The following is a 57548-nucleotide window of genomic DNA, read 5'->3' on the forward strand; positions in this document are numbered from 1 at the left end:
ATACTTTGTATCCACGGTAGGGATAAACGAAGAACAAATACGAAAATATATAGATATGCAGGGAAAAGAAGATTTGGGGCGAACAATGAAATTGTTCGTATAGAAAGAAACCCCGGGCGTAAGCCCGGGGAGTTTCATATTTTAAAATAATGTCTAATGTTTGTTATTTACGTACACCGTGCGGCTGGCTGAAGATAGAGGATGACGGAAAGTTTCTTCTTTCTGTTCATTTTACGCCGGCACCCCAACAACCCCAAGGGGAAGTTTCCTTTGTGGGAAGCCGGTCCGCGCGCCAGCTAAAAGCTTATTTTGAGGGGAAGCGTCCCCTTTTTGATTTGCCTTTGGCCCTTGCCGGTACGCCCTTTCAGCAAGCGGTATGGAGGCAGTTAAGCCGCATCCCGTATGGGCAAACGCGTACCTACGCGCAAATAGCCGCCGCTGTTGGGAGGCCCAAAGCGGCCCGCGCGGTGGGCCATGCTTGCCATGTAAACCCGTGGGGTATTGTTATCCCCTGCCACCGGGTGGTGGGCGCGGCGGGTAAATTAACCGGGTATGCCGGCGGCATAGATAAAAAACAATGGCTTTTGGCGTGGGAACAAAACAGTTAGGCCGCCGGGCGTTTTAGCGCCTTGGCTTGCTTTTTGACATCTTGGGAAATACGGAAGGATTCGTTTATTTTTTGTATGGCTTTGTTGTGGGTAAAGGCGTCTAATTTGTTGTTTCTTAGAAAAGAAAGAGTTTCTTTTGGCATTCGGGCGCATAACACGCTAAGCGCCCAGGCAACGGCCATTTTGGCGTAAAAACCGTTTGCCCGGCTGGCATTTAGCAAAGGAAACAGCTCTTTGGCAAAAGGGCCTTGGGTAAAATGCGCCAAGGCGGTTACCGCGGCAAAACGGAAATAATATTCCCGCCTGTCTTTAAAATAGGGGGCCAGCAAGGCCCAGGTTTCCTGTGGATGGCGTTGGGCGATTTTCAGACTGGTGCAAAAGCTGTCGCACACGCTCCAGCAATTTATTTTGGGGATGAACTGTTTTATCAGCGGAAACACCGTTTCCGGCTCCGGTTTTAACGCCCCTATAATCATGCCTTGCAGCATACGCTCCTCAAATGTTTCATCCGTAAGCAAATTTAAGGCTTCTTTGCCGTGTTGGCGGGCCAGCTCTTTGGCCAGTTTGCGCAAGGACGGCAGGCGCACACCCAGCATGGGCGTTTTTAATCCGGGCAATAAAGCGGAGCTGAACTTCCGGTATTTGGGGTCCGCCAAGGCGATTAGGCGTTTTTTGAGGACAGTATCCATAAATAGATTATAGCAGAGGAAGCCCGAGGGGTAAAATAGTATAATAAATTATTCTGAGTTGAGAGAGGTATTTGTATATGAAAGGCGGAACCACTACGGATTGGCGGGAAAAAGAATTGGCCCAATGGTATAACCAAAATATGCGCGGCAGTTTGGAAGGCTACGCCGCTTTATTTGGTTTTGAAAAGGCGGACCACGTGTTGGACCTGGGCTGCGGGGACGGCACGCTGCTTGCCATAGCCGCCCAGCAGGGGGCGCGTGTAACCGGGGTGGATATTTCCGACGAACAATTACACGCCGCCCGCGCCGCGTTGAAAGGGGTGAAAGGCGCTTCCTTAATTAAACAAACGCTGCAGGAAGTTAATTTCCCGGATAACAGTTTTACGAAAGTTTCCATCCGCAAGGCCATACACCACCTGACCAATGACGAAAAGGGCCTGCTGATAGATAAAATTTACCACTGGCTCAAACCGGGCGGCATTTTAATTATTGAAGACATGATTTTAACTTTTGCCCTTCACCGCCGGGATGAAAACCGCCCCTTGGTGGAAAAAGACGCCGCCATTTATTACGGCGTCAACTGGCCGGATTTTAGGGACGCTTTCTACACCACCATGTATCAGGAACTGCCTTGTGATTTGGCACAACTGAGCCACCATTTGCTGTTTACCGGGTTTCATATTTTAAAAATAGCCAGCCCGGCGTGTTTTATGTCCACCGTTATTGCGGAAAAATAAATGAAAGACATCTCTCTTGTAAAAGGGTGGACGTTGGTTGCCGCCTCGTTTATTGTGGTATTTGCTTTCAGCACGGTGGACCATGCCATCTCGCCTCTGGTGGAATGGCTGAGGGCCTTTTTTGGCGTAGCGGCGGAAAATGTGCTTTGGCTTATCAGTTCCTGCACGGCGGGGATAGTGGCCGGGCTTTTTGTGGGGCCGCAGTTTATTAAAAGCGTGCGGGTAAGCCGGGCGGTATGGATCAGCCTGCTTATGATGGCGGGCGGTGTATGGGCGTTTGTGGCTACCCCTGTATTTGCCTGGTCTTTGGTGGTGCGTTTTGTGTTTGGGTTGGGGGCGGGTATTTTCAGCACCATTTTGTGGTGGCTTGCCTACGAAAGCATAGACCGCCGTTTTTACACCCCCATGATTACCGTTCTTACGGCGGCGCGCCCCATGGCGGTGGCGGCCGGGGTGCCGCTGGTGATGTACGGCGGGAAATACATCAGCTGGCGTTGGTCCTTTGCCGTTTTAGGTTTATTGACGGCTGTTTTTTGTTTGGCTTTTTTATGGGCGGCCCCCCAGGACGCGGGGCAGAAAGTTCCTTTTACGCCAAAAGCTGTTTTGGCGCGTTACCGCTTGGCCTGGGGTACCCCGCGCCTGAAAACCTTTTTTGCCGCCATGTTTGTTAACCGGCTGTGTTATTTTGGGTTTTACTCTATGCTGGGGCTGTGGTTTATCGGGCATTATCATTTAGATACATTGGAAATTGCCCGCCCGCTTATGGCTATTGGCGTTTGTGAAACGCTGATAAATTTTGTGGTGCCGTTTTTGTTAAGGATAGGCCCTAAAAAATTATTTTATCTGTCTGTGGCGGGCAACGCCGCGGCGTTTGGCGCGTTTGCGTGGGGGGTATTGCCTTTGTGGTGGGCCATTGCGTTTATCGGTCTGTTTGCCATGACGGACCGCGTATATAATATGCTGTTGCTGCTGTTTATACCCAAGGTGTTTGATGCTTCTAAGGACCGCACCACCATAGGCAGTTTGGTGACGCTGGTTTCCTGGGCGGCGTTAATGGCGGTTTCCTGGCTGGAGGGGGCTTTTTTGCAGGCGGCGGGCCTAAACGTTACGGCCGCTTGTTTGTTGTTGGCCCTTGTGGCGGGAACCGTCCTTTATATTAAAGTGCTTAAACGCACCGTGTTTGCTGTTCCGGCCGCTTAACTGTTTTTGTTAGAATAATAAAAAAGATGGAACAAGGAGATTTTATGAAAAAAATGATTTGGGTAGTACTGGTGATTTTATTAGCCGGCGGTTTGGTGTGGTTTGGCACGTTGGATCAAGAAGCGCAGGACGGACTATTGGAGCCGCAAGCGCAGCCCCAGCAAACCCAGCCCGCAGGCAACCCGCAGGAAACGGGGGAAACGGCTCCCATTCAAGTAGTATACGAGGGTGTTTTGCCCGCGGCGGACTGCCCCGGCATTAAAACTACGCTTACTTTGTATACCAACGGGACCTTTCAGCTGCAGGAAGAATATTTAGAAAGAGATACTTCCTTTACGCAAACGGGTACGTTTACCATACAGCAGGATTTACTGACGTTAACCACGCAAGATAATGATGTGCGCTATTTCCACCTGGGCGAGGGTACCGCCTCTATGCTGGATGCGGACAAACAACCCATTACCGGGGATTTGGCTTCCTATTACATTTTGCGCAGCAAATAACAATAATTTTTATCTTCTAACGGGAAAAGCGGAAAACTGGTTTTTGCTTTTCCCGTTTCTTTTTTAAGAAAACGCCACTGGTTGCCGCGCCGCGGCGTGTTTGGATATCCGCCCACTGTATACGCTGGCGGCATTTTTAGCGGGGGGAAAAAAATAAAGATAATGCTTTATTGCCAGCGCCCCCGCATAAGGCCGGGGCCGTATTTGGGGTAAAATTTTACATTTGCCAGCTCTAAAAGGCAGGGCGAAAACCAACCGCAGTCCCCGTAGGAAAACCGCTTATTTTTTGTAATTTGTAAAAAACGGAAAAGGATTTTGTTTTTGGTATACGCTGGCGGAAAACGCCTGCAAAGAAATGGTGTAACAGTCCTTTTCCTGCCGGGCTTTGGGCCCGTTAGGGACGTTTTTGGGGAACCCGGGGTATTTTAACGCCAAATATCTGCCCAGCACCACAAAACTGATTAACTGAAACAGTGGGTTTTTGCGGCAGGTGCGGATGGCTTTTTCCCCAAAAGGGTAGCGTTTTAAAAAGATTTTTCTGTTTTGTTTCATTAACTGGTTGTAATTTTCCTGCCCAAAGCTGATTTTTCCTTTGTGATATACAAATACATTGGCGCTTAAACGGTGCGCAAAGCCGGCTTTGGCGGCGCGGAAGCACCAGTCCGTCTCTTCATAGTAGCCGCGGCCGTAAACCTCGTCTAAGGGGCCGATTTGTTTTAGCGCTTGGCGGCTTACCGCCATACAAAAACCCGCGGTGGCCGGCAGGTAAATGGGCAAATCGGGCGAGAAGTCCCGCACGGCCTTATCCATATCCGCCAAGGGGACGTCCAGCGTGGTTTCTTGGTGGGCAAAAAAGAAATTTTGGGAACTGCCGGAATTGGTCCACGGGCCGCAGGAGGCCACTTTATCATTCGTAAATATAGGGTAAAACAAGCGGGAGGCCCAAGCGGGGGGAACCTCGGTATCCATGTTTAAAAGGACAAAATCGTTTTGGGAGGCGGATATCAATTGATTGGCCGTTTTGGAAAAACCTTTGTTTTGTTGATTAATAAAAAGGGTTATTTTTTCGGGGAATTTTTCTTTCCACGCTTGTAAAAGCGTTGCCACTTGCGGGTCTGGGCTGCCGTCATCAGCCAGATAAATGTGAAAAGGCAAATCGGTATGCTGCAGGATGCTTTGCAAACAAGGGGTTATATAGGAATACCCGTTATATACCGGGATTAAAATGTCTATCGGCCGCGGGGCGGGGGCGAATTGGGGGGCGATAAAAAGCCCCTGCGCCTGGCAGCGGCCAGTGGGGCGGGCTTCCCATTGGGCGGCCTGCTGTGTGGCCTGCCGCATTTGCCGGGTAAAAAACTCCGCCGGCAGCAGGGGTTTGAATAAGCGGAGCAGTTCCCTTTTGAATTTTAGATAAAAAAGCATAGTACTTTTCCGTTTATGGCGTTGTTTATTCTGTTAGTTTGTTTAAACAGCTTTCTACCCCTTGTGTCCAATGTTTTAAAGACAGGCCAAATGTTTGGGTTATTTTGCTTTTATTTAAGACGCAAAAAGCCGGACGCGCGGCCTTAGTGGGGTACTGGGAGGACAAAACCGGGCGCACGCAGCACGAAATGTCGGCTTTTTTCAATACGTACCAAGCCAAATCATACCAGGAGCAGACTCCATCGTCCGTAAAGTGATAAATTTCTTTGCTGCCGGCTTTTATTTGAGGCAGAATCTCTATAATGGCCTGCGCCAAGTGCCCGGCATAGGTGGGGGTGCCTATTTGGTCAAACACCACGTTAATTTCCGGCCTTTCCTTCCCCAGCTTAAGTATTGTTTTTACAAAATTTTTTCCGTACGGGCTGTACAGCCACGCCGTGCGCAAAACAACGGCGGTGCGGGCGTATTGCAAAACGGCTTGTTCCCCTTCCTGTTTGGTTTTGCCGTATACGTTTAAAGGGCGGGTGGGGGCGGTTTCGCTTAGCGGCGTGTTGACGGAGCCGTCAAACACGTAATCGGTAGATAGATGAATAAGCGGAATATTTTGGGCCGCGGCCAGCTTGGCCAAATTGGCCGGCCCGCAAGCGTTGATTCGGCGGGCGGGTTCCGGTTCGGCTTCCGCCTGGTCTACGTTGGTATAAGCGGCGCAGTTGATAATGGCGCTGAAGGATTTATCCTGTCCGTAAGACAAAACGGCGGCTTCCTGGGTAATATCCAAGTCAGCCGCGTCCGTATACAGGGCCTCCCCCCGCGGCAGAATGTCCCGCAGGCAGCGCCCTAATTGCCCGTTAGCGCCGGTGATTAAAAGCATGGGTTTTCCTTATAGGCGGCAAAGGAGCCGCTTTTTAAATCTTTGGCTGATAAAACGGCTTTAGATGGGCTGATTTTCCAGTCTATATTCAGTTCCGGGTCATCAAAACGGATGGAGCCCTCGGCCGCTTTGTTGTAAAAGTTATCGCATTTATAAGCGAATTTTGCCGCAGGCGTTAATACGCTAAACCCGTGGGCGAAACCGCGCGGAATAAAAAATTGTTTTTTGTTCTCGGCGCTGAGTTCCACCCCAAACCACTGGCCAAAGGTGGGGCTGCTGCGGCGTAAATCCACGGCTACGTCCCAAACGGCTCCTTCCAATACGCGCACCAACTTGGCCTGCGCAAACGGAGGTTTTTGAAAATGCAGCCCGCGTAATGTATTTTGAGCGGAAAAAGATTCATTATCCTGTACAAAATCGGCTTGGAGACCTATCTCTTCGCAAGTGCGTTTATTGTACGATTCAAAAAAATATCCCCGGTTATCCGTAAAAACCGCAGGGGTTAAAATCAAAAGCCCGGCAATAGGGGTATTAGAAAAATCCATTTTTTTCGTCCTCGGGTATATTGGATAGGTAAGCGCCGTATTCCGTGTTTTTCATCAGTTGGGCGCGGCGGGCCAGGTGTTTGGCGTCTATCCAGCCGTTTCTGTAAGCGATTCCTTCCAAACAGGCGATTTTTAGCCCCTGGCGGTTTTCTAACGCTTCAATGAATATGGAGGCTTTGATTAAATCGGCATGGGTGCCCGTATCCAGCCAGGCCATGCCGCGCCCCATTAATTGTACGGACAGTTCCCCGTGTTTTAAATACCAGTCGTTGACGTCTGTAATTTCTAATTCCCCGCGGGGAGAAGGAGTTAAATTTTTGGCAATGTCCACCACCCGGTTGTCATAAAAATAAAGCCCGGTTACCGCCCAATTTGATTTGGGTTGTAACGGTTTTTCTTCTATGGAGACGGCTTGGTTGTTTTTATCTACTTGCACGATGCCGTAAGCGGAAGGGTTTTTAACGTGATAAGCAAACACGGTCGCTCCGCTGGGTTGGGAGGCCGCTTCGGTGAGTAATTTTTTTAAGTCCCGCCCATAAAAAATATTATCCCCTAAAATAAGGCATACATTGTCTTTTGCGATGAATTTCTCCCCTAAAATAAAAGCTTGGGCCAGCCCTTCCGGCTTGGGTTGTTCCGCGTAAGATAGACGTATGCCGTAATCTTCCCCGGTGCCTAAGAGGGCTTTATAGAGGGGAAGGTCCTTGGGAGTGGATATAAGTAAAATATCGCGTATGCCGGCCAGCATTAATACGGACAGCGGATAAAAAATCATGGGTTTATCATAAACGGGAATAAGCTGTTTGGAAACGGCAAATGTGGCTGGATATAAACGGCTGCCGGTTCCTCCCGCTAAAATAATGCCTTTCATGCTTTCTCCTTATACAGCGCTATTTTATGGTTTTATTTAAACCAGTTGGTAAAATAGAGCGCATAATAGGGTAAATTTTCGTCTTTGATAAATTTAGAAAAACGGCAAATCATTTTTACCTTTTTTCTTTTTATCGGGCTGCAGTAAGAAATGTTTTTTTGAATGGTTTCAAAAGCCCGCCGGCACAGTTTCCCGGTTTCATACGAAGGGGGAAAAGAATATTTGCGCATTCTTTTTACCGCTTTTAAAGTCAGGTTGACAATACGGTTATAAAATAACGGTTCCGCTAATTGGCGGTGGGGCAAGTCCTGACACAGAAAAATCATATTGCCTAACGTGCTGTATGCACGGGGGGCGGGATTGGCTGATAAAGAAAGGTTGTTCCCCATACGGTAAACGTATAAATGCTCTGGAACAAAGGCAATTTTAGCGGCATATTGATAAAGAAGAATTTCAAAAGGGAAATCTTCCGCAATGGAATGCGGGCGAAAAGAAAGCTTATTTTCTTGTATCAGTGAATTTTTAATTAATTTTAGCCATACCTGGGTGTCGTCTATGGCGGCTTGCAGGTGGGCCTTGCGGGTGGGGGCAGGGACGTCTCTTAAAAACCCTTTAAACTTTTTCTCACAGGGGGTTCTGTTGCCGGTTTTTATGTTTTCACATAAAAACAGGCAGCGTACAAGGTCCGCGTCGTTTTCTTGCGCCGTTTTATACAATGTTTCCAAATAAGCGGGTAGAATAATGTCATCGGCGTCCACAAAAGCGATGTATTTGCCTGTGGCGCTGCTTAACAAGATGTTGCGGGTTTGGGCCACCCCCTGGTTAACGGACTGCGTGATAATGCGCACGCGCGGGTCCCGCTGGGCGTATGTTTGAAGAATTTGTAAACTGCTGTCGGTAGAAGCGTCGTCTACACAAATAAGCTCAAAATCTTTATAAGTTTGCGTTAAGATGCTGTCTAGGCAAGCGGATAAAAATCGTTCGGCATTGTATACAGGTACCAGTACGCTGATTTGTGGCATGTAATCTCATCTCCCGTTACTTACCAAAGGCCAACCCTACTGAGATACTTTCTATACATTATGGCAAATTTTGATTTTATTAACAACCAAAGAAAAGCCTTAATTATTCAAAATTTTTTTGTTTGTTCTTAAGGCGCTGAGGCTGAAATGCACGATTGCAAACCCCCTTGCTTTATGCGATAATATATATTTGGTATGGTTATAGAAATATTGTGGTTGAATTACTATATATAAATGATGTCTTTTAAACGGATATAGAGGGGCTTTAAATGCCTGCAAAATATATTTTAGTGACCGGCGGAGCCGGATTTATTGGTTCTAATTTTATTTCTTATTTTTTAAATGTTTTTCCACAGTACCACCTGATCAACTTAGATAAGCTGACTTATGCCGGGAATTTGGACAATTTAAAAGAAAGTGAAAAAAATCCCCGTTATACTTTTGTTCATGGGGATATTTGCGACGCGGGGTTGGTAAACGGCCTGTTTGCCCAATACGATATTGGCGGCGTTTTTCATTTTGCGGCGGAATCCCACGTGGATAATTCCATCGCCGGGCCATTGCCGTTTATTAAGACGAACATAGAGGGAACTTTCACCCTGCTGGAAGCCGCCCGCAAACATTGGATGAGTTCCCCCGGCCAGGCAAAACCCGGGTATGAGGGATGCCGCTTCCATCATGTTTCCACGGATGAGGTATACGGCTCTTTAGGGGAGACGGGTTTATTTTCGGAAAATACCCCTTATGCGCCTAATTCCCCGTATTCCGCCTCTAAAGCCTCCAGCGATTTTTTGGCCCGCGCCTATTATCATACGTATGGCATGAATATAACCATCAGTAATTGTTCCAACAATTACGGGCCTAAACAACATGCGGAAAAATTAATCCCCACCATTATCCGCAACGCCCTGGCCGGGCAGCCTATCCCTATCTATGGGGACGGTAAAAACGTGCGGGACTGGCTGTATGTGTCAGATCATTGCAAAGCCGTGGCGCTTGTGTGGCAGAAAGGCCGCGCGGGGGAGACATATAATATAGGCGGCCGCAACGAACGCAATAATTTGCAAATAGCGGATACGGTGTGCGGTTTGCTAGATGAGTTGGCCCCTTCTAAAAAAGGCCAATCTTACAAAGAGCTGGTGACTTTTGTGAAAGACCGGGCCGGGCATGACCGCCGCTATGCCATAGACGCGGCTAAACTGGAAACGGAACTGGGGTGGAAAGCGCAGGAGAATTTTGAATCAGGCATACGCAAAACGGTAGCGTGGTATTTGAAAAAATGAAGCCAACAGCCATACATTTACATTTGCATTATACAAACCGGTGGCCCGAAATACAGCGGTATTTACAAAATATGGGGGCCCATCCATACCATTTGTATGTAACGCTTACGCAAGAGAACGCTTCTTTAGTGAAAGAAATAAGAAAGTTCCAGCCGCAGGCTGTTATTTGGCGTACGGAAAACCGGGGATATGACATCGGCCCGTTTGTGGATTTTTTGCATAGGGTAGATTTATCTCAATATGATTTGGTGTTAAAAATACATACCAAAAGCAAGTCCGGCCTGCAAAAAACCTGGATTAACGGCCGGTATATCACTAAAAAACGTTGGGTACAGCTTTTGTTTGACGCTTTGCTGGGGACGCAAGAAATATGGCGCCGTAATGCGGCCGCTTTTGAACAGCGGCCCCAATTGGGCATGTTGTCTTCCCGGTATTTAATCACGTCTGAGCCGGGGTGTTCGGAGTATTTAAGAGAGCAAATTAATCCGGTAATGGATAAAATGGGCCTCCCAACGCCGGAGAAAATTACGTTTGCCGCGGGAACGATGTTTTTAACGCGCGCCAGCTTGTTGGAGCCTATAAAACGATGTTTTACAATGGGGGACTTTCCGGTGACGGATGTTTCCGCGCAGGATGGTACGCTGGCCCATGTTTTTGAGCGGGTGTTAGGCTGTATAGTTGCCGCGCAAGGTTATAAAGTGGAAGGCTTTGATAAAAACAGGTGGTTTGAAAGCATAGCTAAGTTTCAACGGGTGATTAACTTTTTTTACAGCAACAATATTACCCGTTCCCGCCACCAGATTATCAAAATATGTAAAATTCCAGTATATTACAAAAAAGTAAATTAAAAGAGGTTTCTGTATGTTTAAATATTATGCGTATAAATTATTACGGGGGCTGCGCCTTATTTCTAAAGAGAAATATGCCGAAAAACGCCTTAAATACGGTTATAAAAAGACAAAGGATTATAAAGCCATAGCCCGCTCCCCCTTGTTTGACGCGCAGTGGTATTTGGAGCACAATCCCGATGTAAAGGCGGCGGGGGAAGACCCCATTATGCATTATTTAATACACGGCTGGAAGGAAAACCGCCCTTGCACCCCGTATTTTGACGGGAGACAATATTTGGAAATGTACCCGGACGTAGCCCAAGCCAATATGAATCCTCTTTTGCATTGGGAAAGGTATGGCCAGTTTGAGGACAGATACGCGGAAATTAAAGGCAAAAAAACAAAACGCCGCGGACGTTCTGCCAGTTTTAAAGAAAAAATCAGGCAAATTCTGTTATATCCCATTGAATTGCAGCAAGAGGTGGAGCGTTTAGAAGCGGAAGTGGAACAACTGCGCCAAGGAAGATAGGTTTTGGGAATATGAGGGCAAGCAAAGTATCCGTTATTGTTCCGGTTTATAATCAGCAAGCTTATTTGAAACCATGTTTGCAAAGCTTGCAAAACCAGACGTTGCCTGATATAGAAATTATATGTGTAAATGACGGTTCCACCGATGAGAGTTTAACGCTTATTAATCATTTTGCCCAGTCTGATAAACGTTTTAGGCTGATTAATCAAGCCAATCAGGGCTCCGGCGCGGCGCGCAACGCGGGCATAGCGGCGGCGCAAGGGGAGTACTTGGGCTTTGTGGATGCGGACGATTGGGTGGATAAAGATTATTTTGAAAAATTGTATGATAAAGCCAAAGAGCAAAATGCCGAAGTTTGCTGTGCGGTATGCAGGAAAGAAATAAGGGGGACGCAGGAACAAGCCGTGTCCACCCCGGTATTTGAAGACACGGAACGATTTAAAAAACAGCTGGTATTTACAGCGGCGCATGTGTGGTCTAAACTGTTTTTGAGGAATTTTGTTCAAGAATATCAAATTAAAAATGCCAACAGCAAACATTCGCAAGATTTAGCATTTTCTATTCCGGCCGTTTTGTTGGCCCGGCGGATTGGCTGGACGGATGAGGCGTATTATTATTACCGCGTGCAGGAAGGAAGCGCCTGCCGCCGGCCGCTTTCCCTGCGGGACTGCCAAGAACTGCCCGGCATATATGCTCAAATGCTTAGCTATCCATTAAGCGAAAGCCAGCGGCATATCGTTCAGGAGCGGCTTAAAACCAATATACAGTATTACTTAAGACAGGTGGGCTTTAAAGGCAGGGTGGCTTTATTTAAATCTGTTAGGGAAAAAATTCCTTCTTTTGTATGGGAAGGCCCCTATCAAACGGCGTATATTTGCGCGAAAATTTTAACAAAAAGACGTATACAAGGATAAATAAATGAAAGTATTGGTAACAGGCGGAAGCGGATTTATTGGCTCGCATACGGTGGATAGCTTAATTTCTTTGGGTCTTGAGGTGGTGGTGGTAGACAAAAAGGCGCCTCTTTATCCCAACCCAAAGGCACGATACTATCAGATGGATATAAATGATTTTTCTTTTGAGTCTGTTTTTAAAGAAAATGCTATTGATAAAATCATCCATTTGGCGGCGCAGCCGTCGGTTTCTTTTTCTAACCAAAACCCGGAGGAAGACGCCCAAAACAATATACTAGCGTCTATCCGGGTGATTGAGCTGGCTAAAAAATACCAAATCCAAAAGCTGGTGGTATCGTCTTCCGCCGCGTTATACGCTAACCCGCAGTACTTCCCGGTGGATGAGCGGCACCCTACTTGCTGTCTTTCCCCTTACGCTATTTCTAAGCATACGATGGAAGAGTACGTGAAATGGTCCGGCTTAAAGTATATTATTTTCCGTTATGCTAACGTATACGGCCCCCGGCAAGACAGCACGGGCGAAGCCGGCGTGATAGCCATTTTTACCGACGCGATTTCCCACAATAAACCTATTTACATCCATGGGGACGGAAATCAAACAAGAGATTTTGTATACGTACAAGATGTGGCGGACGCTAATTGCAAGGCGGTGCTTTCTGAGGTTTCTGGGGAAACGATCAATATATCTTCCCAAACTGAAATTACCATTAATCAGGTAGCCCGCACCATTATATCTGCGGCGGCGGGATATACGGGGAGCGTAGTGCATAGCGCTTCGCGCCTGGGGGATATTTACAAAAGTATTTTATCCAACCAAAAAGCAAAACAGTTATTGGGTTTTGAGAACAAAACCAATTTTGCGTGCGGCATACAGGAAACCGTAAAATTTTTTGAAAGAAAGAGATAACACAATGAAAAAATATAAAAATATAGTAGTTGGTTGCGGTTTGGCAGGGGCTGTAATGGCTAATAAATTGGCTAATGAGCTTAATGAAACGGTGCTTGTTGTAGATAGAAAAAATCATTTGGCGGGTACTTGTTACGATTATAAAAACGAATATGGCATTACCGTGCATAAATATGGCCCCCATATTTTTAGAACCAATTCTAAAGAAATATGGCAGTTTTTATCTCAATATACGCAATGGTATCCTTTTATGCATAAAGTGTTGGGGGTGGTGGATGGGATAGAAATACCAATTCCTTTTAACCTTAATTCTTTGCGCAAGGTGTTTCCAACACAGTTGGCTAATACATTGGAAAATAAGCTCATCCAAACGTTTGGGTTTAATAAAAAGATTCCCATTTTGGAGCTGCGCCGTACGGAAGATAAAGATTTACAATTCTTGGCTGAATATATTTATAACAAGGTTTTTTTAGGATATACGTTAAAACAATGGGATTACACCCCGGAACAATTAGATCCGTCCGTAACGGGGTCGGTTCCAGTGTATATCAGCCGTGATGACCGCTATTTTCAGGAGAAATACCAAGCCATACCGCGGCTAGGGTATACTAAAATGTTTGAAAACATGCTGAATCATCCATTGATTGAAGTAAAGCTGGAAACGGATTTCTTAAATATAAAAGAAACGGTTGCTTGGGAACGTTTGATATATACCGGGCCTATAGAGGAATTTTTCGGCTACAAATACGGCAAGCTGCCTTACAGAAGTTTGGATATTAAAATTGAAACTTTTGATACGGATAAATTCCAGAATGCGCCGGTGGTAAATTATCCGGAAAATTATGATTTTACACGTATCGCCGAATATAAATATTTTCTGAATGAAAAATCGGATAAAACCACCCTGTCTTTTGAATATCCGGAAAATTTTGAAGTGGGAAAAAATGACCGCATTTACCCCATTTTAAATGAGGCAAATCAGGCTATTTATAACCGTTATGCCGCTGACGCCCAAAAAATGCCAAACACCTATTTTATTGGGCGCTTGGGGGCCTACCGCTATTATGACATGAACCGCACCATTGCCAACGCATTTGAAACCTTCAATATAATCAAAAATAAGAGATAAAACCGCATATGAAAAAAAATAAAAATAAACATGGAATAAAAAACACTAAAACGATTGTAAACAGAACCAAAAAGGCTAAAGCTAAACTCCAGCCTCAGCCGGTCCAAACCGCGGGCCAGGCGGCTAATGTGGTGGTGCAAAATAATGTCAGTTATACACCCAAAGTAAGCGTAATTATTCCTGTTTATAATGTGGCTGAATACCTGCGCGAATGTTTAGACAGCGTAATCAACCAAACTTTAAAAGAGATAGAAATCATCTGCGTGGATGACGGTTCTACGGACAATTCCTTGGAAATATTAAAAGAATATGCGGCCAAAGATAAACGCATAACCGTTATCAGCCGTGAAAATAAAGGCGTGGGATTTTCTAGAAATGAGGGGATACAAAATGCTAAAGGAGAATTTATCGCTTTTATGGACCCCGATGATTTTTACCCAGATTTATCGGTTTTAGCCACGATGTATGACGCAGCTATAGCCCATAACGTAAATATATGTGGGGGATCATTAATAGTTTACGATGAAAAAAGAAAGAAAAAAATAGAGAAAAAAGAGCCTTTAGAGTTTTTCCCTAAAGATCAACTGTACAGCTATAAAGATTTTCAATATGATTATGGTTTCCAACGTTATATATACAACAGAAAATTTATTGTAAAGAACCAAATAGATTTTCCCAATTATCGGCGTTTTCAGGATCCTCCTTTCATGGTAGAAGCTTTTACAAAAGCAGGAAAGTTCTATGCTCTGCATCAATATGTATATGCCTATCGTTGGGCGCATAAAGCAATTAACTGGACTGAGGAAAAAGTATTTCACTTGTTAAGTGGATTACGCGATGATTTATTAATCGCTAAGGAGTATGCTTTAACAAAATTATTTGATTTAACTTTAATGAGAATAAAGAAAGAATATAAGGCGACTATATCTCTATATGATACAAAGCGAATATTAGACGTTAAAAAGGAAATAATGGCTATTTGCCTCCAAATGGCTAAATTGCAGTATTTTAAAACGCTGAACCCTGCAAAAGTTTCCGTTATTTTGCCTATATATAATGCCGAAAAATATTTAAAACATGCTCTTAATAGCATTATCAATCAGACCTTAAAGGATATTGAAATTATTTGTGTAAATGACGGCTCTACAGATAATTCTTTACAAATTATAAAAGAATATACAGCCAAAGATAAACGAATTAAATGTATAGATAAACCAAACGCAGGCTATGGGCACGCCATGAACTGCGGTATGGAGTTGGCTACTGGGGAATATATAGGGATTGTAGAGCCGGATGATTTTATTAAACCGGAAATGTATGAAACTTTGTATAAAAAAGCTAAAGAATTAGATTTAGATGTTATCAAATCAGATTATATTGCTTTTTCCAATACCAGTGAGAAATATATATCAATTATGCCTAAGAATTTCTATGAAAAAGTATTATCGATGGCAAAAGATAAAAATATTTTAGGTTTTACGGTAAATCCAACAGGATTATTTAAAACATCCTTTCTCAGGCGATATCAGATTGTATTCAATGAAACACCGGGTGCTTCACACCAAGATATTGGTTTTTGGGCATTAACCACATTTTATGCTTCACGGATCTATTTCCTGCCAGTTGCTTTTTATATGTATCGTCAAGATAATACTAATTCTTCCATGAATTCTTACGCTAAACCCAATATTATGTTGGATGAATATGCGTTTATAGGAGAACATTTAAGAAAACATCCTGAGGTGTGGGAATTAACACAGGATATCTATTTCAGGAGAAGACACTGGTCATTAATGTATTTTTATAACAATAGAATCTCTCCTAAAGATAAATCCTTATTTATCAATATGTTGCAATCGCTATATCAATCTGATTTGGAAAAGTATAATTTTTTAAATTATCTAGGTGCTACTGAACAGAAAGAAGTGGAATCTGTGTTAACAGGAAACATGCAGCAAAAAATTATACCTATTGTATATGCTACAAATAAAAACTATAGTATTCCTTGTTCTGTTGCTATCAAAAGTCTCATTGATAAAGCGGACAAGCATAAAAAATATGCAATATTTGTTTTGCATACGGAACTAGATATTGCGGATATTTCCATGCTTGAAAATTTGGCAACCCCCAATGTAAGTATAGAGACTATTAAGTTGAATCTTGCTCAAATGATCAGCTCTAACGTTTTATATACCACAGCCCATTATTCTAAAGAAATGTATTATCGTATATTAATTCCGGAGTTACTAAAACAATTTGATAAAGTAATATATTTAGACTGTGATATCCTCGTAAGAAACGATATAAGTAAATTGTATGAGATTGATATTAGCAATTATGTCGTAGGCGCTGTGATTAATCCTGTTTTTCAATCTCAGAAATATATCAAAGATATATTAGATGTAAGTGTGGAAAAATATTTTAATTCAGGGGTTCTAATAATAAATAATAAAAAATTCAATGAACTGCATTTGAAACAGAAGTGTTTAGATCTTTTAAAAGTAAAACAGAATTTAAAATTCCCGGATCAAGATCTGTTGAATATTATATGTAAGGATAACGTTTTATATTTAGATGCCAAATGGAATTATCAATGGGCATTTGAAATCTCTGGGGTTCCCGTGCCTCTTTATTGTAGGGAAGCTTATAAGATGGCTTCGAAAAATCCCAATATTGTGCATTACTCTTCCAACCGTAAGCCATGGAATTTTAATGATGATAAATACACTTTAGAATGGAAGAAATACTGCAAATTGAATTATAAACGCGAACAAAAACGAAATGATGCAAAACAACTACAGTCTTGGTTTTTAAATATGACCGGGAGATATCTTAACTTGGATCATCCTCGTACGTTCAACGAAAAAATCCAATGGCTTAAACTATATGACTCTACGCCGCTTAAAACGCGTCTGGCGGATAAATACCTCGTGCGGGAGTGGATTAAAGAAAAAATTGGTGAGCAATATCTGATTCCTCTAATTGGGGTATATGATAAATTTGACGATATTGACTTTGATAAATTACCCAATCAGTTTGTCATAAAATGCAACCATGGTTCAGGTTGGAATATTATTGTTAAAGACAAAAGCCAACTTAATTTAGCTGAAGCCAAAGAAAAAATTGACAAATGGATGGCTACCGATTATTCTACGTTATGGGGATTTGAACTGCATTATAGAAATATCGTACCCAAAATCATTATTGAAAAATATATAGAAGAAATGGCCTCGGCTCTGTATGATTATCGTTTCTTCTGCAGTTATGGAGATGTGAAACAAATCTGGTTGGATGTCTACAGCGGAACACCCAATCATAAAAGAAAAATTTATGACCGCAATTGGAATGAATTAAATATCACCGTCAAGTGGCCGCGTTTGGAAACCCCAGTTGAAAAACCGCAAAAATTGGCGGATATGATTCATTTTGCAGAAATTTTGTCTAAAGAATTTTCTTTGGTTCGGGTAGATTTTTATTTAATTAATGACCATATCTATTTTGGAGAGATGACTTTCACCTCCATGAGCGGCATTGGCTTATTTAATCCTGAAAAAGAAGATTTAAAATTAGGTAATATGATTAAATTACCGGAATTGGCTTATAATATAGAAACGGGAGAGTATTATAAATTACCCAGAAGAAGCCAACTCAAACCTTATATACTCTTCCCATATTATTTGTGCAAAAAAATTTATCTTGAATCTCAAAAAGTGAAATATCCTAATCCTCAAGTAATTGCTCAATTGTCTGCTATGCGTGTGGATATTAAAAATGTCGGAAATGAAAATAATGAGGTAGAAATCAAATCAGCAGGACAGCTTTCTAAACCATCTTGGTTTTCAAATGCACAAGGGAAAGGACAAGTCGTTGAATCGCATAAAAGGAATTTACAAATCGAAATTAAAGCCATTCAGAATGGAATTCTTACACTCTCCTTTAGAGGACAATATAAATGTTATAAAAAGGCTATTGTTCCTCTTTGGGTTGATTATAAATCTATCAAAATTGACGGCAAAGAGATCTCGTCTGCTCCTATTGAAGTCTGGCACGATAAGCCCTTCCGTTATGAAATGCCTGTAAAAGACGGGCAGACGGTGCTTGTGGAAATTGAACAACAACCGCACAAATATTCAAGAGAAGAGTTAAAAGACACTATATTCAAATTATTTTCAAACAATGAATATATTAAAAAAAATATCTCTTCACTTCTTAAATCTTGTTCCATGTTTGTAAAACCGGCGCCTAAAAAGCCTTCCCGTTTGTTTAGCATTACCCAAACAGGTGCAAAAACAACAGTGTATGTATTAGGCCTAAAGCTGGAGTTTAAAAACAGGCAACAGGAAATATTGCAAGTTTTGCAACAAAACCAGCAAGCCATTCTGCAAGCTGTACATACGGCAGCGCGCCGCAATGACAAGCTGGAACAACAAAATACGGCCTTATCTCAACAGATAAATGCTGTCAATCGGGAACTGCAACAAGCCAAGCTTTGGCTTAAACAAACGTATGAGACGTTTCCCACTTTAAACAAACAACTCGAAAACGCGCAGGAAACGCTTTTATCCCAGCTGGTAACGGAACGTAAAGTAAACCGTCTGGCGGCTATTGTGTCCGTAGAAATTAAAAGGCAAAAGAAGCATCATCAAGAAATACGGCATTTGCTTTCTAAGTTCATTGCTGATACACAAACTGATCTGAGATATTTAAGAAACTTAGATGTTGCCAAAACCAAACAACTTCAGCAGGCGGCCGATAAACTGGCCCAGCAAATGCAGTCAGCCGCGCAAATACAAGAAAAGCAATTAGCCGGTATGCAGGAGTTGTTGCTATCCGGCCAGGCTACTCTTCAGTATTTAAAAGGGGTGGACGTAGCCAAGACGGAGCATGTGCAGCAATCGGCCGATAAACTGGCCCAACAAATGCAGTCAGCCGCGCAAATGCAGGAAAAGCAATTAGCCGGCATGCGGGAGTTGTTGGTATCCGGCCAGTCTGCATTGCAACATCTAAAGGGCTTAAATGTGGTGAATCCGGAGCAGTTGCAGCAGACGGCGGAGCGTTTAGTGTCTCAAATAACGGGGGCTTCCCAGGAGCAGGCGCGATTATTAAACGCCGTATCCGGTTCGTTGCGGCAACAGCAGCAAGAAGCCTCTTCCCAGGCGGGGCACATTGTCGGTTCGTTAGAAACCTTGCAAAAAAATCACAAAACCGAACAAGAAGACATTAAAAAACAACTGCGTACAATCCAAGATAAAAGTTTGCAGCAATACCGGGAACTCAACTTTGCGGACCTGTTGCATGACAGTACCAAACACAGCCCTTGGTTGAAGGACAGAAGCTTTGCCTTGTATGGCTGGGCCGCCAATTATAGCTTTATTTATACTTTGTTCCGTATTTTGGATAAAGTATCGCCTCAGCATATTTTGGAAATGGGCTTGGGGCAAACCACGCGCCTGACTACCCAATATATTGCCTATAAAAACCCTTCCGCCACGCTGGATGTGTGCGAACATAACCAAGATTGGATTGATATTTACACGCCGGAACTGCCCAAATCCGGCAATATAAAAGTGCATCACTTGGACTTGGAGTATTTTGATTATGACGGGAAACCAAACGATAAATATAAAAACATCTCTGGCGTTTGCGGCGGCACAAAATACAATTTAATTATTGTGGACGGACCTGTGGGCGGCGGAAAGAATTTTCCGCGTTCCAACGTGGTGGATTTAATTCCGCACAACCTGGCGGAAGATTTCATCATTATTTTTGATGACGCGGAACGCCCGGGCGAACAAAACACCATTGCCCAAACTAAAGCCAAATTAACGGCCCAGGGCATTGTTTTTGCCACGCAGCAGCGCAGTGCGTTAAAGTCTCAATTCCTTATTTTCAGCAAATCGTGTGAGTTTGTTCAGTATTTATAAGGAAATTACAGGGAACTCTCATTTAGGCGTATTGGATAGCCGATGGGGAAAATATAAAATATCCAGCGTAAAGAAATAAAAGATACTATACTCTATTTAATAGAAAATTTTGTCTTAAGCACAAGGAAAACTAAACAATGAAAATAGCAATTATAGGTACGGGCTATGTAGGGTTGCCCAGCGGCGTCGGCTTTGCCGAGCTGGGGCATAACGTGGTATGTGTGGATAATAACAAAGCGAAAATTGCCGCCTTGAAAAAAGGGCAATTAACCCTTTATGAAAATGGCTTGGAAGATTTATTTAAAGCCAATACGCAAAAAGGCCGTTTGCATTTCACCACCTCCATGAAAGAGGCGGTACATGAGGCGGATCTGGTCATTTTAGCGGTGGGAACGCCCCCGGATCCGGTAACGCAGGAAGCGGATTTGCGTTATATTTATGCCGCGGCGGAGGAATTGGCGGATTATTTGACGGGTTATACCGTAGTGGCCAATAAATCCACCGTTCCGGTGGGTACCGGGGACGCGGTAGAAAAAATTATTGCTTCTAAAAACCCAAAAGCGGATTTTGACGTGGTTTCCCTGCCGGAGTTTTTGCGGGAAGGTTTTGCCTTGCAGGATTTTTTCAACCCGGACCGGATTATTGTGGGAACCACTTCCAAGCGGGCCATTAACTTGCTTAATAAACTTTATGAACCGTTTAAAGAAAAAACACCGCTGCTTATCGTTTCCCGCAAGTCCAGTGAAACCATCAAATACGCTTCCAATGCTTTTTTAGCCATGAAGATTCATTATATTAATGAAATTGCCAACTTTTGCGAAGCATCCGGGGCGGATGTGGCGGAAGTGGCTAAGGGTATGGGGCTGGATACGCGCATTGGCAACCGCTTTTTAAATGCCGGTATTGGGTTTGGCGGAAGCTGCTTCCCCAAAGATACGTTGGCTATGGCGCGTATGGCCCAGAAATACGGCGTTTGTATGGAGCTGATTGAAACCACCATTTCCGGAAATAAAAAGCGGAAGAAAGACATGGCGGAGCGTATATGGCAGGCCGTTAAAGATATTCCCCGCCCTAAGGTGGGGGTATGGGGGCTGGCGTTTAAGAACGGAACGGACGACTGCCGTCAAAGCCCTGCAATGGATATTATTTCGGAATTGATTAATAAAAATATTGCTATTACGGCGTATGACCCAAAAGCCATGGATACGGCAAAGGCCCTGGTGGGGGATAAAATACATTATGCCCAAGATATGTACAGCGCGGTGAAAGGGGCTGATGTTTTGGCTATTTTAACGGAATGGCCGGAATTTTCCGCTCCGGACTTTTCTAAATTGGAAAAATTAATGAAAAGAAAAGTTATTTTTGACTTGCGCAATATGCTTCCGTCCAAAGAGGCGGCTGAATGGGATTTTACGTGTTATTCCGTAGGAAGAAAGAGAAAACGTTAACGGGGAGCATCTCTTAGTAAACTAAGGAAAGCAAGCGGCTGCCTGGGAAAATATATCTTCTGGAGGGGCAATCGCTAAATAATAATCGCTCCCGTTGGGATACGCGCTGCTTCCATATTTTAAAGGACAAAATTTAAGATATATATTTTATGAACATACAAACTAAAAAAGTTATTACACAAAACGCATTGGTTAAGAATTTTCTTCGGATGTGGCCCTATATTAAGCCGTATTGGTTTAGGGCGTGCCTAGGCGTGGCGTTAACGCTGCCCGTTGGGGCGCTGGACGGGGTTGTGGCCATGTTTTTAAAGCCGTTTATGGATAAGGTAATGGTAGACAAACAGCCGCATTTCTCTTCCATGATTCCTTTTTTAATTGTTGGTTTTACGGTGGTGCAGGGGGTGTTGATTTACGCTTCCAACTATTTTAATACCTGGGTTGCCAATAAAATCACCATTGGGGTTAAACGCAAACTGTATGATAAACTTCTGTCTATGGATACCTCTTATTTTGACAGGAATAATTCCGGCACTATTTTAATGCGCTATTCCAACGATGCCGAAACCGCCTCCAACGGTTTAATAGACAATTTAAAACAGTTTTTATCCAAAACGTTTTCTTCCCTTTCTTTAATATTTGTTTTGTTTTACAATTCCTGGCAATTAGCGTTTATTGCCATTGCCGTATTGATATTTTTTGTGTATCCTATGGCGGTTGTGCGTAAAAAAATGAAAGAAATTATGACTAAAACCGTGGGGAATCTTTCTTATGTAATGACCATTTATAATGAAACATTCGCCGGCAATAAGACCATTCGTTCTTTTACGTTGGAAGACGAGTTTAAGGGCCGGTTTAAAGATTTAACCGATATGCGTTTTGCCCTGGCGATGAAACTGGTGAAAGGGACGAACTGGCTTTCCCCTTTAATGCATATCATTATGTCTATCGGGATTGCCTTTGTTATCGGATATGGGAGCTATCTTATCGTTAGCGGAACCATTACCAGCGGTAACTTTGTGGCTTTTATTGCGGCGTTAATGATGTTGTATACGCCGCTTAAATCCGTGGGGAATAATTATATTTCCATGCAGCAGTCTTTCTTGGCTATTGACCGTATTTTTGATATTTTGGATTTACGGCCTACCATTCAGGACGCCGCCCAATCCAAAGAGTTGACAGCAGTAACTAAAAATATTGTTTTTGAGCATGTTCACTTTGGCTATACCCCCGGACGGGAAGTATTGCATGACATTAATTTGGAAATCCCGGTGGGAAGCACGGTGGCTTTGGTGGGCAATTCCGGCGGGGGAAAAACGACCATTTCCTCCCTTCTGCCCCGTTTGTATGACATTAAAAAAGGCGCCATTAAAATTGACGGGGCGGACATACGCAACATATCCCAAAAATCCCTTCGCAAACATATTGCCATGGTGTTTCAGGATAATTTTTTATTTTCCGGCACCATACGGGAAAATGTACTTTTGGGCAACGGCCACGCCGATGAAGACACCATTTGGCAAGCGCTTAAAAATTCCTGCTTGGACGAGTTTGTAAAAGGTCTGCCCCAAAAACTGGATACGCAGATAGGGGAGCGCGGTATTTTGCTGTCCGGAGGCCAAAAACAGCGCTTGGCCATTGCCCGCGCGTTTGTTAAAAACGCCCCTATTGTTATTTTGGACGAGGCCACCAGCGCGTTGGATAACAAGTCAGAAAAAGTGGTGCAGGAAGCGTTGGATAACCTGATGAAGAACCGTACGGTAATTGTTATTGCCCACCGTTTAAGCACCATTCAAAACGCGGACAAAATTGTGGTGATTAACGACGGAAAAATAGCCGAGCAAGGCACGCACGAGGAATTGTTAAAGCTCCATGGAGCGTATTATTCCCTCTATTCCATGCAGTTTAAAAAACAAGAAAAAGAGGAGGCAAAAGTATGAAAGGCATTATACTAGCAGGCGGGGCGGGCACGCGGTTGTACCCGGCTTCTTTGCCTATTTCCAAGATTTTGCTCCCAATTTATAATAAACCGATGATTTATTACCCTTTATCGGTGCTGATGATGGCGGGGATTAAAGATATTTTGATTATTACCAACCCGGAAGATGACGCTAATTTCCAAAAACTCCTGGGGGACGGCACCCAGTGGGGTATGCATTTTAGTTATCAAATACAGTACATTAAAAAAGGCATTGCCGACGCTTTTTTGCTGGGAGAAGATTTTATCGGGGGGGAGGAGTGCGCTTTGATATTGGGGGACAATATCTTTTACGGCAGCGGCTTTGAGCATTTGCTGGGCCAGGTGTCCCAACATGTGAACGGCGCTACCGTATTTGCTTATGAAACCAGCGAACCGGAACGCTTTGGCATTGTGGAATTTGACGCAAAAGGCCAGGCCGTTTCTTTAGAAGAGAAACCCGCCCACCCCAAAAGTAACTTTGCCGTAACGGGCTTATATTTTTATGATAATCAAGTGGTACAGTATGCCAAACAGCTAAAACCTTCCGCCCGCGGAGAGCTGGAAATAACGGATTTAAACAAAATGTACTTGGCGGACCAAAAATTGCAGGTGGCCCGTTTGGAGCGCGGATTCGCCTGGTTGGATACCGGAACGCATGAAACATTGCTGCAGGCGGCTAATTTTGTGCATAGTATGCAGCTAAACCAAGGGATAGAAATTGCCTGCCCGGAAGAAATTGCCCTGCAGAAAGGATTTATTTCCAAAGAACAGCTAAAAAATTATTTAGCCAATAAGCCTAAAAATTCCTATTTTGACTATGTTCGGCATTTAGTATAGCGTATAGAAGTTTATCTTATGTTTCCCTAAAAGTTTTTTTCTTTGTAAAACGGGGAAATCAACGCTGACTGAACGCTGACAGTGAAAATGGGTGGAAAATTGGTGTAAAAATGAAAATAAGAGCCGCTTTTTACAAAGCGGCTTTTCATATAATACGCCAACACATTGCATTGATTTGGCGTTTTCACTCGGAAAGATTTTCTTATATTTGAAAGCTTATCTACAAAGTTGGCTTTACGGACAAGTTTTATTTTTCTGTTTTTGCCTCGTATTGTTTTATATAGAGCCCAAACTCCCAGTTTGGCTATTTTCTATAAATATGCCATTTTTTTCTTACATTTTTCCGCATTTGTTTATTGGGAATCAACCTGGCCGTTAATCTTAGACAGCTAATCTTTAGTTTTTTTGTTAATGGTAAATTCAGACGATAGCTTTTTAGTATCTTATCTAGTGTAGAAAAACAAACCACATAATCCAGTTGCGGCGGGCCGGCTTTGTAATCGCAGGAAATGACCTTAATATCTTTGGTTAACTGTTTCTCTTGTAAAACGGAATTTCTTTCATTACGTATATACATTAAATGGATGTCTTTCCCCGCGTAAGCTTGCTGGATATAAGCAAACCCCGCCACAATGTCTTTTTCCTCTATTTTAGCGTGATTGGTAATAGGTGTTTCAAGGTAAACAATTAAAATTTTTTGAGCATTTTCTATTTCTTTCAGCAAACGTGTAATACGCCGCTCATATTTTTCTTTCACTTGGGGGTACATCTCTTCAAAGGGGATATCTTTATGAAAATCATGATTAAAAGTAAGGTCAGTTAATTTATTATGATAGGCTTTGCAGTGAATGTTTCTTTCTTCAAAAGAAAATTCCAAATCTTTCTTTTCTATAAAAGAGGCTAATCTTTCGGCCAGGATTTTGCATCTTCCAACAAAATCAGAACCAAATAACCAATCAAAAGGATATGCTTTTATTTGCAGCCCATTTTTCCTTAATAATTCCGAACAGGAACAGGCTTCCCCCAGGCTAAAAATTAAATCATATCGGTGAATTTTAGACATAGAAATTCCTATCAAGTGGATATTAATTTTAATTATCTTCAGTATAGATAAAAATATTTATCTCTTCAAGCAAAGTTTTAAAAATAATTTCAGTAAATGTTTTTATAAGCTTCTAAAACATAGTGGGCACTGGCAATTATTTCAGGGGGTTTACATCTTATCCCTTCAAAACTATAGGAGCTTATGTTTACTTGCCGAAGCAAGGCATCAAATGTTTATCATACAGAATGCAAAAAAGCCGCTTAATAATAAGCGGCTTTTAAAATGGTGGACCGGAAGGGACTCGAACCCCTGACCCCCTGCGTGTAAAGCAGGTGCTCTACCAGCTAAGCTACCGATCCTAAAACTGTTGTTATAAGAACCTATATTTATTCTAGCATAAAAAAAGGTTGCGCTCAACAGCTTTTAACAAGCGTATTATTGGTTTTCCACTTTAGGGGTGGTGCGGGCCCATTCTTCGGCTTCCGGGCCCCATTTGTCTTTTACCGCTTGCGGGATTTTAAACAAAATACTGGTGCATTTGGCGGAGACGGAACCGTCCGGCAATAAAATTTCACCTTCCACCTGCGCGCGGGAGCCGCCGTCTTTTATTACGCGTCCCACCGCTTTTAATTTGGTGTTGGTGGGGGTATTTTGTTTGTAAACCACTTCCATTTTAAGGGTTACCATTAAGCGGTTAAAATCATTATTTAATAAGATAGCCCGGCCGGAAGTTTCGTCTAATATAGTGGCAATAATGCCGCCGTGCATGGTGCCGGGGTAGGAACAATATTTATCATCCAGTGTAAATTCAGCTTCCACTTGGTTTTGGTCATAATTGTTGTACCATTCCAAATGCAGTCCAAACGGATTGTTTTTTCCGCAGGCAAAACATTCTAAAGACGTGGGTTGGCGTAATTTTTCCATAACTCCTCCTGAAAAATATATTATACTTTATTTGCTAAACTTAGAATATGCCTATTGAATGTGAATTTAAATGGAAAGCCCGCACACAAGAAGATTTTTCCCGCATGTTGCAGGTTGTCCGAGAGCATTTTCCCGGCCTGGTAAACGGGCCGCTTGCCGTGTTAAACGAAGATTTTTATTTAGATACCCCTCAAGGGGTGTGGAGTGCGCATAACACCGCTTTGCGCCTGCGTTGCGCCAACGGACGTTTTGAAGCGACGGCCAAATCCCAAACCAAAATGGTGGATGGTAAGGCGGTTAGAAAAGAGGAAACGCTCCCGCTGCCCGCCGCGGCCAATATAACCCAAGCGCTTAAAATGTTGCAAGGAAAAGGTTTTTGGCTGGGGTTTCCCGTAGAAAAGTTGGAGATTATTTTTACCATCACCAATCACCGCCGGATATACAATTTAACAGACATGAATGCCGTTTATGAACTGGCGTTTGACGATTGCATCCTGTCCGCCTGCGGCCGCCGGAAAGAATTAAAAGAAATTGAATTGGAGTTAAAGGCTGGAGATGAAAAAATATTTTCTTCTTTTGCGGGGGTGCTTAAGCAAAAGTCAGGCTTGAACGCGCCGGAAAAGTCTAAAGTGGCAAGTGCGCGGGCTTTGTTGGAGGATGAAAAGAAATGAATGGAATAATTGCGCTGTTTTTAAGCATGGTGGCTCCAGGAGCGGGGCAAATTTTTAACGGGGACTATTGGTTAGGAGCCTTGTTGGGGGGAATGTTTGCCTTAGGCAAAACAGCCGTTTTGCCGTTGCTGGTAAGGGGGCTGAGGTTAAAGACCGAAGAAAGTATTTTAAAATTATTTTACTGGTTTAACTGGCTGTACAGTTTATGTGTATTATTTGCTATTGTTCAGGCTGCTGTGCGTGGATTTAGCGTTACTGTTACACACCCGTGGACTGCCGTTTTGTGCGCGTTGATGATAATAGGCGTGTATAAAAATACGCAAAAAGAAATTTTATTTTCTGCCTTGTGCGGAAGGCGCGGTTTGTATCAGGTAATTCGGCCTGTTAGAAAATCTCCGACGGAAAGTCAAGCTTCTGACGGTAAAAAAGCGTAAAAAAAGCGCTTGCTTTTTTTAAAAAAATTATTTTACGTCGGAGATTTTGTTGCATTTTAAAATAATTTGTGCTATTATTTTTATGAGGTTAAAACTAATTGTCTTAGGAGATTAAAATGGCCGTTAAAAAAACCATAAAAAAAGCCGCTGCTAAAAAACCGGCTAAAAAAGTAGCCGTAAAGAAAGCCGCCGTAAAGAAACCGTGCGCCAAAAAAGCCTGCGCTAAAAAAGCCTGCGCAAAAAAGGTCGCGGTGAAAGCCGCCGCTGTTAAAAAAGCGGCTGCTAAAAAACCTGCTAAAAAAGCGTGTGCCAAAAAAGCCTGCGCCAAAAAAGCAGCTGTAAAAAAACCTGCCGCCAAAAAACCGGCAGCCAAAAAAGTTGCTAAAAAGAAATAATTTAAGTACACACAAAGCCGCCGGTCATTAGGCCGGCGGCTTTTTTTGTCAGTATGCGCTATCTCGGGACATGGGGAAAGATAAAAACTCCGTCTGTAAGCAAACGCTTTTTTTTAATAGGGTTACGCAAGCCAAGGAGCTCCGGGAAAAGCCTTTTTAATTAGAAAAGTGTACGAAAGCAAATATAAAAGCCCTGCTTTTGGCAGGGCTTTGCAATAACATAATGAAAAGCGCGGGGTTATTTTATATTGTAGAACTTGGCGATGATTTGCCAGGCTTCTTCGGGGGTATCCACCACGTCGCAAGATTCGGCTTCCTCGGGGGAAATAACGCCGTAGGAGGCCAAGCCCGGTATATTAACCACCGTGTTCCAAAATTCTTTGCCTACCAGCACTATCGGGATATCCTGTTTCTTTCCTGTTTTTACCAAAGTTAAAATTTCAAACAGTTCGTCAAACGTTCCAAACCCGCCCGGGAATACCACAAACGCTTTGGAGCGCATCACCAAATGCAGTTTGCGTATGGCGAAGTAATGAAAGAGAAATGCCAAATCTTGGGTGATATACGGGTTGGGTTTTTGCTCGTGGGGCAAGGTGATGTTAAAGCCGATGCTTTTACCGTTTTTTTCAAAGGCGCCGCGGTTGGCCGCTTCCATAAGGCCCGGGCCGCCTCCGGTTACTACGGCAAAACGGTTTCCGGCTTTTTCTATAACGATATTGGCAAACTTGCGTGCCGCGTCATAATATTTGGAAAGTTTTAACAGCCCCTGTGCTTCATATAAACGGTTTTGCAGGTTTTTGTCTTGTGGGTTTTTATCCAGCGCTTCCTGGGCCGCTTTTACTTTGGCTTGTGCTTCTTTTTCTTCCCGCACGCGGGCGCTGCCAAAGCAAACGATGGTTTCCTCAATTTTATGGTGCTGGAGATATAATTCCGGTTTCAGCACTTCCAGCTGCATGCGCACCGGGCGCATGACGTCTTGTTTTAAAAGCTGAATATCTTCATATGCTTTAATATAAGAATGTTCATGTTCTATATCTTGTGTGCTCATAAAGAACCCTCGCTTATTTCTTCCATTCTAGAATATGTGCGGCGATTTTTTCTGCGTTAATGCCAAGCTGCTCATAAAGCTGGGCAGATTTGGCGTGTTCCACAAATTCGTCCGGTATGCCTAAACGCAATAGTTTGCAGGCGGCTTGTTTGTCGGCGGTATATTCCGCCACGGCGGAACCAAATCCGCCCACCAAGCTGTTGTCCTCCACCGTTACCAGGCGGGGGGATATTTTTAAAGCTTCGTCTAATAGGGCGCTGTCCAGCGGTTTTACAAAGCGCATATTGATTACCCCGCAGTGCAGGCCTTTTTCTTCCAGCAGCTGGGCGGCTTTTAAGGCGGGGTGCACCCGGTTGCCAATAGCGGCTATGGTTAAATCTTTGCCTTGTTTGAGCCATACCCCTTTGCCAATTTCCAGGCGTTTGGGTTTGGCGTCCATTTCCACGCCGAATCCTGCTCCGCGCGGATAGCGAAGCACAAACGGCAGGTTGGCGTCCAGCCCGGTTTTAAGCAGGTGCTGGAGTTCATTTTCATCTGCCGGGGCGGAAATAATTAAATCCGGCACCGTGCGCAGAAAACTTAAATCAAACGCGCCGTGGTGGGTGGGCCCGTCCTCCCCTACAATGCCGGCGCGGTCCAGCGCGAAAACCACGGGCAGTTTTTGCAGGGCCACGTCGTGTACAATTTGGTCATAGCAGCGCTGCGCGAAAGAAGAATAAAGCGCGTATACCGGCTTTAGCCCGCAAGCGGCCATACCGGCGGCAAAGGTGGCGGCGTGTTCTTCGGCTATGCCTACGTCAAAATAACGGGAAGGAAATTTATCACGGAAAGCGTCCAACCCCGTGCCTTCCGGCATGGCCGCGGTAATGGCGTTGATGCGGTCGTCTTTTTCGGCCAGTTTTACCAATGTGTTGGAAAACGCCTGGGTAAATGTAATGCCGTTGGCTTTGCCGATCGTATCGCCGGTTTCCACGTCAAAAATGCCAATGCCGTGGAATTTGGTGGGTTTTTCTTCGGCGGGTTTATAGCCTTTGCCTTTTTTGGTGACGGCGTGCAAAATAACGGGGCCTTTTACGTCTTTTACGCTTTCCAGCACTTCTATCATTTCGTCTATATTATTGCCGTTTACGGGGCCGAAATAGCGCAGGCCCATTTCCTCAAAAATGGTGCCGGGGAACAGAATGGAGCGGGCCCTTTTAGCCAGTTTGGCGGCGTTGTTGCCCAGCTCGTCAAAACGTTTTAAAAATTTGGCGGCGCGTTCTTCGGCCATTTGCACGTATTGCTTGGTGAGCAGTTTGGTTAAAAATTTGCCCAGCGCCCCCACCCGCTGAGAGATAAACATTTGGTTATCGTTTAAAATAATCAGCATATCGCTGGCTAACAGGCCCGCGTTTTGGAGGGCTTCATAAGCCATGCCGCCGGTAAGGCAGCCGTCCCCCACAACGGCGATTACTTTGGAGTTTTCTTTCTTCTGGTCGCGCGCGATAGCCATACCCAATGCGGCGGAAAGCGCGGTGGAAGCATGCCCCGCGCCAAAAGCGTCGTAAGGGCTTTCGTAACGTTTGGGAAACCCGCTTATGCCGCCTTTTTGGCGGATGTGTTCAAATTCTTTCTGCCGCCCGGTAAGTAGTTTGTGGGCGTAGGCTTGGTGCCCGGTATCAAAAATGATTTTATCTTCCGGCGTGTTAAATACGTAATGCAGGGCGGTGATAATTTCCACCGCGCCCAAGCTGGAGCCCAAGTGCCCGCCGTTTTTGCTGATGGTAGAGATAATGGTATCCCTGAGTTCTTGGCATAAAGTGGGCAGGTGTTCTTTTTTAATAAGCCGTAAATCTTTAGGGCTGTGAATGCTGGGAAGCACTTTCATGGCAGCCTCCTTTTATTAATAAGTGCGGGTTTTGAAAAACTCGGCCATTTCATACAAAGGCCACAGGTTTTTCTTTTTGGCGGTTTTTAGCCCGTCTAAGGCTTTTTGCGCGTTGGCAATCAGCAGTTGGGCGTGTTTGCGGCTGCCTTCTAAGCCGTATAGACTGACGAAAGTGAGTTTGCCGTTTTCTTTGTCACTGTTGGATTTACCTAACTGCTGGGCGGTGGAGGTAACGTCTAAAATATCGTCCACAATTTGAAACACGAGCCCGATGCAGTTGGCGTATTTTTTAATCAAGGTCAAATCTTTCCCTTTAACCCCAGCCAAAAGGGCGCCGCTTTCCACACTGCCGCGGATTAAAGCCCCGGTTTTATTGGCGTGGATGTAATTTAAAATGGTTTCCGGGGTGGTTTCTTTTACCGTGGAGGGGAGCATAAAATAATGCAGGGTTTTGTCCGCCAGCGGTTTGGAAACTTTTTTTAATTTTTCCGCCCGGGTGCTGGAAGCGTCCGCCGCGCCCATGCCTTCGGCGTATACATCGGCCGTTTGGCCGCCTACCATGCCGGAAGCGCCGGCGCAGTTGGCAAAGTGCAAAAGGGCGTTTAAGGTGTTTTCCGCCCCGATGGATTTTACTTTTCCGTTTTGGGCAAATACTTCAAACACGTAAGTAAGCAAAGCGTCCCCGGCCAGCAGGGCCAGGTCGTCCCCAAACACTTTGTGGTTGGTGGGTTTGCCGCGGCGGAGCGCGTCATTATCCATGCAGGGTAAATCGTCGTGAATTAAGGAATAGGTGTGCAGCATTTCCACCGCGCAGGCGGCGGGCATAACGTCGGCGGATTTTTTGCCAAAGGCTTCCGCCGTGGCCATAAGCAAAATGGGGCGCACGCGTTTGCCGCCCGCTTGCAGAGAATAGGCCATGGAATCGGTTAAAATTTTTGGGGAATTTTTGATTTTACCAATGTATTTGGTTAAGTTCTTTTCCACCAATTTGGCGCGTTCTTTTAGATAAGCGTTAAAATCGTTCATATTCATTCCTTAAATAATGGGAATATACGTCTTATCTCTATTATACCTTATTGGAAAGCATAAAAAGGCCCCGCGCTAAAGGGCGGGGCCGGAAAGTTATGGGTTTTCTTGTAGTTGCTGACGCACCCGGAGGACCTCTTTTTGGTTTTTTTGGATATTTAAATTCCAAAACTTGAACCAAATTGTAGAGTAATATCTTAGGTGTCCAAGTCTTTCTCTTAGCTGGTAGTCGCTGGGACAGCCTAAGGCGGAAAAGTTCTGATAGAACTTGATAATAGAACGCAGCGTATTATCCGGCCAGGCTTTGGAACGCCATCCCAGCAACTCCATAGAATTGAAGGTTTTGTATAGGTGTTCCAGCTCACTGGGCGTGTATTGATGTAAGTGCATGTTGTGATAGGCAAACTCTAAAAGGCCGCTTATGTCTCTTGAAGCATATAACTCGGTCCCATCAATTTGGCCGGCCTCTTGATGGACTTTAATAAATTGGCGGATGTCGGCGTCCGTCCAGCCCCAATTGCGTAATATATTACAGCCTGAAGAGTTTAAGGCCTTGTACAAGGCGTCGTATTCTGCGTTCGAATAGGAGTTTAATCCCAGTATTTGAGAAACGGTTTCAAAAGAAAAAGGAAATTTCTCTTCGCCGTGAGCCCAAGCCAGCATCTTGTTGTACAAATCTCTTATGTCTTGGTATTCAAATGTTATGACTTGAATAATGTCTTTTTCACCTAAAAGGTAGGGTTCTATCCACCACTTGCAATCATATTCATTATAGTGCAAGGTAAAGAAACTGATATTGAAATTTTTATTTTTTACCGCTTTCCAGTTTTTTTCAGCCTTTTGAAAGCGCTGCTCTGCTTGCAACAAACGGTTGCGTACGTCTATTGGGGCAAACGCCTCCTGCGGTGCCTTGCTTGATAGATTAGGCTGGGAAGAAGAAATAGGGCCATGTTGTACAATTTCCGTATTTTTTATTAGTTCATGCATAAAGTCATTAACGGCGGGAACAATGCCGTATTCTTTATCATACAGACGGAAAAGCATAACGTCTTTGTAATGGGCAGTAGCGGCGTTTTTTGTCTGAATGGTTAGCAACTTAAGCACAGTGGGGTCTAAAGAGATTTTTTTATTTGGAAACTTCTTATGCGAAATGTTTGACTTAATTATGCCTTGCGCGGTTTTTGGTGCGTTCTTTGCAGCGGATTTTTCCAGCGCGGTTTTTATGATTTTGGAGGGTTTTGGTTTTTGGGAAAAAGCAGGGGTAGCTACTACACAGCCAAACAGAAACAAAAGAAAAAGGCGGTTTAAATACATTTTTACAATCTCCTTATAAATAGATTTACTAATATTACAAAATAGATTTTTGATGTTCAATGTGTTAAAAGCGCCCGGTTAGACCAAAGGTTATTTAGCGGGCAGGTTTTAGCGTATTTATGAGTTGTTGGGTGTTTTCTAAATCTTTAGGAATCATTTGTAGCCAATATTGCCGCCAGCTGGAAATAAAATCATGCTGTTGCTTGATGATATCCCAGAAGTATTCGCTCCCGTACACTTTGGCCCAGTTTTCAGAGCGGTAAAGCGTTATGACGCGGCGGATTTCACGGTCGCTCCAGCCCCAGCCGCGCAGTTGGTCACACTCTAACGAATTTAAATTTTTTTGCAAAAGCAATAAGTCTTCTGCCGGGTATTCATGTAAAGCAAGTATGCGGTATGCTTCGCTTAGGCGGAAGGGGAAAGCGCCCTTCCCATGGGCAAAGGCCAGCATTTTGCGGTACAGGGCTTCAATCTCCGCTTGGCCGTTTGCCATCATGTGTACAGCGTCTTTATGTCCGGAAATATAAAGCGCTATTTCTTTGCTATAGTTGTCTAATTTGGGGGAAGTTTCAAAAAAGAAACTTGTGGCGGTATGGGGGGTGGCCATTTGTGTATATTGAGCCGGTACCGCCGTTTTTAATAAAACGGGTTTTAATTCACGCACTTTTTTTAAGGCGTGGTTTAAACGGGCTTCGCTCTGCAGTAGATTTTTCCGAACCTCTATAGGCGATACGGGTTCTACTTCACGGGGGCCGAAATACGAAATATGCAAATCTGTTAATAATTCAGACCACATATCCGTGATAGTGGAAATAATGCCTTGCTCGTCATTATACATGCGGAAAGAGGCTATATCCACCAGCTGGGCCAGCTGCGCTTGGTTTGCCTTCAAAATGACTTGGCTAAAAAGGCGGTCCGTTTGTTTGGCTTCTTGCAAAGCCTGCGTTTTCCACTGGTTGCGCACGGTGGCTTGCAACGCATTTTCAACCTTCCGTTTGGCAGATTTTTCTGCGGCTGTTTTCGCCGCTTTGGTGATGTTTGCTTTTTGGGCGAAAACCGGGGTTGTTAATAAACAACCCGCCAAAAATAAAAGATAAACATAGCGAGAATGTATCATGAATAAGTCCTTAAATATTAAATTAAGGTATGGCATTTTTACGTCAGATTTATATTTTATTTTAAAATATTAACTTCCGTTATAAAAGGGCCATAAGACCTATTATGGGGGTAGGACCTGCCAGCAACCTGCCTTTGCCCCTTTATTTGAAAAATCAAAATTCAGCCCCATCCGGCGCGGAAGTAATTTCAGCGGGAAGCGTTTAAACCGTTTAGCAACTGACGGGTGGCCTCTAAATCTTGGTTACGCTGACTGTTCCAATATGCCCGCCAGTTGGAAATTAAATCATGCTGGAGTTGAACAAAATTTAAAACATAATCCGTCTGATACGCCTCGGCCCAGTAATCTGATTGATACAGTTGGATTATTTCACGGATTGCGGCGTCATCCCAGCCCCATTCGCGCAGCTGGTCACACCCCGGGGAGTTTAAATCAACGGCTAAAAGAGTTAACTCTTCCATGGAATATTGAGGTAATTCCAATATTCTGTACACTTCTTTGCTAAGAAAAGGAAACGGCTCTTTTTTATGGGCAAACGCCATCAAACGGCGGTAAACGTATTCCACCTCCGGCTGGCCGGCAGCTATAATGTGCATCAGGTCTTTTTCCCCGCTGATGTATAAGGCAATTTCTCTTGCAAAAGGGTCCAGCCTGGGGAAATTCTCAAAAAAGAAACGCGTGGCGGTATGCTCTTTGGCCAGGTCTGTACATTGCTGCTGTGAAACCTTGTTTAATAAAGCGGGTTTTAATTTACGCCATTTTTGCAGAGATTGGTTTAAAAGGGCTTCTTTTTGTAATAAATTTTGACGTGCTTCCGCTGGAGATATGGGATTTATCTGCCTGGGGCCAAAAAAAGATAAATAATAATCCGACAACAATTCAGACCAAATATTCGTAATAGATGCCAGCAGGCCCTGTTCTTCATTGTACATATGGAAGAAAGAATCTGTCAGCAGTTTGTGCAGCTGGGCTTGGTTTGATTTTAACATGAGGGGGTTTAAGATTCGCTCTGCTTGGGAGGCTGCTTTTACGGAGGAGGAGCTCCATGCGTGCCGCAGGGCGGCGTTAGAGGCGGAGGAACCCGATTGCTTGGTAACCTCCAACGCTTTTTTCACGGTTTTTTTTATGTTGGCTTTTTGGGCCCAGGCGGGCGCGTTAAACGCCCCGCAACATAAAAACATACAAAGATAAACACAAAGAAAACGCATCTAAACATCTTCCGTATGGCAAATAACCGGCGTATTATTATAGTATTCTAAAATACGGTGATTAATATAAAAAGGGTCATTGGTCCTAAAATGCCTGGTAAAAAGGACCTAGACCTATTTTAAAATAAACATTTTTATATATAATTTTAAATATGGTAAAAGTAAACAGACCTCATATAGGTATTTTTGGAAAAATGAACGTGGGCAAAAGCTCATTGATTAACGCGCTGACGGGCCAGCAGGTATCCGTGGTGGCTGAACACCCCGGCACCACCACCGACCCGGTAAAGAAAGTAATTGAGATTGTGGGCGTAGGCCCGGTGACGATTGTGGATACCGCCGGATTGGATGACCACTCCGCCTTAGGCTCCCAGCGCGTGCAAAGAACCAACGAGGCTTTATCCCAAGTGGATTTGGCCGTTTTGGTTTTTGCGGAAAAATTTGATGAGTATGACCAAACCCTCATGGAAACCTGCGTGGCGCAGAAAATACCTTTCTTTTTTGTACACAACAAAAGCGATTTGCAGCCTTTAAATGTGGAAATAAAAGGGGCCGATATTGTGGATTTTTCCTGTAAAGAGCCCAATTTATCCCGTTTATTGCAAGCCATTAAAACCCATTTGCCCAAAAGCGCTTATTCAACGGATGTGCTTCTGGACGATATTGTAGCCCCCGGCCAACAGGTGGTATTGGTGATGCCGGTGGATTCTTCCGCCCCGGAAGGAAGGCTGATTCTGCCCCAGGTGCAGACAATACGCAATTTGCTGGACATCGGCGCGGTGGCTATATGTCTAAAGGACAGGGAACTCCGTTCTTGGCTTCAAACCCACACCCCGCATTTAGTGGTTACGGACTCCCAGGCGTTTGCCTATGTCAGTTCGGTGGTTCCTAAAGAAATTCCCCTTACCAGTTTTAGTATTTTATTTTCACGCATGAAAGGGGATTTTGACGCCTTTTTAAAAGGCACCCGGACTATTGACAATTTAAACGACGGCGATAAAATATTAATTATGGAGTCCTGCTCCCACAGCGTAAACACCTGTGATGATATCGGCAGGACTAAAATCCCCGCGTTAATGCGCAAATACACGGGCAAGCGGTTAGAGTTTGACGTTTTGGTAAATTTGGACCCTATTCCGCATGACGCGGCCAAGTATAAGCTGGCTATACAATGCGGCGGCTGTATGGTAACGCGCAACCAAATCTTGCGCCGCTTGGACGTTTTGCGGCACGCCGGCGTTGCCTTAACTAACTACGGGATGACGCTTGCCTATTGCAACGGCATTTTTGATAGGGTAACGGCGGTATTTCGGAGCCGTAAGCCGTTTTAACGGTATTTTTGATATACTTTAATACAAGAGGGAAAGCCCTTTTACAGGAGAGATTATGAAAAAAGGTTTTACGTTGATTGAGTTAATGGTAGTAGTGTTGATTATCGGCGTATTGGCGTCGGTAGCGTTGCCCCAGTATGAGCGTTCCGTTAAGAAATCCCGCACGGCGGAAGTGCTTATGTTGCTTAAATCTATTTCCGATTCCCAGCAAGTGTATTTAACCACATTTAAAAGATGTGCCGATAATTTAAATAAGCTGGATATCCGCATTCCAGACGAAAACATGGCCGCCGATAACGGGGACGGACGCTGGCATTATTCTTTGCCTGTCCAAAACGGGAAAAATTGCTCCGCCATTGCGACCAATTCCAAATATTTCCCGGGTCTTACCGTATCTATTACGGCTAATTTTGACCCGTATAGAGTATGTTGGAACTGTACCGGAACGGAATGCGCGGAGTTTTTAACCATGACCGGGTTGCAGGATAAAGCCTGCTAACAGCTATTTTGCGTCAGATATTCCGGCCCCGTTTCAAGCGGGGCCGGAATTTTTATATATACCTCGCCATAGGGGTGTAAGCCGGAAAGTGTTCTATTGGCAAATGGGTTTGTTGCGGAAAAGATAAAAAAGCCCCGCTTAACAGCGGGGCTTTGGAAGATTAGAAGTATAAATCCCGTTTTCCTTCTTTTATTTTTTGCAGGTTTTCCTCTATCATCTTGCGGATAGGCGTTCCTTCCGGGAAGTTTTCCTGCGTAGTGCTGGCAATCAGCGCCAAGCCCTTTTGTTTGAGCCCTTCCGGGGCGAAGTCATATAAATATTCCGCAAACGTAAACATGGCGTTGGGCAGGCAGTGGGTTTTTATCAGCCCCGGTTTAGCCATGTCCATAAAGTCTTTGCCTACGCGGCCCAAACGGTAACACCCCGTGCAGAAAGAAGGCATGTGTTTGGCGTCCACAATGGCTTCTATTACCTGGTCCGTGGTGCGCCCGTCAGTAAGGGTAAATTGGCTTCCGTTTTCTTTGTCATATGAATAACCGCCCGGGTTGACGCGTGAAGCCGCCGATATTTGCGATACGCCCAGCTCCAAGCATTCATTGCGGGTTTGGGGGGATTCGCGCGTGCTTAAAATAATGCCGGTATACGGCACCGCCAAACGCAGCACCGCTACGCATTTTTTAAATTCTTCGTCTGTCATCGGGTCATTGGGGTGCTGGCTGAAATCAGACCCTTCCGCCGGTTCTATGCGCGGTATGGATATAGTGTGCGGCCCTACGCCGTAGGTCTTGTCCAAGTAATTGGAATGTTCCAGCGTGGCTAAGATTTCGTATTTATGGTCGTATAATCCAAGCAGCGGGCCGATGCCTACATCGTTAATACCGGCTTTTAGGGCGCGGTCCATGGCGTCCAAGCGGAATTGGTAGTCTTTTTTGGCTCCGGCCAGGTGCAGCTTTTGGTAAGTTTCTTTATGATACGTTTCCTGAAACAGCTGGTAGGTGCCGATATGGCATTTTTTAAGTTCTTCAAATTCCGGCTCGGTCAACGGCGCGATGTTTACGTTTACGCGGCGGATGTTTTGCCCGTTCCAGCGGGTTTCATAAATGGCTTTTATGCTGTCATACACGTATTGCAGCCCGCCGCCGGGGTAGGCTTCGCCCGCTACCATCAGAATGCGCTTATGCCCCTGCTGTAAGAGGGCGGTTACTTCTTGGTGGATTTCGTCCATCGTGCTGGCGTGGCGTTTAAGCGTGGTGTTGGAACGGCGGAACGCGCAGTACACGCATTCATTGGTGCAGATATTGGATATATATAAAGGGGCAAATAATACAATGCGGTTGCCGTAAATGGCTTCTTTTACGTATTTGGCCGCTTCAAAAACTTTATTAAGAAGGGCCGGGTCCGTTACGTTTAAAAGCACGGCGGCTTCTTCCAAGGATATGCCTTTTAATTCTTTGGCTTTGTTTAAAATTCCCGTCACCTCGGAATCTGTGTGCGATTTGGCGCGTTCCAAGGTTCGTTGCAGTTTTTCATCATCAATAATCATATATTTATGATACCACTTTTGAACCGGCCGGGCACGTTTCCCAAGCGCAACCCGACAGCGCCGGGCAACAGGGTGTTTTATTCAAAAGCCGGCGGTGCGCCGGACGGTTGATTTTGGTATCATATAAGTAATTATTACTTTTGGAGGAATCATGAAAAAATTGGCCGTACCGCGCTGGATAAAAGCTTACGCTTCTTTTATTCTGGCCAACTGGTTGCTGTTTACCGCATTTCGCGGGATTTTTTTGTTTGTATTCCGCTCCGCCTTGGTGCCGGAAGCGTATCATGAATTATGGAAAACTTTTTATTTGGGAGCCAAGTTTGACGCCCGTTTTGCCTGCGCGTTGGCTATTCCCTTGGGTCTGTATTTAACCGTTTGCGCGTTTTGGAAGGGAGCCCGCTGGATAAAAAAAGGAGTGGGCGTTTTTTATGGCCTGCTGGAAAGCGCGGTGCTGTTGGTGTATTTTGCCGATTTTGCGCACTACGCCTATATTTCCATGCGTATTAATTCCTCTATTTTTAAATATGCGGAAAACCCGCTTATTTCTTTACAAATGGCGTGGGAAACGTATCCCGTGCTATGGGGCGTTTTGGGCGTGTTGGTATGGGCGGCCCTAGTTTATTGGTTTGTGGTAAAACTGTGCAAATACGCGTTTTCTCGTGACGATAAATACCGCTGGAAAGGCAAGCTGGGCTGGTTTTTTGCCGGCTTGTTGGTTACGGGGGGGCTTATGTTTGGGCAAATCAGCCAGTATCCGCTTCGCTGGAGCAACGCCTATCACTCCACCAACAATTTTATTTGCAATTTAACGCTTAACCCGGGGTTGAATTTGTTTGATACGGCCCGTTTTGCCAAAAATGTTTCTTTTGATGAAGAGAAAACGGCTGAGTATTATGATGAAGTCTCCCGCTTTTTAGGCGTGCAAAACCCGGATAAAGAGAACCTAAACTTTACCCGTACGTTTGAAGGCAAACCCCAAGAAGACCAGAAAGACTATAATGTGGTGGTGATTTTTATGGAGTCTTTGGCTTGGAATAAAACTTCCATGACCAACCCGGATATTGACCCCACCCCGTTTGTAAAGGAACTGGCGGATAAAGGCATTTTGTTTAACCATTTCTTTACACCCACTTCCGCCACGGCGCGCGCCGTGTTTGCCACGGTAACCGGGATACCGGACGTCACCTCTTACAAAACCAGTTCCCGCAACCCGCTGATTGTGGACCAGCATGTAGTGATTAACTCTTTAAAAGATTATGAAAAATATTATTTTATAGGGGGAAGCTCCAGCTGGGGTAACATACGCGGCATTTTGGAACACAATATTTCCAACGTGCATATGTATGAAGAAGGCAAATTTGAAAACGAACACCGCAACGACGTGTGGGGCATTTCTGATTTGGATTTGTTCCGTGAAGCCAACCGCATTTTGGAACAGGAGCAAAAAGAAACCAAAAAACCGTTTTTCGCCATTATTCAAACGGCCGGGTATCACCGCCCGTATACCATACCGGAGGATAACGCCGGTTTTGAATTCCAAAACATTGGCGCGGACAAAGCCCACAAACGCAGCTTTGTAAGCGTAGAGGAGTATAATTCCCTGCGTTTTTCTGACCATGCTTTAAAAGAATTCTTTAAACTGGCTGAAAAATCCGATTATTGGGACAATACCCTGTTTGTGATTTTTGGGGACCATGGTCTTTCGGCTCCCCAATCTGAAAATATGCCGCGCGGATATGTAGACCATAACCTGATTAACCACCAGGTACCGCTTATTTTGGCGGGGCCGGTGGTAAAAGAGCCCCGCGTAATTGAAAAAACAGCCAGCCAGGTGGATATCTTCCCCATTGTAATGGGTATGTTGGGCCGGCCGTATTTTACACGCGCCATTGGGCGCGACGTGTTAAGTAATGACGCGCTGGAGGGCGGAGCCCTCATTTATGGCTGGGCCAACGAGCCCCACCCCATCGGTTTTGTTCAGGGGGAATATTTCTATAATAATAAAGGCGGTATGGAAGGCCTTTATAAGTACGGGGCGGAAAATTACAATGAGGATCTTTCTAAGAAAGAACCCCAACGTTTTGAGCATATGAAAAAGCTGGCCTTGGGATTATTTGAAACATCCCAGTATTTAGAATATAATAATAAGAAAAAAAACGAAACGGATAACTAGGAGGGAGAATGATTATTTTAATCGTAATAGTAGTTGTGTTAGTGGCTTATGTGGGTATGACCTATAACGGTTTTGTAACATTAAAAAACCGCGTAAAAGAAGCGTGGAGCGACATTGAAGTACAAATGAAGCGCCGCTATGACCTAATCCCCAATTTGGTGGAAACGGTAAAAGGGTATGCCGCGCATGAAAGCGGAACCCTGGAAAAAGTAATCCAGGCGCGTAATATAGCCATGGCTCCCCATGCGGATATGAAAGAAGTGGCCAAGAGCGAAAATATGCTCACCGGTGCGCTTAAATCCATTTTCGCTTTGTCTGAAAACTATCCGGATTTAAAGGCCAATCAAAACTTTATGGAACTGCAGCGCGAACTGCGCGATACGGAAGACAAAATCCAAGCCGCCCGCCGTTTTTATAATGCCAATGTGCTGGCTTTAAACACCAAGGCGGAGATGTTCCCCAGCAATATTATTGCTAATGCCTTTAATTTCCAGAAAGCGGAATTCTTTGAATTGGGAGAAGAAGAACAAGAAGCTAAAAAAGCCGTAAAAGTGCAGTTTTAACGGTTGGATATGCTGACGGTTTACCAACATATAACACAAAACAAGCGGCGCAGTTGGCTGCTTGTTTTGTTGTTTCCGGCAACTATTTTCTTGTGGTTTTATGTTGGTGCGTGGGGGTATTGGTGGTTTAGCGTCGGTTCCTATAAGTATGATAAGGCCACTGATTCGCTGGTCAGGGTGTCGCGAGCCGTTTCTGTTATGGATTGGGTTAATCAAACCATGCTGGAAATATTGCCTTGGTTGGCGGCGGCTGTGCTGGTTTGGATGTTGGTGTCTTATTTCTGCGGGGATAGAATGTTATTGTATTTTTCCGCCGCTACGGAGGTGACGCGGAATGAAGAACCGGAGGCCTACCGCTTGACTGAAAATCTGTGTATTTCCCAGGGAATGCCTATGCCGCGGCTGTGTGTGATTAATGACCGCTCTTTAAATGCTTTTGCCGTTGGGCGGGACCCGCAAACGGCCGCCATTGTGTTAACGCGAGGCATTATTGATAAACTGGAACGGGTGGAACTGGAAGGCGTGTTGGCCCATGAGCTGGCGCATATTCAAAATAATGATACGCGTTTAATGCTGCTGGCGGTGGTTTATGTGTCTTTTTTTACGTTTTTGTCTGAGGTATGTTTTCATTGGGCGTTGTTGTCTGCCAAAAGGGTGGAGACCCGTCATGGCCGGCCATCAGCCGTAGTTGGAGCTGCGGCGTTTGCCGTGTTGGGGGTATTTTTGGCTGTGTACGGGTTTTTGGTGGCGCCTCTTGTTCGGTTGGCACTGTCCCGTACGCGGGAATATTTGGCTGACGCTTCCGCCGCTTTAATGACGCGGCACCCTTTGGCGCTGGCCAGCGCTTTACAAAAAATAAGCAAAGACCCCCGGGTGGAAATTTTAGACGCCCACGCCTCTATGTCCGCCATGTGTATAGCTGACCCGCTGGATTCAAAGGGGGTGTTTGGTTTCTTGGCGGGGCTGAGGGCTTCCCATCCCCCTGCGTTTGAACGTATCAGACGCTTGAGAGAAATGTAAACGCGTTTTTATTTTTTCCAAAGCCCCGCCGCGGGCTTTATCCGCCTAGGGCTGTTTTCTGCTGCAAAACTTTGCCGGGTAATCTTTGGAAAAATTTTTATATTTGCGCATTTGATTTTCTTAAAAAGCGGCGCAACGCCAAGGCGGGTAAAGTTTGGCTGGCTAAAATATTAAAATACAAGTAAAATAAATATAGTTTATTCTATTTGGGTGTAACATTATGAATACATACGCGCATATTTCACAAAATAAATGGCGTTCCGGCCTTTTAATTTTATTGTTTCCCGTTACCTTTGCCATTACGGCCGCGGCGGTGATTGGGATAATAATGATGCTTGGCGGGGTGGATGCTCAAACGGTTGTGAATTACTGCGGCCCATATGATGCGGGCTGTTTGCCTACTACCCGTCTAGAATTGATTGCGGAAATGGTGTTGCGTTGGGTGCCGGTGCTGTGGTTGTTTGCTATGGGGTGGATTTTGGTTTCCTATTACGTGGGGGATACTTTGATTATGCATTGCGCCGGCGCCGTAAAAGTAACGCCGGATAACCAGACGGAACTATACCGTTTGGTGGAGAATTTGGCCATTACCCGCGGTTTGCCTACCCCGGATATTTATATTATAGATGACTCTACGTTAAACGCCTTTGCCACAGGGAGGGACCCTCAGCACGCCGCCATTGCTTTCACTAGGGGAATTTTACAGAAGTTGGAACGGGCCGAACTGGAGGGAGTGGCCGCCCATGAGCTGGCGCATATAGAAAACCGGGACATACGCCTCATGATGCTTACCGTGGCGGGGATATCCTTTTTTACTTTAATGGGGGAGATTTGCCTGCGTATTGGTTTGTGGGGCGGGCGCTCCAGCGGTAAAAGCGGCGGGAATGGCCGTTTGCTTTTGATATTGATTGGTTTGGGTTTTTTGATTTATGGATATATTATCGCCCCGTTAATCCGTTTGGCTCTTTCCCGCCAGCGGGAATACCAGGCGGACGCTACCGCCGCGTTAACTACGCGCCACCCGTTGGCTTTGGCCAGTGCGCTGCGTAAAATTTCGGGCAATTGCAAAACAGAATCGCTTCAGCATTCGCACAGTATGGCGGCTATGTGTATTGCCAATCCGTTGACTAGCGTGGGGTTGTTTGATATGCTGTCTGGCATGTTATCCACCCACCCGCCCATAGAAGAGCGTATTCGCCGCTTGGAAGAGATGAGCAGATAGTTTTGGTTAAGTTTATATATAAACGTAAGGAGTTATTATGATATTTGATTTATTGGTGCTGGGAGTGGCCGGGTATTTCGGCTACACTAAATTGTGGAATCCCGTCCATAGTAAAATTGTGGGGTTTCAGGCGGAGATCAACGCCTCTTGGAATGGCATTTGCGGCCAGATCCGCGTACGCCAAGCGGCGGGGGCCCGTATTTTAGATTTAGCAAAAGAAGCCGCCGCGCAAGACCCGTTTGTGCAGGATTTTGAAAAACCCCTTGCCGAACAAATCCAAAATTTGGATGACGTGCAGCTGGTCGCTTCCCGGGAGGAACCCTTTGTCTCTTTGTTAAAAAGCTCCCTTTTATTGCAGGAGGCTTTTCCCGCCTTGGCGGCGGATTCCCGTTGGACCGGCGCCCAACAGGCGGTGCAAAAGGCCAACAGCAACCTGGATATTCTGCGCAACCAGTATAATGGGGCGGTGGCGGCTTATAATAAATTGTTTGAAACTTTTCCCGCGAATATCGTGTGTTCCATTTGCCGGGTGCAGCCGGCCCCGCTGTTTGAAGCGCTTCCCGCCATTACTAAAGAGGACGTGGCTTAAAAACGGAGGCAACCATTTAAAAAGCCCGCTTTTAAGCGGGCTTTTTTATAATGGAAACTTATTTTTCCAAAGAAAAATATTCGTGCTTGGGAAATTCCAACGCTTGGGCAAGCAAGTTTAACGGAATGGTGCTGGTTAGCGTGTTATACTGCTGTACGGCGCTGTTATAGCGTGTTTTGGCTTTTTTTAAGCGGGCTTGTGCCCGGGTGACGGCGGTTTGAAGTTTTAAAAAATGTTCGTCTTGCTGTAGCTGCGGATATTTGCGGGCGGCGGAAAATACGGTTTTGAATTTTTGGGTGACTTCCGTTTCATACGCCGCGCGGCGCGCGATAGCGGTTGAGTGTTGGCATTCGTCTTTTAAAGCCTGCAGATGGTATACAAAAGGACGCTGTATGTCCGGCATATTGGCGGCCTGCAGGGCAACGGGGGAAATATATTGCGCGCGGTCTTTTAGCCTGCCGTCTAAACGAAGCCAAGCGGTTTTTACTGCTTTATCCAACGATTTAAATTTAAGATAGGCTACCGCAAAGGCGGCAATAACAGCCAGCATAATTCCCATTAAGCACCCGCTGATCATAGTTACTCCCTGATTTTAGTTGACGTTCTTTGCTTTTATATTTACAATATTTTTTAGACACACCGATATAAAAAGAGTATAGCCGTTAAGAAGCGTTTTATCAAGAGGTGTTACGCCGGCCTTGGGTAGAGCGCGCAGCAAAAGCCGTTCGGCGTTGTAAAATCACTAAATTATTAAATGCTGGTTGTTTAAGCGGAGGAAACCATGTTGTTGACCGTCTCTTCTTTCGTAGGGTTTACCGCGTTGGTGTTAGGGTTGTCTTATTACCTGACGCGTAAAAATGATACCTCTTCTTCCGAAGGGTATTTTTTGGCAGGAAGAGGTTTAACCGGGTGGGTTATTGCGGCGTCTTTGCTGCTTACTAACCTGTCTACCGAGCAGATGGTGGGGTTGAACGGACAGGGATATATGTTCAACATTTCCGGCATCGGCTATGAGCTGGGCGCTTCTTTGGCGCTTGTTATTGTGGCGTTTTTCTTTCTGCCTCGCTACCTTAAAAAAGGGTATGCCACGATACCGGACTTTATTGGGGAACGCTATGACGCGGTTACCAAACAGTTTGTCAATTTTCTGTTTTTAGCGGGATATGTGCTTATTTTGCTTCCCACTGTTTTGTATTCCGGCGCTATTGGTATGGGCGGTATTTTCAACATTATGGATACGTTCCATATTTCGGCCATGCAGTCCATTATCGTAGTGGTGGTGGCTATTGGCGTGCTGGGGTGTTTGTATACGGTGTTTGGCGGGCTGCGCATTATGGCCATTGCCGATACGCTTAACGGGGTCGGTTTGATTTTCGGCGGTTTAATGGTGCCAATATTTGCCCTTATGTACGTGGGTGACGGCAATATGTTTACCGGGCTGACCACTGTGGTGCAGGCTCACCCGGAAAAATTCAACGCCATCGGCGGGCCGAATGACCCGGTTCCCTTTGCCACCATGTTTACGGGTATGTTTTTGGTGAACCTGTTCTACTGGGGTTGCAACCAAACCATTATCCAGCGCGCGCTGGCCGCTAAAAACTTAAAAGAAGGGCAAAAGGGTTTGCTCTTGGCCGCTGTGTTTAAGTTGATCGGCCCCATCTATTTAATTTTACCGGGCGTAGTGGCTTTCCATATTTTTATGGATAAACCCTTGGCGGTAGGGGATATGGCTTACCCCATGTTGGTCAATACGGTATTGCCTACGTATTTAATAGGTTTCTTTGCCGCGGTATTGTTTGGGGCTATATTAAGCTCTTTCAACGCGGCGCTGAATTCCACTTCCACCCTGTTTATGCTTAACGTATATAAACCTTTTAAACCCAATGCCACGGATGCGGAACTGGTAAGCAAAGGCAAATGGGTGGGGATTGGTTTGGCGGTGTTTTCTATGTGCGTGGCGCCGCTTATTGCCAAGGCTCCCAGCGGTTTATTTAACTATTTGCAAATGGTGAACGGTTTTTATAACGTGCCTATATTTACGCTGATGATTTTTGGTATGTTAAACAAACGGGCGCCGGCTTGGGCGGCCAAGGTAACGCTGGTTTTCTTTATTATTGCTTATGGTATTACCCAGCTGCCTGCTAAGCTTAGCTTTATGGCGTGGAAAGAACATATCTCTTGGCTGAGCGCGTTTTGCAGCCTGCATTTCCTGCATATTATGGCTATTTTGTTTGTCATCAGCATTGTATTTATGTACGTGACGGGCATCTTTTGGCCCTCCTCCAATAAATATGATGACAGCAAAGACCTGCAGGTGGTGGATATTACCCCCTGGAAACACGGGGTGGTGATGAGCGTGGCTATTGTGGTGTGCGTGTTCTTGCTGTATGTATTGTTCTCCTCGTTGGGGATAGCCGCGTAAACATACTTCAGTAAAATTTATAAAAGGCGCCTTTGGGGCGCCTTTTTTCTGTGCGTACGGATAAAAACTTGTTATAATAAATAAAACTTAAAAGGTTTTTATAAAGGGGTGTTTATGCCTGATAATATACCAGAAACCAGAATTAATATTTTCGCGCAGGAAGACGCTTCCTCAGCGCCTATTCCTACGGTGAGGGCGGAATCTTCAGGCGTAGAATATGCCTCTTTTTCTGAACGCTTTATCGCTTTGTTGGTGGATGTTTCCATCATTATGATACCGGGGCAATTCATTTTAATGAATACGCTGGGCCGTAATATGGAAACGTTTTCCCAGTTGCTGGTAATAGAGGCTTTACTGTTGGCTGTATTTGTTTTGTATGAGGGAATTTTTTCCTGCGGAGGGCGGGTTACGCTGGGGAAAAAATTAATGGGGATAGCGGTTGCCTCGGCCAGTGACCCGGAGAGCCCTATCGGTTTCTTTCGGGCGATTGTGCGCGCAATAGGATATATCATCAGCGCGGCTATTTTGTTTTTAGGCTTTTTCCTTGCCTTTTTTGAAGAAAGGAAACGCACCTTGCATGATTTTATGGCTCACAGCGTGGTGGTGCGCCTGCGCCCTAAAGGAACGGGAGAAACGGTAGCCATTGGTATGGTGGGGGCGGGGCTGGTTTGTTTGTTGGGTTGGATGGTATACCATCAACTGTTTGCCCAAGGGTCTTTGTTGCAGCGTTCTTATGTGTACCGCGCGGAAAAGACATTGGAAGATTTGTCTTTACTGCAGGAAATTCATCACGGGCTGTATGGTTATTTTACCAATGATTTGCAGCGTTTGGTGCTTTTGTCCGGCGATCCGGTGCAGTTTCAGCGGGATATCCAATCCACGCTGGACCGCCGGGGTTTTCGTATAGGCGTATCCCAAGACACCTATAAAATTGTAGCCAATGCCCGGGATTTGCGCCGCACTCAGGTGGTTTTTATCCCATATAGGGATAGATAGCTTTGCTGGCTGTATTTAAACCCCGGCTTTCAGCCGGGGTTTTGTTTTAGTCAGGTTATGCGGACACAAAACACCGCCCGGCTGTAATGGCCGGGCGGTGTTTTCAAATAGATTGCGATTAATGTTGGTGGGATTCCGTCGTGTGTTGGCAGTTAATGCAATAGCGCGCGAACGGAAGGGCTTTAATGCGTTTTTTAGGTATAGGCTGGCGGCAATATTCGCAAATGCCGTAAATGCCTTTGTCTATTTTGCGCAAAGCGGCTTCAATTTGGTCCAGCGTTTTATGGGCGTTGCCGGATAATTCAAATAAAATTTCTTTGTCTAAGCTTTTGGAGGCATCGTCAATGGGGTCCCCCACCTCATTGTCTGGCATATCCATATTTTTTTTATCTTTTAAGCGGGCCGCGGCGTCTTCTTTTAGCGCCAGCAGGTGGGCTTTGATTTCTTTAATTTCGGCTGCGGTCAATGCGTCTTTGTTCGCTTTTTTGATAACCATAAAATCCCCTTGTTGTGTGAAGTGTTTCTTGTTCTTTGCCGTCTGTAAACCTGGCGGTTTTTTACGGCTGTTTGATTAGTTTAGCAAAGTAAAGTGTTTTTTTCAACCCCTGTTTGCCGGGGGACAAATCCGGACGGGAATTGTTATAATCTAAAATAAACGCCAAGCCCGGAGATTACAACTTTTATGACGCAAAATATTTTTACCCGCCCCTTGGGGGAAGTGATTCGCCAGCAGCCTTTGGTAGCCAATTATAAAAAGATGTGGCCTTTTGTAAAACCGTATTGGTTTAGGGCCGCGTTAGGGCTGATATTAGCTCTGCCGGTAGGCGCGTTGGACGCTACCGTAGCCATGTTCATGAAATATTATACCGATGACGTACTGGTAAATAAAGACGCTTTATTTGCCGCGTGGATACCGGTTCTTATTATAGCTTTTGTGCTGTTGCAAAGCGTTCTTACGTATGTGGTGAAGTATTTAAACACTTGGGTGGGCAATAAAATTACGCTGGGCGTGCGTAAAAAATTATTTGAAAAACTTCTATCTATGCACACCGGTTATTTTGACAATGTGGATTCCGGCTTTGTGATGATGCGTTTTAACAACGACGCGGACACCGCCTGCAACGGCCTAATTAATAATTTGCGTTTAATAGTAACGCGGGTATTCTCTTCCATTACGTTGGTGTGCGTGCTTTTGTATAATTCTTGGCAGCTTACTTTAATTGCTTTGGGCGCGTTTGGCGCGGCGGGCGGATTAATTATTGTTGTGCGGCGCAAGCTGGAAGAACTGGTGCGTGATACGGTGATGGTCAGCTCCATCGCCATGCGCGCCTATAATGAAACGTTTAACGGAAACCGCACCATTGCCGCTTATAACCTGCAGAAAGACCAAAAGCGGCGCTTTAACCATTTGATGGAAACCGCTTTCAATTTAAACATGGGTATGATTAAGCACACGGGCTGGCTTTCCCCGGTGATGCATTTTATTGTTTCTTTAGGGCTGGCGCTGGTGTTTTGGCAGAGCAGCTCCATGATTGTAAAAGGTACTATTACCAGCGGTAATTTCGCCTCTTTCGTAACGGCGCTTTTAATGCTGTACACCCCGGTAAAAACCATGGGGGACAATTATGTGGAAATTAAAAAGGCGTTTTTGGCTATTGACCGTATTTTTGACATATTCTCTTTAAAGACAGAGATTGCGGACGATTCTTCCGCCGCTTCTTTAACCGGCATCAGAAAAGAAATCCGCTTTGAAAATGTTTCCTTTGCCTATAAGCCCGGCGTGTGGGTGTTAAAGGATATTGATTTAACCGTTCCGGTGGGCCATACGGTGGCTTTTGTGGGCAATTCCGGAGGGGGAAAATCCACCATCGTCAGCCTGCTGCCGCGTTTTTATGACCCGCAAAAAGGCCGCGTGAGCGTAGACGGAAAAGATATACGGAATTTTACGCTTTCTTCCCTGCGGGACCAAATGGCGGTGGTATTTCAAGATAATTTCTTATTTTCCGGCACCATACGCGATAATATTTTAATCGGCCGCCCGGGCGCTACGGAGGCGGATTTGAAAGAAGCCGTAAAAAACGCCCATTTAGACAGCTTTATCGCTACTTTAAAAGACGGGCTGGATACGGTACTGGGTGAGCGCGGCATTACGCTTTCCGGCGGTCAGCGCCAGCGTGTGGCCATTGCCCGGGCTTTTATTAAAAACGCGCCGGTAATTGTGTTGGATGAGGCCACCAGCGCTTTAGACAATAAATCAGAGGCGGTGGTGCAAAAAGCCTTAGACAACCTGACCAAAAACAAAACGGTGTTTGTCATTGCGCACCGCCTGTCCACCGTGGAAAACGCCGATATGATTGTGGTGCTTAACCAAGGGGAAATAGTGGAAAAAGGCACCCACCGGGATTTATTGCAAATCCCCGGCGGGGCGTATGCGTCCCTCTATAATGCGCAGTTCAAGCATAAAAATGCTTAGTATTTTGTAACCCGCTTTGCCGTTTTGGCAAGGCGGGTTTTTTATTTTAAAGGTATAGCTAATTTGTTATAATTTGTATATGAGAAAACACGCAATTTTTACCCTTTGTTTTATTTGTTTCGGGGCGGGTGTTTCCCAGGCGTCTATTTTTGACGGGGTCCCCCCGGTTGGTGCAGTGCAGCAGCCGGCGTTTTCTTCTTCGGTTTCCGCCCAAACGCAGCAAGAGGAGCCGCGGGAGCAACCTTCCCAGCAGCCCGGGCGTATTACCACCACCACTTCTTTAACGGCGGTGAAAATGCAGTCGCGCTTGAGTGACCCGGCTTTGTTTAAAAGCGTGCTTTCTTATACCCTGCCGGCTGAGTTTGAAAACGCCATGGATAAATGCCTCCAAGGCCTTGGCGATGAATGTTTTTTCTCTTTAAAAGGCTTTGAGACGGACGCTAACCCCGCCGTGGCTTCCGCCGCCAATATGGAGCTGGCCGTCCTTTCCATGCAGCGCGGCATGCCTAAAGAAGCGTTAAAATACGCTCAAACGGCTGTAAAACTCACGCCGGACGACCCGTTCCCCGTTCTTTCCAGCGGCTGGATATGTCTTTCTTTGGGCAAATATAAAAAGGCCCGCAAAGCCTTTGCGGATTTAATGTATTTGACTGCGGACTTTGAATATGTTTCCTCCGCCAAGCTGGGCACGGCGTTAAGCTGGTACTTTGACGGGGACGAAAAAAAGGCCGCCCAAGACCTGCAATATCTGTATACGTCAGACCCGTACACCATTTCTTTAACGGCTTATCTGCTGGGGGACGTGTCTTCCCGCATGAAAGGCTCCAAACAATTTGCCCCTATTTTCTTGCAGCAGGCGCTGGAGCATGACAAAAATAATTACGCCGCCGTGAAACTGCTGGCTAAATTGGCGGAAAAAGAAAAGAACAAACTGCACGCTTGGCAGTATTACGCCACTTTGTATTCCCTAGACCCGCAAAATAAAGAAGTGGCCAAAAAAATGGCCAAGTATGAAAAAGAAATTGGCGCCAAGGCGGAAGATTTCCTGTATTATTTGCGGTTGGAATCTCCCATCGCTTCACGGGTGGAATCCGTCGTTTCCCCGGATGTCAAAATGGCCCTATATGCCACGCGGGAAGGCAAGCCCTCCGTATTGCAGCGCATTAAGCTGGTGCCTTCCGGCACGGCCCGTATCACGGATGAAAAGCTGGGGGAAGTAAAAAACTTGGCTTCTTTCCAGGAACGCCGCGTTGAATACAACCCGCAAACCCAGTCTGTGGATTTAATGGACGCCAAAGGCCATGTGGAATTTTCAGCCAAGCGCCCTTTTACCGTTACCTTAACCCAGGACGACCGCACCCTGCTGGTGCGTGACGCGTATACCCAAAACCTTTTTGAAGCCGATTTAAGCGATAAAGAATTAAAAGGTTCTTTAACCATAATCCCCCAGGAAGGGGGCATGACGTTAATTAACACCGTGCGCGCGGAAGATTTGCTTCCCGCTTTGTTGGCGGCGCATACGCAGGAAATCCGCCAAGAAGAAGCCCTGCGCGCTTTGGCGGTGGTGCTTCGTTCCGTTTTGTTGGACGCGCTAGACCAACAGCCGCAGGCCGAGTATCATATTACGGATAATGATTCCTTCTTTAAATTTAAAGGCATCAACATGGTGTTTCCCAATCTGCTGTCTGCTGTGCGTATTTCCGCCGGCGTGCGTTTGCAGGGCACCCAGCCCGGTTTTTATGAAGACTGCGGCCCGTTGACGGCTGATGGCTGTACCAACACCATGCAAAAGCCGGATTATCAATTCTCGCCGGTGAATGTGTCTAAATACATGATTTCAAACCCGCCGGCGGACTTGGTTTCCAAACCGCAGGATTCTACCCATTGGTCTGACGTGAAATGGGTATATTTGTTTGACGCCAAAGACGTGGAACAACGTTTGCAACGCCAAGGAAAATTTGGCCGTTTGCGCGCTTTGGAACCGTTAAAACGCACCGCCAACGGGCGTATTTTATCCATGCGTTTTGTGGGCAGTAAAGGCAGTTATGAGGCTAACACCCCGCAGGAAATTTCTTTTTTGCTGGGGGCCGGGTCTTTGCGCTCCAATTTTTTTGAGATAATTCCTTTCTACAAAGGTAAAAATATACGTTCTTTTATGGTGCGCGGTTATGATACCGGCTTGGGTGTGGGTTTATGCCTGCAAGGGGCCGAGGGACTTGCAAAAGAAGGGTTAGATTATATGGGTGTGATTAAGTATTATTTCCCGCAAGCGCGCCTGCTGGACATAAAAACAGGACAAATAAAATAGTATGCAAAAAACAAAAATACTCTACTTTATTACCCGCTTGGACCAGGGCGGCGCCCAGGCCAGCGTGTTGACTACCATCAAAAATTTAAACAAACAACAGTTTGACGCTTATCTGGCCGCCGGGCGCGGCGGCAGGTTGGACGGAAAAATAAAAAACGAACTGAAAAATTTGTTTTTTATTTCCGCGCTTCGCCATGACGTGCACCCCAAATGGGTTTTTCACGATATAATGGCCACTATTCAAATGGGCTTGTTAATGCGCCGCGTCCGGCCCGATATTGTGCACACCAACGCGCCTAAGGCCGGGATACTAGGCCGTGTGGCGGCGCGCGTATTTTGGCGGCGCGCAAAAGTGGTGCACACGTTTCACGGGTTGGGCTTTGCCAAAGAACAAGGAGAAAAACGTTTTAAAGCCTTTGTGTCGGTGGAAAAATTTTGCGCAAAATTAACGGATGTTTTGGTTTTCGTATCGCGCCGCAACGCGGCGGAAGCCAAAAAACTGGGTATAGGCAAGGGCGTACGTACGGAGCTGATACGCGCGGGGGTAAATTTCCGCCCCGTGCTGCCCATTCATTTTGACCCGGCCGCTAAACGCGCTTCTTTGCGTATTCCGCCAAAAGCAAAAGTGGTGTTGGCGATAGCTAATTTTAAACCGTTAAAAAACCCGCTTCATTTTGTGTTGGCCGCGCATAAAGTGCTGATGCAAATGAAAAACGTGTACTTTATTTTCACCGGGGACGGGGAATTAAAAGAAACCACTGAAAAATTAATTCACAACCTGGGTATAGAAAAGCAGGTTATTTTGCCCGGCTGGCGCAGCGACGTGTTGGAACTGTTAGCCATTAGCGACGTGTACGCCAGCGTTTCTTTGCGCGAGGGGCTGCCTATGTCTTTGTTGGAGGCCATGTCCATGCGGGTGCCGGTGGTATGCTATGACGTGGACGGCATCGGCGAGGTGGTTACCAACAATAAAACGGGTTTTTTGGTGCGCCCCAGCGACATCAGCGCCTTGGCTGAAAAAATAAAAGTGCTTTTGCGCCATACAGCCTTGCGGGAACGTTTTGAGGCCGCTATTGATAAGCGGGATTTTTCTGAATTTGCCATTCCGGCCATGATTAAGAAACAGGAACATTTATACCGCAGCTTGGTTCCGCCCACTAAAAAGATGTTCGGCCGGGGGCGTTTCTTTAGACATAAAAAACATTTTAAACATTCCAAACCGGGAGACAACCATGGATTACGCAATTAACGAGCTGGAACAAGAGGTGCTAAACGCCACCCGTGAACTGGCCCAAAAGAAATTAAAACCTTTACGCGCGGAAATGGACGCGAAGGAAGAATTTTCTCATGAAATGTTAGAGGAGTACCGCAAGTCCGGCATGTTTGGCCTGTGGCTGCCGGAAGAGTACGGCGGATTGGGCGGGGGGATTACCTGCCTGGCTATGGCGTTTGAAGAGCTTTCCCGCGTGTGCGCCGGTTTAGCGCTTACTCCGGGAACCACGGCCTTGGGCGCTATCCCCATGTATTTGGCCGCCACCAAAGAACAGCGCGAACGCTGGTGCTATGATCTGGCCAGCGGCAAAAAACTGTGGGCTTTTGCGCTGACGGAGCCGGAAGCCGGCTCTGACGCTACCGCCTTGAAAACCACCGCCATTAAAGACGGGGATTTTTATGTGGTAAACGGCACCAAACATTTTATTTCCACCGGCAAAGAGGCGGATTTTTATACCGTGGCCGTTAATACCAATCCGTCCCGCGGGGCGCGCGGTATTTCTTTACTGGTGATAGAAAAAGGCACTCCCGGTTTTACGTTTGGCAAAAAAGAACAAAAAATGGGTATACGCACCAACCCCACTTATGAACTGATTTTTGAGAACGTACGCGTGCCGAAAGAAAACCTGCTTGGCAGCGAAGGCCGCGGGCTATTGTATTTGCAGGAAACGCTGGATTATTCCCGCCCCGGCGTGGCGGCCCAGGCGGTGGGCATTGCCCAAGGCGCGCTGGATGAAACGATTCCCTATTTGCGCACCCGCAAACAATTCGGGCAGCCTATTATCACTTTCCAGGCGCTGGCCCACAAAGTGGCTGAACTGGCCGCCAAGACGGAAGCCGGGCGCGCTTTGGTGTACAGCATAACGCATAGAATGGACGAGGAATTCCTTCCCGCCGTAAAAGAAGCGTTAAAGAACGGAACGTCCGTCCACGATGAGCTGAAAAAAATAAAGGGCGGCCGCTGGACCAAGTACAGCGCGGAAGCCAAATTGTTCTGCTCCAACACCGCTATGGAAGTGGCGGATGAGTGCGTTACCCTGTGCGGCGGCATCGCTTATACGCGTGAGTTCCCGCTGGAAAAGTTTATGCGTGACGCTAAAATCACCCAAATTTATGAAGGCACGGTGCATATTCAGAAGAATGAAATTGCCACCGCTTTGATTAAAGAATACGCCTCCCAGGGCGAATAAGGAGAATTTACATGCATATTGTTGCTTGCGTAAAACAGACCCCTAAGTCTGACAACGTAAAAATAGACCCACAAACCGGCTGTTTAATCCGCTCCGGCGCCGCCAGCGATATCAACCCGTTTGACGAGTACGCCTTGGAAGAGGCCGTTACCCTCAAAGAACAGTTGGGGGGGACGGTATCCGTCATTACCATGGGGCCGCCCCAGGCGGAAGCCGTGCTGAAAGACAGCATCGCCCGCGGGGCTGACCAGGCTTACCAGCTGGGGGATATGGCGTTTGCCGGGTCGGACACGTGGTCTACCAGCTACGCGCTTTCCAAAGGGATAGAAAAAATCGCTTCCAAAACCCCGGTGGATTTAGTCATTTGCGGCAAACAAACCAATGACAGCGATACCGGACACATCGGCCCGCAAATTTCCGCCTGGCTGGGCTGGCCCAACGCCGCGTTTGTGAAAAAAGTGGTAAAAGCGGGGGAAAAGTCCGTTACCGTGGAACGTTTGACGGAAGACGGCACGGACGTGCTGGAAATACCCTATCCGTGCGTATTGTCCGTGGTGAAGGAAATCAATAAGCCGCGTGTAAAAAGCCCCAGGGGCCGCATTTTAGCCAAACGGGCGCAGGTTACCAAGTGGACGGCGGACGACGTAGCCGCTGACAAAACCAAATTGGGTATTAAAAACTGCCCCACCAATGTGGTAAAGTCTTTTGTTCCCAAACGGGAAGTATGCGCCGTAACGGTAGAAGGCACCAACGGAAAAGAAAAAGCCGCCAAATTGGTGGAGTTGCTAAAAGAAAATAAATATATTTAAGGAATTTTTATGAAAGATTGGAAAAACGTTTGGATACTGGCCGAAGTAAACCACGGCAAATTAAGCCCCACCGCTTATGAACTGTTAAACGCGGGGCGCACGCTGGCCGATGATTTGGGCGAAAAACTCTGCGCCGTATTATTGGGCAGCGGAGTGGAAAAATTTGCCGCCGAATTATTTGAATACGGGGCGGACAGCGTGTATGTGTGCGATGACGCCCACTTGGCAAATTACGTGGATGATGTATACGCCAAAACATTGGCCGCCATGATTGCCCAATATAAACCCAACAAATTTTTGCTTCCCGCCACCAATATGGGGCGCTCTTTATCCGCCAAAACGGCCGTATTTGCGGGAACCGGATTAACGGCGGACGCTACCGAAGTGCTGATTAACAAAGAGGACGGGCAGCTGCATGCTACAAGGCCCACGTTTGGCGGCAATTTGATGGCCACCATTACCTGCAAAAAAACCCGCCCGGAGATGTGTTCTTTACGCCCCATGTCTTATGAAAAGGCCGCGCGCGTGGCGGGGCGGAAAGGGGAAATAGTTAAATTTTCTTTTGACGCGAAAAAATACACCTCTTTGGCTAAATTTATTGAATTTATTAAAAACGAAGGGGAAGGGCTGGATTTGTCCGAGGCGGAAGTGATTGTAGCCGGCGGGCGCGGCTTAGGTAAACCGGAAGGGTTCGCTTTGCTTAAAAAATTGGCGGAGCGCTTAGGCGGAGCCGTGGCGGCTTCCCGCGCGCCGGTGGATAACGGCTGGATTGATTACCGCTATCAAATTGGCCTTACCGGGCGAACGGTAAAACCCAAGGTGTATATTGCGTGCGGTATTTCCGGTCAAATACAGCATATGGCGGGTATGAGCGGGGCGGACGTGATTGTAGCCATTAATAAAGACCCGCAGGCCCCCATTATGAAAGTAGCCAACTATGCGGTGGAGGGGGATTTGTATGATGTTATCCCCGCTATGCTGGAAGCTTTGCATTAAAGAATAGAGAAAGCTAAAGTGTTAAAACGGGCGGCGTAAAAGCCGCCTGTTTTTATTGTTTTATAAAAACGCCCTTTTCCTAGCGGAGGGTTTTTGTTTATTAGGTCCAACCGTGCTGAAAACTATTGCCCGGCGGGGACAGCCGCCGGCGTCATACTTGGTTAATAACGCTAAAAGAAAAACCCCCGGCTTTTGCCGGGGGTTTTGGGTATGTCTATTGACGTAAGAGGTCTTGCAAATCTCCGTATACTTCTTTAAACTCTATGCGGAGTTTTTTAGACAGGTCTTTTAAGCGGGTTACATATACATCCAGCTTGGCGCGTTCTGCGCGGAAATACAGCAGTTGGGCTTGTGTATTTTCCGGGTTAAAGTCCGCACCCCAAGTTTGTTTGGTGTTTTCAATATGCGCGCTTAAATTGTTGACGCGGTCCGTAAGGTTGGTGATTTCCTGGCTGGTGTTTTCTATGCGCTGGCCTAAAATTTCCAAGCGTGCTTCCAAAGCGGCCTGATGGGCTTTTTTATCATATAAAGGGATATCCGTTTTGGCAGGCAGATCAGCATCTTCCCCGTGAGAATAGATTACAGTGTATTCTTTAGGCTTATACTGGGCGTATAAGTATTGCGTAATCTTTTTGCTGATTACGTTGGTAGGAGCGTGGCGCAGTAACCAAAGCGCGGCTTTGTGTTCCCCGTGTGAAATGGCCAACATGGTGGCGCTGGAAGACGGATAATCTATTAAAGAAGCCAAAGACGTAAAAGCCGTTGCTTCTTCTTTCGTCATAGGGGTGTTAGTCGTCCATTGGCGTTCCAGCAGGTTTGCCTGGGTATTACGGGCATATTTGTTTAACAAGCGGTAATCGGTGTATT

At 45.5% G+C, this 57548-nt stretch carries 50 protein-coding genes and 1 tRNA gene (1 of these 51 running past the window's edge); 32 read left to right on the forward strand and 19 right to left on the reverse strand.

What is annotated here, in order from left to right:
• The first annotated feature begins 149 nt into the window (after positions 1-149).
• Positions 150-608: a methylated-DNA--[protein]-cysteine S-methyltransferase gene (locus ACQY33_RS04405; protein ID WP_428074321.1), complete on the forward strand. Its 459-nt coding sequence runs from the start codon at positions 150-152 to the stop codon at positions 606-608.
• Here the strand turns inward: ACQY33_RS04405 and ACQY33_RS04410 are convergent.
• The gene (locus tag ACQY33_RS04410) at positions 605-1297 is read right to left on the reverse strand and encodes a DNA alkylation repair protein (RefSeq protein ID WP_428074324.1); all 693 of its coding nucleotides are present in this window, start codon (positions 1295-1297) and stop codon (positions 605-607) included. The genes ACQY33_RS04405 and ACQY33_RS04410 overlap by 4 nt on opposite strands.
• Before the next feature lie 77 nt (positions 1298-1374).
• Between ACQY33_RS04410 and ACQY33_RS04415 the strand changes: the two genes are divergently transcribed.
• Genes ACQY33_RS04415 through ACQY33_RS04425 form a run of 3 tightly spaced genes read left to right on the forward strand, consistent with a single transcriptional unit; the run spans position 1375 to position 3737 of the window.
• On the forward strand, positions 1375-2034 hold the full coding sequence (locus ACQY33_RS04415; protein ID WP_428074326.1) for a class I SAM-dependent methyltransferase: 660 nt from the start codon (positions 1375-1377) through the stop codon (positions 2032-2034).
• Positions 2035-3234, forward strand: a complete 1200-nt coding sequence (locus ACQY33_RS04420) for an MFS transporter (protein WP_428074328.1) — start codon at positions 2035-2037, stop codon at positions 3232-3234.
• Between the two features lie 44 nt (positions 3235-3278).
• The gene (locus tag ACQY33_RS04425) at positions 3279-3737 is read left to right on the forward strand and encodes a copper resistance protein NlpE (protein ID WP_428074330.1); all 459 of its coding nucleotides are present in this window, start codon (positions 3279-3281) and stop codon (positions 3735-3737) included.
• 279 nt (positions 3738-4016) lie between these two features.
• Here ACQY33_RS04425 and ACQY33_RS04430 read toward each other — a convergent pair whose 3' ends face one another.
• From ACQY33_RS04430 to ACQY33_RS04450, 5 genes are read right to left on the reverse strand one after another with little or no spacing between them, the layout of a single operon-like run.
• Positions 4017-5159 (reverse strand): glycosyltransferase family 2 protein, encoded by a 1143-nt coding sequence (locus ACQY33_RS04430; RefSeq protein ID WP_428074332.1) that lies wholly within the window; start codon positions 5157-5159, stop codon positions 4017-4019.
• A 25-nt stretch (positions 5160-5184) separates the two neighbouring features.
• The gene (rfbD, locus tag ACQY33_RS04435) at positions 5185-6030 is read right to left on the reverse strand and encodes a dTDP-4-dehydrorhamnose reductase (protein ID WP_428074334.1); all 846 of its coding nucleotides are present in this window, start codon (positions 6028-6030) and stop codon (positions 5185-5187) included.
• On the reverse strand, positions 6021-6575 hold the full coding sequence (gene rfbC, locus ACQY33_RS04440; protein ID WP_428074336.1) for a dTDP-4-dehydrorhamnose 3,5-epimerase: 555 nt from the start codon (positions 6573-6575) through the stop codon (positions 6021-6023). The genes rfbD and rfbC overlap by 10 nt, the downstream gene beginning before the upstream one ends.
• Positions 6562-7446, reverse strand: a complete 885-nt coding sequence (gene rfbA / locus ACQY33_RS04445) for a glucose-1-phosphate thymidylyltransferase RfbA (RefSeq protein WP_428074338.1) — start codon at positions 7444-7446, stop codon at positions 6562-6564. Before rfbA (ACQY33_RS04445) ends, rfbC begins: the two co-directional genes overlap by 14 nt.
• 32 nt (positions 7447-7478) lie before the next feature.
• The gene (locus ACQY33_RS04450) at positions 7479-8468 is read right to left on the reverse strand and encodes a glycosyltransferase family 2 protein (RefSeq protein WP_428074340.1); all 990 of its coding nucleotides are present in this window, start codon (positions 8466-8468) and stop codon (positions 7479-7481) included.
• A gap of 269 nt (positions 8469-8737) precedes the next feature.
• On the opposite strand from ACQY33_RS04450, the gene rfbB reads away from it, so the two are divergent.
• From rfbB to rfbA (ACQY33_RS04500), 10 genes are all read left to right on the forward strand, one after another.
• Positions 8738-9751: a dTDP-glucose 4,6-dehydratase gene (gene rfbB, locus ACQY33_RS04455; protein ID WP_428074342.1), complete on the forward strand. Its 1014-nt coding sequence runs from the start codon at positions 8738-8740 to the stop codon at positions 9749-9751.
• A complete protein-coding gene (locus ACQY33_RS04460; protein ID WP_428074344.1) occupies positions 9748-10599 on the forward strand; it encodes a rhamnan synthesis F family protein in 852 nt (283 codons plus the stop codon). Before rfbB ends, ACQY33_RS04460 begins: the two co-directional genes overlap by 4 nt.
• A 13-nt stretch (positions 10600-10612) precedes the next feature.
• Entirely contained in the window at positions 10613-11110 is a 498-nt protein-coding gene (locus ACQY33_RS04465; protein WP_428074346.1) for a hypothetical protein, read from the forward strand.
• Positions 11111-11121: 11 nt separating this feature from the next.
• Positions 11122-12024: a glycosyltransferase gene (locus ACQY33_RS04470; RefSeq protein ID WP_428074348.1), complete on the forward strand. Its 903-nt coding sequence runs from the start codon at positions 11122-11124 to the stop codon at positions 12022-12024.
• A 4-nt stretch (positions 12025-12028) separates the two neighbouring features.
• Complete coding sequence (locus ACQY33_RS04475; protein ID WP_428074350.1) at positions 12029-12931, forward strand: NAD-dependent epimerase/dehydratase family protein; 903 nt, start codon at positions 12029-12031, stop codon at positions 12929-12931.
• Between the two features lie 4 nt (positions 12932-12935).
• Positions 12936-14060 carry a UDP-galactopyranose mutase gene (gene glf, locus ACQY33_RS04480; RefSeq protein WP_428074352.1) on the forward strand — a complete coding sequence of 375 codons (1125 nt, stop codon included), beginning with the start codon at positions 12936-12938 and terminating at the stop codon, positions 14058-14060.
• An 8-nt stretch (positions 14061-14068) separates the two neighbouring features.
• A complete protein-coding gene (locus tag ACQY33_RS04485) occupies positions 14069-19984 on the forward strand; it encodes a glycosyltransferase (RefSeq protein WP_428074354.1) in 5916 nt (1971 codons plus the stop codon).
• Positions 19985-20121: 137 nt separating this feature from the next.
• Entirely contained in the window at positions 20122-21432 is a 1311-nt protein-coding gene (locus ACQY33_RS04490) for a UDP-glucose dehydrogenase family protein (protein ID WP_428074356.1), read from the forward strand.
• Between the two features lie 149 nt (positions 21433-21581).
• A complete protein-coding gene (locus tag ACQY33_RS04495; protein WP_428074358.1) occupies positions 21582-23369 on the forward strand; it encodes an ABC transporter ATP-binding protein in 1788 nt (595 codons plus the stop codon).
• On the forward strand, positions 23366-24226 hold the full coding sequence (gene rfbA, locus ACQY33_RS04500; protein WP_428074360.1) for a glucose-1-phosphate thymidylyltransferase RfbA: 861 nt from the start codon (positions 23366-23368) through the stop codon (positions 24224-24226). Before ACQY33_RS04495 ends, rfbA (ACQY33_RS04500) begins: the two co-directional genes overlap by 4 nt.
• Before the next feature lie 304 nt (positions 24227-24530).
• On the opposite strand, the gene ACQY33_RS04505 is transcribed toward rfbA (ACQY33_RS04500), so the two are convergent.
• The 3 genes from ACQY33_RS04505 to ACQY33_RS04515 all read right to left on the reverse strand — a co-directional run bounded on the left by ACQY33_RS04505 (position 24531) and on the right by ACQY33_RS04515 (position 26195).
• The gene (locus ACQY33_RS04505; RefSeq protein WP_428074362.1) at positions 24531-25289 is read right to left on the reverse strand and encodes a DUF1796 family putative cysteine peptidase; all 759 of its coding nucleotides are present in this window, start codon (positions 25287-25289) and stop codon (positions 24531-24533) included.
• Positions 25290-25554: 265 nt separating this feature from the next.
• Positions 25555-25630, reverse strand: a tRNA-Val gene (locus tag ACQY33_RS04510).
• 76 nt (positions 25631-25706) lie between these two features.
• Positions 25707-26195: a PaaI family thioesterase gene (locus ACQY33_RS04515; protein ID WP_428074364.1), complete on the reverse strand. Its 489-nt coding sequence runs from the start codon at positions 26193-26195 to the stop codon at positions 25707-25709.
• A gap of 47 nt (positions 26196-26242) precedes the next feature.
• Between ACQY33_RS04515 and ACQY33_RS04520 the strand changes: the two genes are divergently transcribed.
• The 3 genes from ACQY33_RS04520 (at position 26243) to ACQY33_RS04530 (ending at position 27695) form a co-directional block, all read left to right on the forward strand.
• Complete coding sequence (locus ACQY33_RS04520) at positions 26243-26866, forward strand: CYTH domain-containing protein (protein WP_428074366.1); 624 nt, start codon at positions 26243-26245, stop codon at positions 26864-26866.
• On the forward strand, positions 26863-27300 hold the full coding sequence (locus ACQY33_RS04525; RefSeq protein WP_428074368.1) for a hypothetical protein: 438 nt from the start codon (positions 26863-26865) through the stop codon (positions 27298-27300). The genes ACQY33_RS04520 and ACQY33_RS04525 overlap by 4 nt, the downstream gene beginning before the upstream one ends.
• 116 nt (positions 27301-27416) lie before the next feature.
• Positions 27417-27695 (forward strand): hypothetical protein, encoded by a 279-nt coding sequence (locus ACQY33_RS04530; RefSeq protein ID WP_428074370.1) that lies wholly within the window; start codon positions 27417-27419, stop codon positions 27693-27695.
• Positions 27696-27933: 238 nt separating this feature from the next.
• Here the strand turns inward: ACQY33_RS04530 and ACQY33_RS04535 are convergent, their stop codons facing one another.
• From ACQY33_RS04535 to ACQY33_RS04560, 6 genes are all read right to left on the reverse strand, one after another.
• Positions 27934-28743, reverse strand: coding sequence for a TIGR00730 family Rossman fold protein (locus tag ACQY33_RS04535; RefSeq protein ID WP_428074372.1), 810 nt, complete (start codon positions 28741-28743; stop codon positions 27934-27936).
• Between the two features lie 13 nt (positions 28744-28756).
• The gene (dxs, locus tag ACQY33_RS04540; RefSeq protein WP_428074374.1) at positions 28757-30610 is read right to left on the reverse strand and encodes a 1-deoxy-D-xylulose-5-phosphate synthase; all 1854 of its coding nucleotides are present in this window, start codon (positions 30608-30610) and stop codon (positions 28757-28759) included.
• A 15-nt stretch (positions 30611-30625) separates the two neighbouring features.
• Entirely contained in the window at positions 30626-31636 is a 1011-nt protein-coding gene (locus tag ACQY33_RS04545; RefSeq protein ID WP_428074376.1) for a polyprenyl synthetase family protein, read from the reverse strand.
• Positions 31637-31732: 96 nt separating this feature from the next.
• Positions 31733-32950 carry a hypothetical protein gene (locus ACQY33_RS04550; RefSeq protein ID WP_428074378.1) on the reverse strand — a complete coding sequence of 406 codons (1218 nt, stop codon included), beginning with the start codon at positions 32948-32950 and terminating at the stop codon, positions 31733-31735.
• Between the two features lie 94 nt (positions 32951-33044).
• The gene (locus tag ACQY33_RS04555) at positions 33045-34067 is read right to left on the reverse strand and encodes a hypothetical protein (protein ID WP_428074380.1); all 1023 of its coding nucleotides are present in this window, start codon (positions 34065-34067) and stop codon (positions 33045-33047) included.
• A gap of 188 nt (positions 34068-34255) precedes the next feature.
• Positions 34256-35248 carry a hypothetical protein gene (locus ACQY33_RS04560; protein WP_428074381.1) on the reverse strand — a complete coding sequence of 331 codons (993 nt, stop codon included), beginning with the start codon at positions 35246-35248 and terminating at the stop codon, positions 34256-34258.
• A 179-nt stretch (positions 35249-35427) separates the two neighbouring features.
• Here ACQY33_RS04560 and hydF point away from each other — a divergent pair, with 179 nt between their 5' ends.
• Positions 35428-36606: a [FeFe] hydrogenase H-cluster maturation GTPase HydF gene (hydF, locus tag ACQY33_RS04565; protein WP_428074383.1), complete on the forward strand. Its 1179-nt coding sequence runs from the start codon at positions 35428-35430 to the stop codon at positions 36604-36606.
• Between the two features lie 55 nt (positions 36607-36661).
• The gene (locus ACQY33_RS04570; protein ID WP_428074385.1) at positions 36662-37105 is read left to right on the forward strand and encodes a type IV pilin protein; all 444 of its coding nucleotides are present in this window, start codon (positions 36662-36664) and stop codon (positions 37103-37105) included.
• 160 nt (positions 37106-37265) lie between these two features.
• On the opposite strand, the gene hydG is transcribed toward ACQY33_RS04570, so the two are convergent.
• A complete protein-coding gene (gene hydG / locus ACQY33_RS04575; protein WP_428074387.1) occupies positions 37266-38648 on the reverse strand; it encodes a [FeFe] hydrogenase H-cluster radical SAM maturase HydG in 1383 nt (460 codons plus the stop codon).
• A gap of 151 nt (positions 38649-38799) precedes the next feature.
• Between hydG and ACQY33_RS04580 the strand changes: the two genes are divergently transcribed.
• The 5 genes from ACQY33_RS04580 to ACQY33_RS04600 all read left to right on the forward strand — a co-directional run bounded on the left by ACQY33_RS04580 (position 38800) and on the right by ACQY33_RS04600 (position 44215).
• Positions 38800-40821, forward strand: a complete 2022-nt coding sequence (locus ACQY33_RS04580) for an LTA synthase family protein (RefSeq protein ID WP_428074389.1) — start codon at positions 38800-38802, stop codon at positions 40819-40821.
• An 8-nt stretch (positions 40822-40829) separates the two neighbouring features.
• On the forward strand, positions 40830-41384 hold the full coding sequence (locus tag ACQY33_RS04585) for a LemA family protein (RefSeq protein ID WP_428074391.1): 555 nt from the start codon (positions 40830-40832) through the stop codon (positions 41382-41384).
• 198 nt (positions 41385-41582) lie between these two features.
• Positions 41583-42404, forward strand: coding sequence for a M48 family metallopeptidase (locus ACQY33_RS04590; protein WP_428074393.1), 822 nt, complete (start codon positions 41583-41585; stop codon positions 42402-42404).
• Between the two features lie 220 nt (positions 42405-42624).
• Positions 42625-43626, forward strand: a complete 1002-nt coding sequence (locus ACQY33_RS04595; RefSeq protein ID WP_428074395.1) for a M48 family metallopeptidase — start codon at positions 42625-42627, stop codon at positions 43624-43626.
• A gap of 37 nt (positions 43627-43663) precedes the next feature.
• A complete protein-coding gene (locus ACQY33_RS04600) occupies positions 43664-44215 on the forward strand; it encodes a LemA family protein (protein WP_428074397.1) in 552 nt (183 codons plus the stop codon).
• A 58-nt stretch (positions 44216-44273) separates the two neighbouring features.
• On the opposite strand, the gene ACQY33_RS04605 is transcribed toward ACQY33_RS04600, so the two are convergent.
• Positions 44274-44792 (reverse strand): LemA family protein, encoded by a 519-nt coding sequence (locus ACQY33_RS04605; protein ID WP_428074399.1) that lies wholly within the window; start codon positions 44790-44792, stop codon positions 44274-44276.
• A 204-nt stretch (positions 44793-44996) separates the two neighbouring features.
• Here ACQY33_RS04605 and ACQY33_RS04610 point away from each other — a divergent pair, with 204 nt between their 5' ends.
• Both ACQY33_RS04610 and ACQY33_RS04615 read left to right on the forward strand, forming a co-directional pair.
• Complete coding sequence (locus tag ACQY33_RS04610) at positions 44997-46637, forward strand: solute:sodium symporter family transporter (RefSeq protein WP_428074401.1); 1641 nt, start codon at positions 44997-44999, stop codon at positions 46635-46637.
• Between the two features lie 114 nt (positions 46638-46751).
• Positions 46752-47633: an RDD family protein gene (locus ACQY33_RS04615; protein WP_428074403.1), complete on the forward strand. Its 882-nt coding sequence runs from the start codon at positions 46752-46754 to the stop codon at positions 47631-47633.
• A 118-nt stretch (positions 47634-47751) separates the two neighbouring features.
• Here ACQY33_RS04615 and ACQY33_RS04620 read toward each other — a convergent pair whose 3' ends face one another.
• The gene (locus tag ACQY33_RS04620; protein ID WP_428074405.1) at positions 47752-48129 is read right to left on the reverse strand and encodes a TraR/DksA family transcriptional regulator; all 378 of its coding nucleotides are present in this window, start codon (positions 48127-48129) and stop codon (positions 47752-47754) included.
• A 186-nt stretch (positions 48130-48315) separates the two neighbouring features.
• Between ACQY33_RS04620 and ACQY33_RS04625 the strand changes: the two genes are divergently transcribed.
• The 6 genes from ACQY33_RS04625 (at position 48316) to ACQY33_RS04650 (ending at position 56681) form a co-directional block, all read left to right on the forward strand.
• Positions 48316-50106 (forward strand): ABC transporter ATP-binding protein, encoded by a 1791-nt coding sequence (locus ACQY33_RS04625; RefSeq protein WP_428074407.1) that lies wholly within the window; start codon positions 48316-48318, stop codon positions 50104-50106.
• Between the two features lie 79 nt (positions 50107-50185).
• On the forward strand, positions 50186-52414 hold the full coding sequence (locus ACQY33_RS04630; protein WP_428074409.1) for a SpoIID/LytB domain-containing protein: 2229 nt from the start codon (positions 50186-50188) through the stop codon (positions 52412-52414).
• A gap of 1 nt (position 52415) precedes the next feature.
• Positions 52416-53663 carry a glycosyltransferase family 4 protein gene (locus ACQY33_RS04635; protein ID WP_428074411.1) on the forward strand — a complete coding sequence of 416 codons (1248 nt, stop codon included), beginning with the start codon at positions 52416-52418 and terminating at the stop codon, positions 53661-53663.
• Complete coding sequence (locus tag ACQY33_RS04640) at positions 53647-54876, forward strand: acyl-CoA dehydrogenase family protein (RefSeq protein WP_428074413.1); 1230 nt, start codon at positions 53647-53649, stop codon at positions 54874-54876. The genes ACQY33_RS04635 and ACQY33_RS04640 overlap by 17 nt, the downstream gene beginning before the upstream one ends.
• Before the next feature lie 11 nt (positions 54877-54887).
• Entirely contained in the window at positions 54888-55685 is a 798-nt protein-coding gene (locus ACQY33_RS04645; protein WP_428074415.1) for an electron transfer flavoprotein subunit beta/FixA family protein, read from the forward strand.
• A 9-nt stretch (positions 55686-55694) separates the two neighbouring features.
• Positions 55695-56681, forward strand: a complete 987-nt coding sequence (locus tag ACQY33_RS04650; protein WP_428074417.1) for an electron transfer flavoprotein subunit alpha/FixB family protein — start codon at positions 55695-55697, stop codon at positions 56679-56681.
• Between the two features lie 214 nt (positions 56682-56895).
• Here the strand turns inward: ACQY33_RS04650 and ACQY33_RS04655 are convergent, their stop codons facing one another.
• A protein-coding gene (locus tag ACQY33_RS04655; protein ID WP_428074419.1) for a hypothetical protein crosses the window boundary here: on the reverse strand, positions 56896-57548 show its 3' end. It continues 928 nt past the right edge of the window; 653 of the gene's 1581 nt are visible here — the last part of the coding sequence; its start codon lies off the right edge, out of view; its stop codon occupies positions 56896-56898.

It is taken from the genome of Candidatus Avelusimicrobium aviculae (assembly GCF_949292495.1).
Lineage (GTDB): Bacteria > Elusimicrobiota > Elusimicrobia > Elusimicrobiales > Elusimicrobiaceae > Avelusimicrobium > Avelusimicrobium aviculae.

What these genes read in the sequence shown, in the direction of transcription:
- ACQY33_RS04635 (WP_428074411.1), top strand. Translation starts at nt 52,416, where the DNA reads ATGCAAAAAACAAAAATACTCTACTTTATTACCCGCTTGGACCAGGGC.
- ACQY33_RS04515 (WP_428074364.1), bottom strand. Translation starts at nt 26,195, where the DNA reads ATGGAAAAATTACGCCAACCCACGTCTTTAGAATGTTTTGCCTGCGGA.
- ACQY33_RS04640 (WP_428074413.1), top strand. Translation starts at nt 53,647, where the DNA reads ATGGATTACGCAATTAACGAGCTGGAACAAGAGGTGCTAAACGCCACC.
- ACQY33_RS04535 (WP_428074372.1), bottom strand. Translation starts at nt 28,743, where the DNA reads ATGAGCACACAAGATATAGAACATGAACATTCTTATATTAAAGCATAT.
- ACQY33_RS04405 (WP_428074321.1), top strand. Translation starts at nt 150, where the DNA reads ATGTCTAATGTTTGTTATTTACGTACACCGTGCGGCTGGCTGAAGATA.
- ACQY33_RS04470 (WP_428074348.1), top strand. Translation starts at nt 11,122, where the DNA reads ATGAGGGCAAGCAAAGTATCCGTTATTGTTCCGGTTTATAATCAGCAA.
- rfbD (WP_428074334.1), bottom strand. Translation starts at nt 6,030, where the DNA reads ATGCTTTTAATCACCGGCGCTAACGGGCAATTAGGGCGCTGCCTGCGG.
- ACQY33_RS04595 (WP_428074395.1), top strand. Translation starts at nt 42,625, where the DNA reads ATGAATACATACGCGCATATTTCACAAAATAAATGGCGTTCCGGCCTT.
- ACQY33_RS04620 (WP_428074405.1), bottom strand. Translation starts at nt 48,129, where the DNA reads ATGGTTATCAAAAAAGCGAACAAAGACGCATTGACCGCAGCCGAAATT.
- ACQY33_RS04410 (WP_428074324.1), bottom strand. Translation starts at nt 1,297, where the DNA reads ATGGATACTGTCCTCAAAAAACGCCTAATCGCCTTGGCGGACCCCAAA.
- ACQY33_RS04610 (WP_428074401.1), top strand. Translation starts at nt 44,997, where the DNA reads ATGTTGTTGACCGTCTCTTCTTTCGTAGGGTTTACCGCGTTGGTGTTA.
- ACQY33_RS04530 (WP_428074370.1), top strand. Translation starts at nt 27,417, where the DNA reads ATGGCCGTTAAAAAAACCATAAAAAAAGCCGCTGCTAAAAAACCGGCT.
- ACQY33_RS04475 (WP_428074350.1), top strand. Translation starts at nt 12,029, where the DNA reads ATGAAAGTATTGGTAACAGGCGGAAGCGGATTTATTGGCTCGCATACG.
- ACQY33_RS04525 (WP_428074368.1), top strand. Translation starts at nt 26,863, where the DNA reads ATGAATGGAATAATTGCGCTGTTTTTAAGCATGGTGGCTCCAGGAGCG.
- ACQY33_RS04570 (WP_428074385.1), top strand. Translation starts at nt 36,662, where the DNA reads ATGAAAAAAGGTTTTACGTTGATTGAGTTAATGGTAGTAGTGTTGATT.
- ACQY33_RS04630 (WP_428074409.1), top strand. Translation starts at nt 50,186, where the DNA reads ATGAGAAAACACGCAATTTTTACCCTTTGTTTTATTTGTTTCGGGGCG.
- ACQY33_RS04580 (WP_428074389.1), top strand. Translation starts at nt 38,800, where the DNA reads ATGAAAAAATTGGCCGTACCGCGCTGGATAAAAGCTTACGCTTCTTTT.
- rfbC (WP_428074336.1), bottom strand. Translation starts at nt 6,575, where the DNA reads ATGGATTTTTCTAATACCCCTATTGCCGGGCTTTTGATTTTAACCCCT.
- ACQY33_RS04460 (WP_428074344.1), top strand. Translation starts at nt 9,748, where the DNA reads ATGAAGCCAACAGCCATACATTTACATTTGCATTATACAAACCGGTGG.
- ACQY33_RS04590 (WP_428074393.1), top strand. Translation starts at nt 41,583, where the DNA reads ATGGATTGGGTTAATCAAACCATGCTGGAAATATTGCCTTGGTTGGCG.
- ACQY33_RS04495 (WP_428074358.1), top strand. Translation starts at nt 21,582, where the DNA reads ATGAACATACAAACTAAAAAAGTTATTACACAAAACGCATTGGTTAAG.
- hydG (WP_428074387.1), bottom strand. Translation starts at nt 38,648, where the DNA reads ATGATTATTGATGATGAAAAACTGCAACGAACCTTGGAACGCGCCAAA.
- ACQY33_RS04600 (WP_428074397.1), top strand. Translation starts at nt 43,664, where the DNA reads ATGATATTTGATTTATTGGTGCTGGGAGTGGCCGGGTATTTCGGCTAC.
- ACQY33_RS04430 (WP_428074332.1), bottom strand. Translation starts at nt 5,159, where the DNA reads ATGCTTTTTTATCTAAAATTCAAAAGGGAACTGCTCCGCTTATTCAAA.
- ACQY33_RS04585 (WP_428074391.1), top strand. Translation starts at nt 40,830, where the DNA reads ATGATTATTTTAATCGTAATAGTAGTTGTGTTAGTGGCTTATGTGGGT.
- glf (WP_428074352.1), top strand. Translation starts at nt 12,936, where the DNA reads ATGAAAAAATATAAAAATATAGTAGTTGGTTGCGGTTTGGCAGGGGCT.
- ACQY33_RS04415 (WP_428074326.1), top strand. Translation starts at nt 1,375, where the DNA reads ATGAAAGGCGGAACCACTACGGATTGGCGGGAAAAAGAATTGGCCCAA.
- ACQY33_RS04545 (WP_428074376.1), bottom strand. Translation starts at nt 31,636, where the DNA reads ATGAACGATTTTAACGCTTATCTAAAAGAACGCGCCAAATTGGTGGAA.
- rfbA (WP_428074338.1), bottom strand. Translation starts at nt 7,446, where the DNA reads ATGAAAGGCATTATTTTAGCGGGAGGAACCGGCAGCCGTTTATATCCA.
- ACQY33_RS04425 (WP_428074330.1), top strand. Translation starts at nt 3,279, where the DNA reads ATGAAAAAAATGATTTGGGTAGTACTGGTGATTTTATTAGCCGGCGGT.
- ACQY33_RS04450 (WP_428074340.1), bottom strand. Translation starts at nt 8,468, where the DNA reads ATGCCACAAATCAGCGTACTGGTACCTGTATACAATGCCGAACGATTT.
- ACQY33_RS04420 (WP_428074328.1), top strand. Translation starts at nt 2,035, where the DNA reads ATGAAAGACATCTCTCTTGTAAAAGGGTGGACGTTGGTTGCCGCCTCG.
- ACQY33_RS04645 (WP_428074415.1), top strand. Translation starts at nt 54,888, where the DNA reads ATGCATATTGTTGCTTGCGTAAAACAGACCCCTAAGTCTGACAACGTA.
- ACQY33_RS04625 (WP_428074407.1), top strand. Translation starts at nt 48,316, where the DNA reads ATGACGCAAAATATTTTTACCCGCCCCTTGGGGGAAGTGATTCGCCAG.
- ACQY33_RS04615 (WP_428074403.1), top strand. Translation starts at nt 46,752, where the DNA reads ATGCCTGATAATATACCAGAAACCAGAATTAATATTTTCGCGCAGGAA.
- ACQY33_RS04560 (WP_428074381.1), bottom strand. Translation starts at nt 35,248, where the DNA reads ATGTTTTTATGTTGCGGGGCGTTTAACGCGCCCGCCTGGGCCCAAAAA.
- rfbA (WP_428074360.1), top strand. Translation starts at nt 23,366, where the DNA reads ATGAAAGGCATTATACTAGCAGGCGGGGCGGGCACGCGGTTGTACCCG.
- ACQY33_RS04650 (WP_428074417.1), top strand. Translation starts at nt 55,695, where the DNA reads ATGAAAGATTGGAAAAACGTTTGGATACTGGCCGAAGTAAACCACGGC.
- ACQY33_RS04520 (WP_428074366.1), top strand. Translation starts at nt 26,243, where the DNA reads ATGCCTATTGAATGTGAATTTAAATGGAAAGCCCGCACACAAGAAGAT.
- ACQY33_RS04555 (WP_428074380.1), bottom strand. Translation starts at nt 34,067, where the DNA reads ATGATACATTCTCGCTATGTTTATCTTTTATTTTTGGCGGGTTGTTTA.
- ACQY33_RS04490 (WP_428074356.1), top strand. Translation starts at nt 20,122, where the DNA reads ATGAAAATAGCAATTATAGGTACGGGCTATGTAGGGTTGCCCAGCGGC.
- ACQY33_RS04550 (WP_428074378.1), bottom strand. Translation starts at nt 32,950, where the DNA reads ATGTATTTAAACCGCCTTTTTCTTTTGTTTCTGTTTGGCTGTGTAGTA.
- ACQY33_RS04505 (WP_428074362.1), bottom strand. Translation starts at nt 25,289, where the DNA reads ATGTCTAAAATTCACCGATATGATTTAATTTTTAGCCTGGGGGAAGCC.
- rfbB (WP_428074342.1), top strand. Translation starts at nt 8,738, where the DNA reads ATGCCTGCAAAATATATTTTAGTGACCGGCGGAGCCGGATTTATTGGT.
- ACQY33_RS04485 (WP_428074354.1), top strand. Translation starts at nt 14,069, where the DNA reads ATGAAAAAAAATAAAAATAAACATGGAATAAAAAACACTAAAACGATT.
- ACQY33_RS04605 (WP_428074399.1), bottom strand. Translation starts at nt 44,792, where the DNA reads ATGATCAGCGGGTGCTTAATGGGAATTATGCTGGCTGTTATTGCCGCC.
- hydF (WP_428074383.1), top strand. Translation starts at nt 35,428, where the DNA reads ATGGTAAAAGTAAACAGACCTCATATAGGTATTTTTGGAAAAATGAAC.
- ACQY33_RS04465 (WP_428074346.1), top strand. Translation starts at nt 10,613, where the DNA reads ATGTTTAAATATTATGCGTATAAATTATTACGGGGGCTGCGCCTTATT.
- dxs (WP_428074374.1), bottom strand. Translation starts at nt 30,610, where the DNA reads ATGAAAGTGCTTCCCAGCATTCACAGCCCTAAAGATTTACGGCTTATT.